Source organism: Geodermatophilus sp. SYSU D01186, from assembly GCF_054050215.1.
The window spans coordinates 1-57,534 of the sequence record NZ_JBJGYW010000013.1; the positions used below are offsets into that span (position 1 = coordinate 1).

Below are 57,534 nucleotides of genomic sequence, written 5' to 3' on the forward strand. Positions count from 1 at the left end.
GACGACGGACGTGGTGTGTGGTCTGCGGGCCGGCGGGTGTTACCAGGTGTTCCAGGGTGGTGCCCTGTACTGGTCGTCGGCGACGGGGGCGCGGGCCGTGAGCGGCTACCTGTGGTCGCGGTGGGCGGGGCTGGGCTACGAGGGTGGCTGGCTGGGGTACCCGACGACGGACGTGGTGTGTGGTCTGCGGGCCGGCGGGTGTTACCAGGTGTTCCAGGGTGGTGCCCTGTACTGGTCGTCGGCGACGGGGGCGCGGGCCGTGAGCGGCTACCTGTGGTCGCGGTGGGCGTCGCAGGGGTACGAGAGCGGCCGGCTCGGATACCCCACGACCGACGTCGTGTGCGGTCTGCCCGGCGGTGGCTGCTACCAGCGGTACCAGGGTGGCGAGCTGTACTGGTACCCCTGACGGGGTGCCGGGGGGCGTCCGGACGGTCCGGACGCCCCCCGGCAGATGACCGGGTCGCGCTACTCGCTGTCGGCGATGGTGCAGATCACCGCGCCGCTGGAGACCGACGCGCCGACCTCGGCGGCGAGGTCCTTGACGACGCCGGCCTTGTGCGCCGCGATCGGCTGTTCCATCTTCATCGCCTCGAGGACGACGACCAGGTCGCCCGCGGCCACCGTCGCGCCCTCCTCGACCGCGACCTTGACGATCGTGCCCTGCATCGGGCTGGTCAGGGAGTCGCCGGAGGTCGCCGACCCGCCGTGCCCGTGCCCGCGCCGGCGCGGCTTGGCCCCGCCGCCGGCCGCTCCGCCGCTCCCGCCCACCCCGCCGCCCCCGGCGGCCAGGCCCGCGGGCAGGGACACCTCCAGGCGGCGTCCGCCGACCTCCACGACGACGGTCTGCCGCGGCTCGGCGTCCTCGGCCTCGGCCGGGGCGGCGTCGTACGGGGGGACCTGGTTGTCCCACTCGGTCTCGATCCAGCGGGTGTGCACCGTGAACGGCTCGCTGGTGAACGCCTCGTCGCGGACCACGGCCCGGTGGAAGGGGATCACCGTCGGCATGCCGTCGACGAGGAGCTCGTCCAGCGCCCGGCGGGCCCGCTGCAGCGCCTCGGCGCGGCTGGCGCCGGTGACGATCAGCTTGGCCAGCATCGAGTCGAACGCGCCGGCCACCTCGCCGCCGGTCTCCACCCCGGAGTCCCAGCGCACGCCGGGGCCCTGCGGGATCTCCAGCCGCCGCACCGGACCGGGGGCGGGCATGAAGTTGCGGCCGGCGTCCTCGGCGTTGATGCGGAACTCGATGCTGTGCCCGCGGGGCGTGGGGTCCTCGGTGACCTCCAGCGGCAGGCCCTCGGCGATCCGGAACTGCTGGCGGACCAGGTCGATGCCCGAGGTCTCCTCGCTGACCGGGTGCTCGACCTGCAGTCGGGTGTTGACCTCGAGGAAGGAGATCGAGCCGTCGGCGCCGACGAGGTACTCCACCGTGCCGGCCCCGTGGTAGCCCGCCTCGGCGCAGATCGCCTTGGCGGAGGAGTGGATGCGCTCCCGCTGCTCGTCGGTGAGGAACGGCGCCGGCGCCTCCTCGACCAGCTTCTGGTTGCGTCGCTGCAGCGAGCAGTCGCGGGTGCCGACGACGACGACGTTGCCGTGCGTGTCGGCCAGCACCTGGGCCTCGACGTGCCGCGGCTTGTCGAGGAACCGCTCCACGAAGCACTCGCCGCGGCCGAAGGCCGACACCGCCTCACGGACGGCGGAGTCGAACAGGTGGGGGATCTCCTCGATGGTGCGGGCCACCTTCAGCCCGCGGCCGCCGCCGCCGAACGCCGCCTTGATGGCGACCGGCAGCCCGTGCTCCTCGGCGAACGCGACCACCTCGTCGGCGTCCTTCACCGGCTCCTTCGTGCCCGGCACCAGGGGGGCGCCGGCCTTCATCGCGATGTGCCGGGCCTGCACCTTGTCGCCGAGGGCGATGATCGACTCGGGGGAGGGGCCGATCCAGGTCAGCCCGGCCTCGATGACGGCGCGGGCGAAGTCGGCGTTCTCCGACAGGAAGCCGTAGCCGGGGTGGATCGCGTCCGCACCGGACTGCTTCGCGGCGTCGAGGATCTTCTCGATCACCAGGTAGGAGTCGCCGGGCGTCGTCCCGCCCAGGGCGAACGCCTCGTCGGCCGCCCGCACGTGCAGGGCGTCCCGGTCGGGCTCGGCGTAGACGGCGACGCTGGCCAGCCCGGCGTCCTTGCAGGCGCGGGCGACACGTACCGCGATCTCTCCGCGGTTGGCGATCAGGACCTTCTGCACCGTGTTCTCCTCGGGGTTCGGGCTCTGTGGGGCGAGCGGGTTCAGCGGCGCCAGAGGTCGGTGATCGTCAGCCCGCGCTTGGCCAGCTGCGTGCGCAGCACCGCCAGCGAGAGCCCGACCACCGCCGCGGGGTCGCCGTCCACCCGGCGGACGAACGGCGCCCCGAGCCCGTCGAGGGTGAAGGCGCCGGCCACGGCGAGCGGCTCGCCGGTGGCCAGGTAGGCCTCGATCTCCTGCGGCGTCGGGTCGGCGAAGTGCACCACCGTGGAGACGACGGCGACGTCCCGGCCGAGCACCTGGCCGTCCTGGACGTCGAACAGGGCCTGGCCGGTGTGCAGCACGCCGCTCCTGCCGCGCATCCGCTGCCAGCGGTCGCGGGCGTCGTGGACGTCGGTCGGCTTGCCCATCTGGTGGCCGCGGAACTCCAGCAGCGAGTCGGCACCGATGACGAGCGCGTCGCGCTCCCGCTTGGCGACGGCCGAGGCCTTCGCCGCGGCCAGCAGGGCCACCTGCTCGCCGACCCGCGGCGCGCGCACGGCGCTCTCGTCGACGTCGCTGACGACGACCTCGGGGCTCAGGCCGGCCTGCCGCAGCAGCGCCAGCCGCGCGGGGGACGCCGATGCCAGCACCAGCCGGCGGTCGACACTCATGGGTTCTCCTCGTCCAGGTCCATCTGCTGCCCCCGCGGCGCTGCTGCCCGGGGGCCGGGGCGCCCACACGCGCTCACGCGAAGCGGCCCGAGGCGCGCCAGCCGCCGGGGCCGGCGCGCAGCGGGGCGCGGTGGGCGTCGCCGGGGGACGCCCACGCCCCGACCGGTGTCGGCCGGCGCCGCTCCCGTCGCTGCGCCAGGGTGGCGACCACGACGGTGAGGGCGGCGAGCTCCTCGGCGGTGGGCCGGCCCGTGACCACCCGCAGCAGCGGGCGCTGCGGCTCGCTCACGGTGCCGCTCCTCGCTCCGCGAGGCCGGTCGTTGCGCTCCTCGGTCGCTGGCGCTCCCTGCGATGCTCGCTCACAGTGCCGTTCCTCGCTCCGCGAGGCTGTTCGCTCCGCTCCTCGGTCGCTGGCGCTCCCTGCGATGCTCGCTCACAGGGGGATGTTCCCGTGCTTCTTGGGCGGGAGGGTCTGGCGCTTGTTGGCCAGCAGGCGCAGCGCGCGCGTGACCTGCACGCGCGTGTGGGACGGCCGGATCACCATGTCCACGTACCCACGGTCGGCCGCGATGTACGGGCTCAGCAGCGCGTCCTCGTACTCGGTGATGAGCTCGGCGCGCCGCGACTCGGGGTCGTCGGCCTCGGCCAGTTCCTTGCGGTAGAGGATGTTGACCGCGCCCTGGGCGCCCATGACCGCGATCTGCGCCGTCGGCCAGGCGAGGTTGAGGTCCGCGCCCAGGTGCTTGGAGCCCATGACGTCGTAGGCGCCGCCGTAGGCCTTGCGGGTGATCACGGTGATCTTCGGGACCGTGGCCTCGGCGTAGGCGTAGATCAGCTTGGCGCCGCGCCGGATGATGCCCTCCCACTCCTGCGAGGTGCCGGGCAGGAAGCCGGGGACGTCGACGAAGGTCAGCACGGGGACGTTGAAGGCGTCGCAGGTGCGCACGAAGCGCGCGGCCTTCTCGCTGGCGTCGATGTCGAGCGTGCCGGCGAACTGGGTGGGCTGGTTGGCCACCACGCCCACCGGCCGGCCCTCGACCCGTCCGAAGCCGGTGACGATGTTGGGCGCGAACAGCGCCTGCACCTCGAGGAACTCGCCGTCGTCGAGGACGTGCTCGATGACGGTGTGCATGTCGTACGGGGTGTTCGGCGAGTCCGGGATGAACGTGTCGAGCTCGAGGTCGTCCTCGGTGACGCCGTCGGGGACGGTGACGTCGACCGGGGGCACGTCCTCGACCGGCAGCGGGTCGAGGTTGTTGGAGGGCAGGTAGGACAGCAGCGCCTTGACGTAGTCCAGCGCGTCGTTCTCGTCCTCGGCCAGGTAGTGGGCGACCCCGGACTTGGTGTTGTGCGTGCGGGCGCCGCCGAGCTCCTCGAGGGTGACGTCCTCGCCGGTGACGGTCTTCACCACGTCGGGGCCGGTGATGAACATCTGGCTGGTCTGGTCGACCATCACGATGAAGTCGGTCAGCGCGGGGGAGTAGACGTGGCCGCCGGCCGCGGCGCCCATCACCAGCGAGATCTGCGGGATGACGCCGGAGGCGTGCACGTTGCGCCGGAAGATCTCGGCGTAGAGGCCCAGGGCGACCACGCCCTCCTGGATCCGCGCGCCGCCGCCCTCGTTGATGCCGATGACGGGGCAGCCGTTGCGCATCGCGAGGTCCAGCACCTTGACGATCTTCTCGCCGTAGACCTCGCCGAGGCTGCCGCCGAAGACGGTGACGTCCTGGGAGAAGACGCAGACCGGCCGGCCGTCGACGGTGCCGTGGCCGGTGACCACGCCGTCGCCGAAGGGCCGCCGGGCGTCCATGCCGAAGTTGGTGGAGCGGTGCCGGGCAAACTCGTCGAGCTCGGTGAACGAGCCCGGGTCCAGCAGTGCCTCGATCCGCTCCCGGGCGGTCATCTTCCCGGCCGCGTGCTGCTTCTCCACCGCGCGCTCGGAGCCCGCGTGCGTGGCCTCCTGGACGCGCCGCTCGAAGTCCGCGAGCTTGCCCGCGGTCGTGTGGATGTCGACGTCGCCGGTCACGTGGTCGCCGGCGCTCTCGAGTTCGGCCGCGCTCACCGCGACCCGCTCCGGTGCCGGCTCGGTCGCTCGCTGCGATGCTCGCTCACGAGTTCCGTAGCGTAGGGGAGTGCCACAACCGACGCCGTCCCGCTCGGTCGACCCGGACCGGCCGCCCCTCGACGCGGCGGAGGTGGCGGCCGCGCTCACCTCGGACAGCGTCCTGTGGCGGTCGCTGCGCGTGGTCGAGGAGGTCGGCTCCACCAACGCCGTCCTCGCGGCCGAGGCGGCGGAGGAGGCTCCGGAGGGCACGGTGCTGGTCGCCGAGCACCAGGCTGCCGGCCGCGGTCGCCTGGACCGCACCTGGGCCTCGCCGCCCCGCGCCGGGCTCACCGTCTCCCTCCTGCTGCGCCCCGACGTCCCCGCCGCGCGGCGCGGCTGGCTGCCGCTGCTGACCGGAGTGGCACTGGCCGAGGCGGTCGGCGACGTCCCCGGGGTCCGGGCCGCGCTGAAGTGGCCCAACGACCTGCTCGCCGCCGACGGGGCCAAGCTCGCCGGCATCCTCGCCGAGGTGGCGTCCGGGGCGGTGGTCGTCGGGGTCGGGCTCAACGTGTCCACCCGCGCCGACGAGCTGCCCGAGGGCGGCACCTCCTTCGCGCTGGCCGCCGGGGCGCCGGTCGACCGCGCGGCGGTGCTGCTGCGCTTCCTGCGCGGGTTCGAGCGCCGCTACCTGCCGTGGGTGCGGGCGCTGGGCGACCCGGTCGGCACCGGCCTGGCCCGCGACTACCTGGCGTGGTGCGCCACGGTCGGGAGGGGGGTCGTGGTCACGCTGCCCGACGGCTCCGGCGTCGAAGGCGTCGCGGAGGCGGTCGACTGGGACGGCCGGCTCGTCGTCCGGACGGCGGCCGGGCGCCTGGAGCTGGCCAGCGGTGACGTGCGACACGTGCGGACACCTCCCGGAGGACAGTGACGGTCCGACTGCGCTGAGTCATCCTGGCGCGGTGCCGTACCCGGACAAGCTGCTCGCCGACGACGAAGAGGTCGTCCGCCACCTGCACCCTCACTGGCTGACCATCTTCTGGCCGATCGTGGCCTTCCTCCTGGTGGTGGGGGTCGCCTCCTTCGGTGCCGCGCTCGTGCCGGACGGGCGGCAGCAGGGCGTCGTCCGGATGGTCGTCGCGGGTGTGGCCCTGGCCCTGCTCGCGTGGTTCGTGCTGGTGCCGCTGCTGCGGTGGCGCACCACCCACTACGTCATCACCACGCACCGGCTGCTCTTCCGGGAGGGTGTGCTGGCCCGCCGGGGCCGCGACATCGGGCTGTCCCGCATCGCCGACGTCTCCTACCGCCAGACGCTGTGGGAGCGGGTGATCAACTCCGGGACGCTCACCATCGAGTCGACCGGGGACGGCGGCGCCACGGTGCTGCGGCGGATCCCCGACAGCGACGGGGTGCAGCAGCTGCTCAACCACATGGTCGAGGAGGACGCCGACCGGCGCGCCCAGGAGGCGGCCGGCTACGTCTCCGGCTGGGACACGGCGTACCCGACCGCCCGCCTCTGACCTCCGCCCGGACCCCGGGCGTCCGGACGGAGGCGCGGTGACGGGTGGGGCGGCTGTGACGAGGTTCGTCACTTCTCGACCATCGTGTGACGCGACTCTGGCGTGGTCACGAGTCGAGGCGGGCGCAGCCCGGTCGATAGCTTCGGATCCACCTGACCGGTACGGACCGGTCACGCCCAGGATGCGAGCGAGCCACTGTGAACCACACCCGTTCCGACGTCGGCGCCCCCAGTGCCGCGCGTGGGGAGATCCGTGCCCTGACCGGTCTGCGCATCGTCGCCGCGCTGTGGGTCGTCGCCCTGCACCTCAGCTACGCGCCGGTCCCGACGTTCACCGGGCTGCTGGCGCCACTGCAGCCGCTGGTGTCGGCCGGTTGGCTCGGCGTCGACCTGTTCTTCATGCTCAGCGGGTTCGTGATCACCCTGACGTACCTGCACAAGATGGGCGAGCGGCCGACCCTGGCGCGGACCCGGGACTTCCTGTGGGCGCGGATCGCGCGGCTGTGGCCGCTCTACGCCCTGGTCACCGTCGTCTTCTGGGCCTGGTTGCTCCTCCGCTCGACGGTGGACGACAACCCCTCGTTCCAGATGGTCCAGCCCCAGTTGGGCCCCGCGCACCTCGTCGAGCAGCTGCTGATGGTGCAGCAGTGGCACCGGCCCTACTTCCCGGGCGCGTCCTACGTCGGGCCCGGGTGGTCGGTGAGCGCCGAGTGGCTGGCGTACCTCGCCTTCCCGCTCGTCGCCTGGGGCCTCTGGCGGATCCGTCGGGGTTCGCCCGTCGTCCTCCTCGCCGGCGCCGTCGTCCTCGCGTCGCCGCTGGGGATCCACACCCTGATGACCGGTACGGCGGGCTTCCCCTACCAGTGGGCGGTCCGCATCGCCGGCGGCTTCCTGGCCGGCGCCCTGACCTGCCTCGCGGTGCGGCAGATCCAGGCCACCGAGGCACGCGCCCGGCTCGCGAGCCGGGTGGCGATCGGTGCGGTGGTCCTCGTCCTCGCGGTCGTGTACGCGGCCGACGTCCTCGCGCGCCGCTGGGGAGGGGACTACCAGGGGCTGGCGATCGCGGCCTTCCCCGTCCTCATCGCGGCCATCAGCCTGGCAGGGGGACGCCTCACGGCGGTGCTGGGATCGCGGCCGCTCGTCCACGGCGGTCGCATCTCCTTCGCCGTCTACCTGGTGCACGACTGTCTCTTCGAGATCGTCTGGACGGGCATGCTGTCGCTCCCCTGGCTGGCGCCGGAGACGACGAAGGCGCACTTCCTCAACGCGGTGTGCATCCCGCTCGTCCTGCTGCTGGCCCACGTGCTGTACACGCGGGTCGAGGAACCGCTGCGCTGCCGGCTGCGCGCCGTTCAGCCCTGGCCCGCGCGGTCCGTTTCCATCGTCGCCCGAGAGGCGGTGCCGGCGACTGTCGGTGGCCGCTCCTAACCTCGGCGACCATGCGGCTGCTGCACACCTCGGACTGGCACATCGGCCGCTCCCTGCACGGGGCCGACCTGCTCCGCGAGCAGGAGGCGGTGCTCTCCGGCCTGGCCGACGTGGTCGTCGCCGAGTCGGTCGACGCGGTGGTCGTCGCCGGTGACGTCTACGACCGTGCGGTGCCCTCGGCCGACGCCACGGCGGTGCTCGACCGGGTGGTCGGCCGGCTGCTGCGCGCCGGCGCCACCGTCGTCCTGACGCCGGGCAACCACGACTCCGCGCGCCGGCTGGGCACGTTCTCCGGGCTGCTCGCGGTCGCGGGCCTGCACGTGCGCGCCGCGACCGGCGGGCTCGACGAGCCGGTGCTGCTGCGCGACGAGCACGGGGAGGTCGCCGTCTACGGGCTGCCCTACCTGGAGCCGGAGATCGCCCGCCACGAGCTGGGCGTGCCGGCCGCGCGCAGCCACGAGGCGGTGCTCGCCGAGGCGATGGACCGGGTGCGCGCCGACCTCTTCCTCCGCCCCGGCGCCCGCTCGGTGGTGCTGGCGCACGCCTTCGTCGGGGGCGGCGTGCCGAGCGAGAGCGAGCGCGACATCTGCGTCGGCGGCGTCGACCTGGTACCCGCCGCGGTCTTCGACGGCGTCGACTACGTCGCCCTCGGGCACCTGCACCGGCCGCAGACGCTCACGCCGCGGCTGCGCTACAGCGGCTCGCCCCTGGCCTACTCCTTCGGCGAGGCCGGCCAGCACAAGCAGGCCTGGCTGGTCGACCTCGACGCCGGCGGGCTGGCCGAGGTGCGCCCGCTGCCCCTGCCCACGCCCCGGCCGCTGACCGTCCTGACCGGCACCCTCGCCGAGCTGCTCGACGACCCGGCCCACGCGAGCGTCGAGGAGCACTTCGTCTCCGCCCGGCTGACCGACGCCGCCCGCCCGGCCGACCCGATGCGGCAGCTGCGCGGCCGCTTCCCGCACTGCGTGCACCTGGAGTGGACCGGCGGCGACGCCGGGGGAGACGGCCGCAGCTACCAGGAGCGGCTGCGCGGCCGCAGCGACATCGACGTGGCCGGGGAGTTCGTCACCCACGTCCGCGGCGGGGTCGCGGCCAGCGCCGCCGAGCGCGAGCTCCTGGCCCGGGCCCTGGGTGCCGAGGCCCGCGAGGAGGCGGCCCGGTGAGGCTGCACTCGCTCACCCTGTCCGCCTTCGGGCCCTTCGCCGGCACCGAGACCGTCGACGTCGACGACGTCGCCCGCGACGGGTTGTTCCTGCTGTGGGGCCCCACCGGTGCGGGCAAGACGACGCTGCTGGACGCCGTGGTCTTCGCCCTCTACGGCACCGTGCCGGGTGCCCGCGGTGAGGAGAAGCGGCTGCGCAGCGACCACGCCGACGCCGCCACCCGCACCGAGGTCTCCCTCGAGCTGACCCTGGCCGGGGAGCGGCTGCTCGTGGTGCGCCGCCCCGAGCAGACCCGCCCGAAGAAGCGCGGCGCCGGGGAGACCACCGAGCAGGCCAAGCTGCTGGTGCAGCGGTGGGACGGCGCCGGCTGGGAGCCGGTGAGCACCCGGATCGACGAGGGGTCGGAGTACCTGCGGGTGCGGCTGGGCCTGTCCGCGGAGCAGTTCTGCCAGGTGGTGCTCCTGCCGCAGGGGGACTTCGCCCGGTTCCTGCGCGCCGAGCCGGAGGACAGGGCGCGGCTGCTGCGCACGCTGTTCGACGTCGGCCGGTTCGCCCGCGCCGAGGAGTGGCTGGCCGCCGAGCGGCGCGCCGTCGAGGAGACCCTGCGCGCCGACCGGCACCGGATCAGCACGCTGCTGCACCGGGTCGCCCAGATCGCCGACGTGGAGGTGCCCGAGGAGCTGGCGCCCGAGCTGGTGGGGGCCCGCCCCGGCACGACGGTCGGCTCCTGGGTGACCGCCGTCCGCACGCGCGCCGCGGCCGCCCGCACGCGGGCCGCCGCCGACGCCGAGGAGGCCGCCGCCGCGAGCGCCCGGCTCGACACCGAACTGGCCGACGCCCGCGCACTGGCCGGGCGGCACGACCGCCGCGACCGCGCCCGCGAGGAGCTGGCCCGGCTCGACGCACGGGAGGAGCAGCTGACGCCGCTGCGCGCCCGCGCCGACGCCGGGCGCCGCGCCGAGGGACTGCGCGACGTCCTGGAGGCGGCCGGCCGCTCCGCGCTGGAGGCCGAGGCCGCCGCCGCGGCGCTGGCCTCGTCCCGGGCCGCCTGGACGGCCGTCGCCGACGGGCGCGACGCGGACCTCCTGCTCGCCCGCGAGCTGCGCGACGAGGCCGCCGCGGCCCGTGCGCTGGCGCCCGAGGCCGACCGGGCGGACGCGCTGACCCGCGAGCTGGCCCGGCTGGCGCGCGAGGGGGCGGCGCTCACCGGCCGCTGCGACGAGGGCGCCCGCGCGGCGCAGGAGTGGCCCCGACGCGTCGCCGACGCCCAGAGCCGGCTGGACGCGGCGCTCGGGGCGGCCGCCCGGCTGCCCGGGCTGACCGCGGCCGAGGAGGCGGCCCGGTCGGCGCTGGCCGCCGCGACCGCCGCCGAGCGGGTGGCCGCCGACCTCGAGGCGGCCCGCACCGCCGCCGACGCCGCCCGCACGGTCTGGCTCGAGGCTCGGGAACAGTTGGTGGAGCTGCGCACCGCCCGGCTCGACGGGATGGCCGCGGAGCTCGCGGCCGGGCTGGTGCCGGGCGCCGACTGCCCGGTCTGCGGTGCCACGGAGCACCCGCGCCCGGCGCGGCCGACCGGCCGTGGGGTCTCGGCCGACGACGAGGAGCGGGCGCGGGCCGCCGCCGATGCCGCCGAGGCCCGGGCCGCCGCCACCCGGGGCGTCGTCGACGAGCGCGACCGGGAGCTCGCGGTCCTGCGCGCGCGGGCCGGCGAGCTGCCGGTGGTCGAGCTGGCCGCCCGTGCGGCGGAGGCCCGCGCCGAGCTCACCGAGGTCGCCGCCCGCGCCCGGGCCGCCGACGACGCCCGCGGGGCGCTGGCCGCGGCCGAGGCCGGCCGGGACGCCGCCGCGACCGCGCTGGCCGCCGACCGCGAGGAGTTGCAGCGCTGCGTCGCGGAGCGCGCGGCCCGCGAGCAGGCCCTCCGCGAGCTGGCGGCGCGGCTGGACGCCGCCCGGGGCGAGGACCCCGACCTGCCGACGCGGGTGCGGCGGCTCACCACGGCCGCCGAGCGCTGCGAGGCGGTCGTCGCCGCCGAGGCCGCGGAGCTGCGGGCCCGCAGCGCCGCGGAGACCACCCGGCGCACCGCCGCCGAGCGCGCCGCGACCGCCGGCTTCGACGACCTGCTCGACGCGGCCGGCGCCCTGCTGGAGACCGGTGAACTCGCCGCGCTGGAACGCCGGCTGCGCGAGCACGACGAGGCCCGCTCGGTCGTGGTCGCCACCCTCGCCGACCCCGAGCTGACCGACCTGCCGGGGCGGCCCGACCTCGCGGCCCTCGAGCAGCGGTGCGCGGCGCTCACCGCACGGCGGGAGGAGGTGGTCGCCGCCCTCGACCAGGCCCGGCGCTGCTCCGGTGCCCTCGACACGCTGGCCGGTGAGGTGGTCGCCGCGGAGGTCGAGCTCGGCGAGCGGCGGGCCTGGGCCGAGCAGGTCACCGGCCTGGCCGACCTGGTCACCGGCCGCGGCGCGAACACCCTGCGCATGCGGCTGCAGTCCTTCGTGCTGGCGGCCCGGCTGGAGCAGGTCGCCGAGGTGGCCAGCCGGCGGCTGCAGGACATGTCGGGCGCCCGTTACACGTTCCTGCACAGCGACGCGCAGGGCCGCCACGGCGCCCGCGGCGGCCTGGGGCTGGACGTGTTCGACGAGTACACCGGCACCCGCCGGCCCACCAAGACCCTCTCCGGCGGCGAGAGCTTCATGGCCTCCCTGGCGCTGGCGCTCGGGCTGGCCGACGTCGTCACCGCCGAGGCCGGGGGCGTGCAGATGGACACGCTCTTCGTCGACGAGGGCTTCGGCACCCTCGACGCCCAGGCCCTCGACGCGGTGATGAACGTGCTCGACGAGTTGCGCCGCGGCGGCCGCACCGTCGGCGTCATCAGCCACCTCGAGGAGCTGCGCACGCGCATCCCCACCCGGCTGGAGGTGGTCGCCGGACGGCACGGGTCCCGCCTGGCCGGCTGACGACCCGGGCTCGGCGCGGCCCCGCGTCACCGAGAGGGTGTGGCGGGGCCGCGGGTCACGCCCCGTCCAGCGGGAACGCCCTCTCCTCCAGGCGCCTGATGCGCTCCTCGTAGGAGGACAGGATGGACAGCCGCGCGCGCACGCGCGCGTGCTCCTCTCGGACGACGTCCACCAGCAGGTGCGGCTCGGCCACCTCCTCGGTGCCGGTGACGACGATCGGCCGGGCCTGCCCCTCCAGTCGCTGTTCGAACGCCGCCGCCTGCGATGAGAGGCGTGAGAGCTGGTGGGTGTCCCAGGAGGCCTGCCCCTCCAGCCGGGCGAGTCGCTCCTCGAAGCCGCGGGTCACCTCGTCGAGCCGGTCGACGCGCTCCGAGACGTTCTTCAGGTCCACCGCCGCCGCCAGCTCACCGGCCCGCGCAGCCAGCTCGTCCACGCGCTCGGAGACGTTCTTCAGGTCCACCGCCGCCGCCAGCTCACCGGTGCGGGCGGCCAGCTCGTCCAGACGGCGGCCCAGCTCCTCGTCGGTCGACCGCCGGTACTCGTCGATCCGTGTCCGGACGGCGTGGTCGAGTCGTCGTCGGATCCGGTTCGGCATCCTCATGGCGCTCCTTTCCTGGGGAGGGTCGTCACCGGGGCGCCTGAGAGGGCGTCACCGGGCCGCGAACTGGTCAGCGGGTCGCGGTCGCTCCGGTCAGGCCCACACGTGCGCGCGGCCCTCGTCGACCCACCGCCGCAGCAGCTGCGACTCCGCCGCGAGCCGGTGCTCGGGGGTGATGGGCATGGTCGCCCCGGACGCGTGCTGCCAGCTCGTCTGGGTGGCGTCGTCGATGAAGGAGTAGCCGCACAGCTCCAGGCGGGCGTCCGGGAAGGCGTCGTGCGCCCACCAGGCGGCCATCGTCCCCGTCGTGGACCACACACCGTCCCTCGTGCTGTCCAGCCCCATCTCGGCCGACAGCCGCAGGGTGAGGTCGGCGTTGTTCAGGTGCACCTGGCCGAGGTCGGAGGGCCACCAGTCGGGGACGGTCTCCCGCTCCCAGTGCAGCCGCCCCGGCTCGACCAGCAGGTACAGCCGGTCCTGGTAGTCCTCGAAGAACCAGCGGGTGGCGACGAGGCCACGGTGGAAGAAGACGGCGTCCACCCGCCGTCCGTACGTCGGTTCCTCGAGGTCCTCGTCGAGCCGGAAGCTGTTGACGCGGATGACCAGGTCGCAGGCCTCGACCGCGGCGACGCGCTCCGCCGAGGGCTCCAGCGGCTTGTTGCCGAGGACGGCGATGGAGCGGACCCGCGGGTCCCGCGCATACGTCCTGGCGAGCTCGCGGACGCGGTTGCGTCGCTGCTCGCCCGCCGTCTCGCCCATCTGTCTCCTCGCCGGCCGCGGATCAGCAGCCGCCGATGGTAGAGCGCCCCGCGAACCCGGCGGCCGGACGTCGTCGATCGGCGGGCCTCGGCCGTGCCCCGCGCGGCACCGCTGTGACGGTGGGGGCGGGTGGGGCTGGACTGGCTCGGTCGGGCCGGCCCCGGAGCGGGTCCTCTACCGTGGGGTGCATGTCGGCGCCAGCCCCGAACATGACCATCGGTACCCGCACCGTGGGGCCCGGACACCGCCCGCTCGTCGTCGCCGAACTCGGCATCAACCACGACGGCGACCTCGACCGGATGCACCGCATGATCGACGACGCGGCCGACAGCGGCGTGGAGTGCGTGAAGTTCCAGTCGCACGTCGTCGAGGACGAGATGATCCCCAACGACGTCGTCCCGGGGAACGCGACCGAGTCGATCTACACCATGATGCAGCGCTGCGCCCTCTCCGCCGCCGAGGAGAAGGACTGCTTCGCGCACGCGCGTGACCGCGGCATGATCGCTCTCTCCACCCCGTTCAGCCGCGCGGCGGCCGACCGGCTGGCCGAGCAGGACGTCCCCGCCTTCAAGATCGGTTCGGGGGAGTGCAACAACTACCCCCTGGTGCGGCACATCGCCTCGTTCGGCAAGCCGGTGCTGCTGAGCACGGGGATGAACGACGTCGACACGATCCGTCCGTCGGTCGAGCTCCTGCGTGAGCACGGGGTCCCGTTCGCGCTGATGCACTGCACCAGCCTGTACCCGACGCCGCCGGAGAAGGTGCGACTGGGAGGCATCGCCGAGCTCGCCGCAGCCTTCCCCGACGCGGTCCTCGGGCTCTCGGACCACACCACGTCCATCTACGCGTGCCTCGGCGCAGTGGCCGTCGGGGCGGACGTCCTCGAGCGGCACTTCACCTCGGACATGGCGTGGCCCGGGCCGGACATCCCGATCTCGAGTCTCCCGGCGGACTTCAGCCGGCTGATCGAGGGCGCGGACACGCTCGCGCTGGCGCGCGGCGGCCGCAAGGAGATCCTCCCCGAGGAGCAGCCCACGATCGACTTCGCCTACGCGTGCGTCGTGACGATCGCGCCCGTGGCGGCCGGTGAACCGTTCACGGTCGACAACGTCTGGGTGAAGCGTCCCGGGACCGGTGAGTTGAAGGCCGCCGACTACGACGCCGTGCTCGGTCGCTCGGCCGTCCGTGACCTGCCTGCGGACCAGCAGCTGGGCTGGGCCGACGTCGCGGCCGGATGAGCGGAGCAGTTCCGTCGGTCCCCCCGATACGGCGGGTCATCGGGATCACCGGTACCCGTGCGGACTTCGGGAAGATGCGTGACGTCTTCCTGGGCCTGCAGGATGCGGAGGAGATCGAGTTCTCCCTCGTCGTCACCGGCATGCACCTGCTGCACCGGTACGGCTACACGGTCCGGGAGATCGAACGTGCCGGGCTGCGGCGGGTGCACCACGTGCCGAACCAGGTCGAGGACGAGCCGATGGCTCTGGTCCTCGCCAACAGCCTGAACTCGGTCGCCCGGCTGCTGCTCGCCGAGAACGCCGACATGGTGCTCGTACACGGTGACCGCGTCGAGGCGCTGGCCGGCGGTCTCGCCGGCAGCCTCACGAACACCCGTGTCGCCCACGTGGAGGGCGGTGAGGTCTCCGGCACGATCGACGACTCGATCCGGCACTCGCTGACCAAGCAGGCGCACGTGCACTTCCTCGCGAACGAGGACGCCCGCAGGCGGGTGCTGCAGCTGGGTGAGGGGGACGACCGGATCTTCGTCGTGGGGAGTCCTGAGATCGACGCCCTGGCTGCTGCCTCGAGCAGTCCCCTCGGCCCGGTCCAGGACCGGTACGGGACCCCCGACCCGCCTTTCGGCATCGTGGCGATGCACCCGGTCACCACGGAGTACGCCACCAACAGGCAGCAGGCGGACCAGCTGGTCGACGCCGTCCTCCGGCTCGGCGGTTCGTGGGTCGTCATCGACCCCAACAACGACGAGGGGACGCCGGACATCCGGGCCGCTCTGGAGCGGCTGGACGGCCGTCCCGGCATCGTGCGGCTGCCCTCGATGCGGTTCTCCGCCTATCTGACGCTGTTGCGGCACGCGGAGGTGATCGTGGGCAACTCCAGCAGCGGCGTCCGCGAGGCACCCGTGCTCGGCACTCCCGCCGTCGACGTCGGCACCCGCCAGGACGGCCGGTCACCGGCCCGGTCCGTCCAGCACGTCGAGGCCACCGCCGAGGCGATCGTCGCGGCCGTCGAGCGGGCCCGCGCCGGAGGGCGGTCTGCCCCCGAGGAGCACTTCGGCTCCGTGGGCGCCGCCGCCCGCATCGTCGCGACCCTCAGGGACGACGCCGTGTGGCGACTCCCCCTGCAGAAGCGGTTCATCGACCGCTGCTGAGCTCGGGGTCAGCTCTCGTCGATGCGCCGGGCCGCCTCGCGGGCCCGTTCGAGGTCCTCGCGGGTGTCGATGTCGATGCTGCGCTCCGGCGGCATCTCCACCACGGCCACCTCGGGGACGACGACGGCGGAGTGCGATCGCATCGCACCCAGCGTGGTGGCGTAGACCGCACCGTTGATGCGGACCGCCGCCGGCAGGTCCTGCCGGGGCGCCTCGAGGTCCGGCCACGTGTGGACGGGGCGCGCGCGGCCCTCCGGGGAGACGAGCAGTTGCTTGAAGGGGTGGTGGTCCAGCGGGGTGGCGGTGAGCGTGGTCTGCACGTCGCCGTCGGCGTGGCGGGCGAGGACGGCCAGGACGTCCTCCGGCACCCGCAGCGGCGAGGTGGGCTGCAGCAGGAGGACGGTCGCGTCGGCCGGGAGGGCCAGGGTGTCGGCGACGTGGAGGAGCGCGGTCACGGTCCGGCTGTCTCCCGTGGACAGCTCGGCCGGGCGGTGGACGACGGTCGCGCCCAGCCGTTCGGCCTCGGCGGCGATGGCCGTGCCGTCCGTGGTGACGACCACCTCGGCGACGCCGGCCCCGCGTGCGCAGTCGACGGCGCGGGCGACGAGGCTCCGCTGACCGACGGTCATCAGGTTCTTGCCCGGCAACCCACGGGACCCCGCCCGGGCGGGGACGACCGCGACGACCCGGCGTCGGGCCCCGACCAGCCCGCTCACGCCTTCATCGACGCCGGGTCGCCGACGAGTCCACGTGCCTGCGCGTCGACGTGGTCGGTGCGCGCGGGGAACACCCAGTGGCGGTACGCGAGGAAGCGGATCACGGTTCCCAGCCCGATGGACACGATGTTCGTGAGCTGCAGTGTCCAGGCGCTCTCCTGGCCGAGCGGATACCGGACCAGGGCCACCATCGCGACGCCGAGGCCGAGCGTCAGCCCGTTGACGACGGCGAACCGCAGGGACTCCCGGCGGAGGCCGGTGCGGGCCCGGTGCGAGAACGACCAGAAGCGGTGGCCGATGAAGGCGACCGTCATGGAGATCCCCGTCGCCAGGAGCTTGGCGGCCACCGCGTTGACGCCCACCGTGGCGTAGAGCAGCTGGAAGAGACCGAGGTCGACCACGAAGGCGACACCACCCACGGCGCCGAAGGCACTCAGCTCGTGCAGCAGGCGCTGAGGCAGGCGCCCGCCCGACCGGTGAGGCTGGCCGACGGACACGCGACACAGTCTAGGGACGTGGGAGTCGCGGCCGGCGGCGGCGGCGGGCGCTCGTGTCGCACGGGCCGTGCCCCGCTCGCGGGCGGCGGAGGCCGAGCAGGAGCGTCCGGCTAGCCTGGGCCCACCATGGCCGTGACACTCGACCCGCGCACCGGGCTGCCCGTCGTCGCGATGGTCGGTGGCGGGCAGCTGGCCCGCATGACGCACCAGGCGGCGATCGCCCTCGGCCAGTCGCTGCGGGTGCTCGCGACCGGCCCGGACGAGTCCGCGCCGCTGATCGCCGCCGACGTCCGGCTCGGCGACCACCGCGACCTCGAGGCGCTGCTGGCCGTCGCCGAGGGCGCCACGGTCGTGACCTTCGACCACGAGCACGTCCCCACCGAGCACCTGCACGCGCTCGAGGCCGCCGGGCACCGCGTCGCTCCCGGGCCGGAGGCCCTGGTGCACGCGCAGGACAAGCTGGTCCTCCGGCGGGCGCTGGCCGAGGCGGGGGAGCCGCAGCCCGCGTGGGCCGAGGTGGCCTCCGTCGACGAGGTCGCCGCCTTCGGTGACCGGCACGGCTGGCCGGTGGTCGTCAAGACGCCGCGGGGCGGCTACGACGGGCGCGGGGTGTTCGTCGTGGCCACCGCGGACGACGTCGCGGAGCTCTTCACCCGGTACGACGTCCTGCTCGCCGAGCAGCGGGTCCCGATGGTCCGGGAGCTGTCGGCGCTGGTCGCACGCTCGCCCTTCGGCCAGGTCGCCGTCTGGCCCGTGGTCGAGACCGTGCAGCGCGACGGCATCAACACCGAGGTGCTCGCGCCGGCGCCGGGCCTGGACGAGGCCACCGCGACCGCCGCCCAGGAGCTCGCGGTGCGGGTGGCCGACCGGGTCGGCGTCGTCGGGGTCATGGCCGTGGAGCTGTTCCAGACGGCGGACGGCGTCCTGGTCAACGAGCTGGCCATGCGCCCCCACAACTCCGGGCACTGGACGATCGAGGGTGCGCGCACCAGCCAGTTCGAGCAGCACCTGCGGGCCGTCCTGGACTACCCGCTGGGCTCCACCGGGATGACCGCGCCGGTCGTGGTGATGGCCAACGTGCTGGGCGGCCGCGCCGCGGCGGAGGGCTGGGCCGGTCCCGGGCTCGACGAGCGGGTCCACCACCTCATGGCGCACTGGCCCGACGTGAAGCTGCACTGGTACGGCAAGGGCCAGCGCCCCGGCCGCAAGCTCGGCCACGTGACGGCGCTGGGGGACGACCTCGACGAGGTGCGGGCCCGCGCCGTGGCCGCGGCGCGCTACCTGTCCGACGGCGAGATCGACCCGGCCTTCGCGTTCGCGACCGAGCACCGAGGAGCCCCGTGAACAGCGCCCCTGGCCCCGTCGTCGGCATCGTCATGGGCAGCGACTCCGACTGGCCGATGATGGAGCCCGCGGCCGAGGCCCTCGCCGAGTTCGGCGTCCCGTACGAGGTGCACGTCGTCTCCGCCCACCGCACCCCCCGCCGGATGCTCGACTACGCCGAGGCGGCCGCCGGCCGCGGGTTGCGCGTGGTCATCGCCGGCGCCGGGGGAGCGGCCCATCTGCCCGGGATGGTCGCCGCGGCCACGCCGCTGCCGGTGATCGGCGTCCCGCGGCCGCTGGACCGCCTCGACGGCCTGGACAGCCTGCTGTCGATCGTGCAGATGCCGGCCGGCGTGCCGGTGGCGACGGTGTCCATCGGCGGGGGCCGCAACGCCGGGCTGCTCGCCGTCCGCGTCCTGGCCGCGGCCGACCCGGAGCTGCGGGCGGCCGTGCAGCGCTTCCAGACCGAGCTGGCCGACGCGGTCGTGGCCCGGGACGCGGCGCTGCAGGAGCGGCTCGCCTCCTCCTGACGGGGGCGCGTGCGTCGTCTCCGGGGCCGCCGGGTCCTACCATCTACCCGTGGGTAACAACGCCGGCGGGCTGTACGCGCTGACCGAGGAGCACGACGCGATCCGGGCCGCGGTCCGGGACATCGCCGAGCGGGAGATCGCCCCGTTCGCCGCCGAGGTGGACGCCGAGTCCCGCTACCCGATCGAGGCCCAGAAGGCGCTGACCGCCGCGGGCTTCCACGCCACCCACATCCCCGAGGAGTACGGCGGCGAGGGCGCGGATCCGATCGCGACCTGCATCGTCATCGAGGAGGTCGCCCGCGTCGACGCGTCGGCCTCGCTGATCCCGGCGGTCAACAAGCTGGGCTCGATGCCGATCATCCTGTCCGCGTCGGAGGAGCTCAAGCAGGCCGTGCTGCCCTCGATCGCGGCCGGTGAGGCGATGATCAGCTACGGCCTGTCGGAGCGGGAGGCCGGCTCGGACGCCGCCGCGATGCGGACCCGTGCCCGCCGCGAGGGCGACTCCTGGGTGCTCAACGGCACCAAGGCGTGGATCACCAACTCCGGGGTCTCCTCCTGGTACACGGTCATGGCCGTCACCGATCCGGAGAAGGGGGCCAACGGCATCTCGGCGTTCGTCGTCCACGAGGACGACCCGGGCTTCGCCGTCGGGCCCAAGGAACGGAAGATGGGCATCAAGGGCTCGCCGACCTGCGAGCTGTACTTCACCGACTGCACCATCCCGGCCGACCGGATCATCGGCGAGCCCGGCACCGGCTTCAAGACCGCGCTGCGGACGCTGGACTTCACCCGCCCGACCATCGGCGCGCAGGCCGTCGGCATCGCCCAGGGCGCCCTGGACGCCGCCGTGGAGTACACCCGCGACCGCAGGCAGTTCGGCCGGGCCGTGGCCGACTTCCAGGGCGTGCAGTTCATGCTCGCCGACATGGCCATGCAGATCGAGGCCGCCCGGCACCTGGTCTACGTCGCCGCCGCCCGCGGCGAGACCGGCGGTCCGGACCTCGGCCGGCTGTGCGCCTCGGCCAAGGCGTTCGCCTCCGACGTCGCCATGCAGGTGACCACCGACGCCGTCCAGCTGTTCGGCGGCGCCGGCTACACCCAGGACTTCCCGGTCGAGCGGATGATGCGCGACGCCAAGATCACCCAGATCTACGAGGGCACCAACCAGATCCAGCGCATGGTGATCGCGCGGAGCCTGCTCAGGTAGGCCGCGGGCGGAGAGCGTCGTCCCGGGGATCGGATCTGCCGTAGCCTCTGCACACCCCCCAGGGGCGCGGGGGCGGTCTCGACGGAGCCGGGGTCGCGGTGGGCACGACGCTCTCCCCGCGGGGTGCGGACGCGGTCGCACGCCCGGAGGCGCGTGAGGAGCCGGTCGCCTCCTTCGACCGCGACTGGTGCATCCGCTCCGTCAGCCCGGCCCTCGCCCGGTTGCTCGGCCGGACCGTGGCGGAGCTGGTGGGCCGCACCATCTGGGTCGCGCTGCCCGAACTGGGCGGCACGATCTTCCACAGCTTCCTGCTCCGGGCCCGCAGCACCGGGACGCCGGTGACCTGGTCGGGCTTCTACCCGCCGGCCGGCCGGTGGCTCGAGGCCACGGCGGTCGTCGAGGACGACCTGCTGCAGGTGACGGCGCGGGTGGTCGCGGGCGGGCGGGCCGGGCACCTCGCCGACGCCGCGGCGGCCCGGCAGCCGGGCGAGGGCGCCGACCGGCTGCGCTTCCTGGCCGAGGTCAGCGAGACCCTGATCGCCACGCTGGACACCGGCGAGGCCGCGACCCGGCTGGCCGAGGTGGCGACGCGGCGGCTGTGCGACTGGGCGTTCGTCGCGCTGCGCGGCGAAGACGGCCGCCTCGGCGAGGACGCCTGGGCACACCGCGACCCGGCCCGGCGCGCCGACCTGCAGACCTACCTCACCGGGCGGCTGCGGGACGCCGGCGACGCCGTCCTGCACAAGGCGCTGCTGTCGGGCGCGCCGGTGCAGATGACGACGATGGACCCCGCGCGGGTGGCCCCGACCCTGCCCACCGAGGAGGTCCGCGCGGCCTGGCGGCGGCTGGGCACCACCTCGTGCCTGATCGTGCCGCTGCGCGCCCGCGGGGAGACCTTCGGCGCGATGGCGCTGCTCAACGCCGGTGACCGGCCGCCGCACAGCGAGATGGAGATCGCCACCGCCGTCGAGGTCGCCCGCCGCGGCGCGCTCGCCCTGGACAACGCCCGTCTCTACGGCCGGCAGCTCACCGTCGCCGTGACCCTGCAGCACAGCCTGCTCACCCCGCCGCCGCGACCGGAGGGTCTGCAGGTCGCCGTGCGGTACCGGCCGGCCGCGGCCCACCAGCAGGTCGGCGGCGACTGGTACGACGCGTTCACCCGGCCCGACGGGGCCACCCTGCTGGTCATCGGCGACGTCGTCGGGCACAACGTCGCCGCCGCGGCGGCGATGGGGCAGATCCGCAGCATGCTCCGGGCCATCGCCTTCGACCGGGCCGAGAGCCCGGCCCGGGTGCTGACCCGGGTCGACGCCGTCCTCGCCGGCCTGCGCGTCGGCACGCTCGCCACCACCCTGGTCGCGCACGTCGAACCGCCGCACCCGGCCGACGGGGCGTGCACGCTGCACTGGTCGTCCGCCGGGCACCTGCCCCCGCTCCTCGCGCACCCGGCCGGCACCGTGGACGTGCTCGACCGCCCGCCCGAGCGCCTCCTCGGCACCGACGCGCCCGGTCCGCACACCGACCACGAGGCGCGGCTGTGCCCCGGTGACACCCTGCTGCTCTACACCGACGGCCTGGTCGAGCACGGCCGCCGGGTCCTCGACGACGGCATCGCCGAGCTCACCGACGTCCTCGGCGGGCTCGCGACGCTGCCGCTGGACCGGCTCTGCGACCGGCTGCTCGACCGCCTCGTCACCGGGGGCACCGACGACGACATCGCGCTGCTCGCCGTCCGGTGCCACCCGAGGGACGGCGGGCCGGCCGGCTGACCCCGGCCCGGCCGCAGGCCACGCGCGGCGGCGACCGGCTCACTCGAGCAGGCGCGAGACCCCCGACAGCCGGGAGTCGCCGGCCATCGCCGACAGCCAGGCCGACCAGCCGGGGCGGGCCCGCATCGCCTCCAGGGCGGCGCGGGCCCCGGCCCGGTCGCCGCGCTGCGAGGCGGCCAGCGCCGCGTAGAGGTCGCGGGACCCCTCGGGGGCGAACAGCGCCAGGTGCTCGTAGTCGCGCTCGTCGTAGGCGCGCTGCAGGTTGCGCAGCATCCGCAGCTGCGCCACCGGGTCGCCGGAGTCGTCGACCCGCAGGTCCATCCGGACGCCGTCGTCCTCGTCGGTGGCGGGGGAGCCGCTGACCACGAGCAGCGCCGCGGACTGCCGGCCGCGCACGTCGCCGCCGGCGTCCTGCCCGGCGGTCAGGGCGGCCAGCAGCCGGTCGGACAGGTCGCCGCGGGCCGCGGTGAACGCCTGCGCCATGGCCGGCAGCACCTCCGGGGAGGCGAGCATGTTGCCCTGGACGCTCATCCCGTCGCCGAGCACGTGCCCGCTGACCGGGAACGAGCCGCGGCCGGTGTCGGCGGCCACCCGGCCGGCGGTGTCGAGGACGGCGATCTGCCGGTCGGCGTCCTCGGCGGAGTGCGCCGCCCGCTTGACCAGGTCGGCGGGGGCGGCGCCGTCCGCCAGGCCGTGCAGCAGCGCCGGCCCCAGCCCGCGTCGGCTGCGGGCCTGGGCCGCCACGACGCCCACGCCCGGGCGGGCGGTCGGGACCGCCCGCCCGACGGCGAGGATGCAGGACGAGACGGCGATGCCCAGGTCCCCGGTGGCCGGGTCCCGAGCGACGACCGAGAAGGTCACCGCACCTCCTCGCCGCCGCCTGCCGCGGTCAGGCGACGGTGGCGGGCAGGGGCATCTCGTGGACGTCGTCGGCGATGGTGAGGGGGGCGCCGGTCTTGGCGGTGACCTCCTCGACGGGTACGCCGGGGGCGGTCTCGCGCAGGGTGAAGCCGGTGGGGGTGATGTCGATGACGGCGAGGTCGGTGATGATCCGGTCCACGCAGGCCCGCCCGGTCAGCGGCAGGGTGCACTCGGCGACGAGTTTGGCCGAGCCGTCGCGGGCGGTGTGCTCCATCATGATGATCACCCGCTTGGCGCCGTGGACGAGGTCCATCGCCCCGCCCATGCCGTTGACCATCTTGCCGGGGATCAGCCAGTTGGCCAGGTCTCCGCGCGGGTTGACCTGCATGGCGCCGAGCACGGCGACATCCAGGTGGGCGCCGCGGATCATGCCGAAGGACAGCGCGGAGTCGAAGAAGGCCGCGCCGGGCAGGATGGTGACGGTCTCCTTGCCGGCGTTGATCAGGTCCGGGTCCTCCTCGCCCTCGAACGGGTAGGGGCCCACGCCCAGGATGCCGTTCTCCGAGTGCAGCACCACGTGCACCCCGGCGGGCACGTGGTTGGGCACCAGGGTGGGCATGCCGATGCCCAGGTTGACGTACTGGCCGTCGGCCAGTTCGGCGGCGACGCGGGCGGCGAGCTGGTCGCGGGTCAGGGCCATGATCAGTTGCCTTCCTGCACGGCCTCGTCACCGGCGGCCGCGGGGGCGGCGGGGGCCGGGCGGGGGCGGGTGGTGAGCTTCTCGATCTTCTTGTCGCCGGGGTCGGCGGCCACGATCCGGTCGACGAACACCCCGGGCAGGTGCACCTGCTCGGGCACGATCTGCCCCGGTTCGACGATCCGCTCCACCTCGGCGATGGTGATCCGGGCGGCCATGCCGGCCAGCGGGTTGAAGTTGGCCGCCGACTCGTGGAACACCAGGTTGCCGTGCCGGTCCCCGAGCGCGGCGCGGACCAGCCCGAAGTCGGCGCGCAGCGCGGTCTCCAGCACGTACTGCACCCCGTCGAACTCGCGGATCTCCTTGGGCGGGGAGGTCTTGACCACCGCGCCTGCGGCGTCGTACAGGACCGGGATGCCGCCGTCGGCGACCATCGTGCCGACCCCGGTGGGGGTGTAGAAGGCCGGGATGCCCACCCCGGCCGCGCGCAGCCGCTCGGCCAGCGTGCCCTGCGGGGTCAGCTCCACCTCCAGCTGCCCGGACAGGTAGCGGCGGGCGACCTCCTTGGAGCCGCCCACGAAGCTGGAGATGGTCTTGCGGATCCGCCCGGCGTACAGCAGCACCCCCAGCGCCGCGTCGTCGACCCCGCAGTTGTTGCTGATCGTGGTCAGGTCCGTGCTGCCCCGCTCCAGGAGCGCGTCGATCAGCGCGTACGGGATCCCGCACAACCCGAACCCGCCCACGGCCAGCACCGCACCGTCCGGGATGTCGGCCACCGCCGCGGCCGCACTCTCCACCACCTTGTCCATGCAGGAACCACCGTCCGTCCGGGCGGCTGGGCGCGACTGCGTCAGGCGGGGCGGCCCAGCTCGCGGATGCCCTCGATCGTGCAGCCGAGCGTAGCCGTGACCCGTTCGGACGCCGCGCGGGCGGCCAGCGTCCCGGGCACGGGCGCGTGGACGAGCACGATCGAGGCGCCGGCGGCCAGCGGGGCCAGCAGCCACGCCACCGGGCCGGCCTCGCCGGCGGTGCGCTCGTCGACGAGCACCCGGTCACCGGCGGTCAGCTCCAGCCGGCCGGCCAGCTCCCGGGCGGCGGCCACCAACCCGCCCAGGGTCAGCTCGAGCCCACCCAGCAGCAGCCCCGGCGCGGCCGGGTCCGGCTGCTGCCACGGGGTGAAGACGTCGCCGTGCGCGCGCACCTCGAGCGCGAAGTCGCGGGCCGGGCCGGCGTACCCGGTCATGCCCAGGCCCAGCGGGTGCAGCGACAGGCCCAGCAGCTCGGGCAGGTCCTGCTCCTCCAGCGGGGCCAGCCGGTCCTGCGCGGCCAGGACGACGTCGGCGCCGTCCAGCCGGCCGTCGTCCTCCGCCGCGGTGTCGAGCACCGTCGCGCCGCAGCTCCACACCGCCAGCAGCACCGCCGCCGTCTGCCAGTGGACCGGCAGCGCGACGGCCACGGTGCTGCCCGCGGTGACGTCGAACTCGTCCTGCAGCAGGTTGGCCGTCTTCGCCACCCAGTTGGCCAGCGTGGCGCCGGACAGCTCCACCCGCTCGCCGGTGGTGTCGTCGTAGTACGTGACGAGGGGCGCCGCGGCGTCGCGGCGGAGCGTGGCGGCGAGGAGCTCGGCGGGGGTGCCGGTCATCAGTTGATGCAGTCGGTGTCGGCCGCGGTGAAGGCGTCCTGGCCCTCCACCGGCTCCTGCGGCGCGGCCGGGTCGACGGCCTGGCCGACGCCGTTGAAGTCCGAGCCCAGGACCAGCTGCACCGTGCCGGGCGTGGCGTCGTCGCCGGCCTCGGTCACCGCGCCGGGGATGGCGGCGGCGAGGGTGGCGGCCAGCGCCTCGTCACCGGCGGCGAACCGGACGACGGTCTGGTCGTAGTCGGTGGAGTCGGCGTTGCCCGTGCTCCCGACGGCGAACCCGGCCGACCCCAGCTGGGTGCTGGCCTTCGCGGCCAGCCCGGAGACGCCCGAGCCGTTGTACACGTCCACCGTGACCTCGGACGGGGCGACCGTCGCCGGGGCCGCCGGAGCCTCCTCGGCGGGGGCCTCGGGCTCGGCCGACAGCTCGCTGAAGAACTGGTGCAGCGTGTCCTCGTCCTCGAGCCGGATGATCGACCGGTCCTGCTCGTCGCGGTCGGTGCCGACGTAGGGGATGGTCTGGAACTCGATGCTGCCGGCGGTGACCGACTGCATCTGGTCGGCCAGCGAGAACAGGTCCAGGGTCTTGTCCACGGTCAGCGACTCCGAGGCCGCCTGGACCAGCTGGCGCTGCTTGCCGAGGTCGAGCAGCACGTCGTCGGAGAGCATCTTGCGCAGCACGCCGGCGATGAACACCTGCTGGCGCACGATCCGGTCGAAGTCGCCGCGGGGCAGCCCGTGGCGCTGGCGGACGAACTTCAGCGCGTCGGCGCCGCTGATCGTCTGGACGCCGGCCGGGAAGACCGCACCCGACCAGCGGGAGTCGTCCACGGCCTCGCAGAGGTTCACCTCGACGCCGCCGACGACCGAGGTCAGGTTGAAGAAGCCGAGCAGGTCCACCTCGGCGTAGTGGTCGATCTGCAGGCCGGTCAGCTGGCTGATGGTCTGCACCAGCAGCTGCGCGCCGGCCGCCTGGCGCTGCTCGAGCGGCTGGTCCTCGGACGTCTCGGCGAATCCGTAGGCGTAGGCCGCGTTGAGCTTGTCCGAGCCGTGGCCGGGGATCTGCACGTAGGAGTCGCGCGGGAAGGAGACGAACGACGCGCGGGAGCCGTCGGCGGGCAGGTGGACCAGGATCATCGTGTCGGTGTTGATCCCGGAGTCGGTGCCGGCGTTGAGCTCGGCCAGCTGGTCCGGGGAGAGGTTGGCCCGGCTGTCGTTGCCCACGAGCAGCAGGTTCATGGCCTCGGGGGCCGTGCCGGTCTCGTCGTTGCCCTCGGTCGGGATCGCGTCGGTCCGGTTCACGGTGGCCTCGGCGACCTGGCCCAGGTACCAGCCCCAGCCGGAGCCGGCGAGCAGAGCCGCGGAGAGGACGCCGGCCACCGCGCGACCGGCGATGGCCCCGCGGCGCGTGCGGCGCGGCCCGGCGGTCCCGTCGGCGGCGCCGCCGGCCGGGCGCGACCCGGCAGCGGAGGAGCCGGTGCGTGAGGAGCCGGGGCGGCCCGCGCGCGGGTCCAGCCGGGCCGGCAGCTGCCGGCCGTCGCCGGACTCGGGGGTTCCGGGCTTCTTCGGGCTCACGTGGGACGTCCTTCCGTCTGCTCTGGTCCGCGCGGGCGGCGGCGCCGACACGCCGCGTCCGGGGGCCTGACCCCCCGCTCGCCGCCGTCGTCCAGCAGCGGGCATGACTCGGAGGCTGTCGGCGATGGTAGGTCGCCGGCGGGGTCCCGCGGGCGACGCGACGGCATGACACGGGGCGCGTGGGACCAACGGTGCAGGGTGGCCAGGCGGGACCGGTCCGTCCCCCTGCCGGCGCCTGACGCGCGGCTACCGTCCACCGGGGCGCGACACGCCTCACCCCTGCGGATGATGACCCGGGGGCACCCCGACGGGAGGATCGAGGCCATGCGCGTGCTCGTCACCGGGGGAGCGGGCTTCATCGGCTCCCACTACGTCCGGACCCTGCTCACGGGCGGCTACCCCGGCCACGAGGACGCCGAGGTGACCGTCTTCGACAAGCTCACCTACGCCGGCAACCTCGCCAACCTCGCCCCGGTGGCCGACAGCCCCCGGTTCCGCTTCGTCCGGGGCGACATCTGCAGCGCCGCCGACCTGGACGCGGCCCTGCCGGGGCACGACGCCGTGGTGAACTTCGCCGCCGAGTCGCACGTGGACCGCTCCATCTCCGGGGCGTCGGAGTTCGTGCTGACCAACGTGGTCGGCGCCCAGCAGGTCTTCGAGGCCGCGCTGCGCCACGGCGTCCGCCGGGTCGTGCACGTCTCGACCGACGAGGTCTACGGCTCCATCGACGAGGGCTCGTGGACCGAGGACCACCTGCTCGAGCCGAACTCGCCGTACTCCGCGGCCAAGGCCGGTGCCGATCTCATCGCCCGCGCCTACGCGAAGACCTACGGGCTCGACATCTCGATCACCCGCTGCAGCAACAACTACGGGCCGTACCACTTCCCGGAGAAGGTCATCCCGTTGTTCGTCACCAACCTGCTCGACGGGCAGAAGGTGCCGCTCTACGGCGAAGGCGCGAACGTCCGCGACTGGCTGTTCGTCGACGACCACTGCCGCGGCATCCAGCTCGTGCTGGAGAAGGGCCGGCCCGGCGAGTTCTACAACATCGGCGGCGGCCGGGAGCTGTCCAACAAGGAGCTCACCGAGAAGCTGCTCGAGGCGACCGGCCGCGACTGGAGCTACGTCGAGAACATCGTCGACCCGCGGGGCGGCGGTCACGACCTGCGCTACTCCGTCGACCACTCGAAGACCGCGGCCCTGGGCTACGCCCCGCGCATGACCTTCGAGGAGGGCCTCGCCCTCACCGTGCAGTGGTACCGCGACAACCGGGCCTGGTGGGAGCCGCTCAAGGCGGCGGCCGCCACCGCCCGGGCATGACCGACGCCGTCACCACCGCCTGGCTGGTCACCGGCGCCCGCGGTCAGCTGGGCGGAGACCTCCTCGCGGTCCTGGCCGGGCGACCGCAGGACGCGGTCACCGCGGTGGGCCGCGCCGAACTCGACCTCACCGACGAGGCGCAGGTGCGGACCGTCGTCCGCACGTGGCTGGCCGGGGCCCGCGCCCGCGGGCAGCGGCCCGTGGTGGTCAACGCCGCCGCCTACACCGCCGTCGACGCCGCCGAGACCGACGAGTCCACCGCCCTGCTGGTCAACGGCCGGGCCCCCGGCTGGCTGGCCGAGGAGCTGGCCGGGCACGGGCGGCTGGTGCACGTCTCCACCGACTACGTCTTCGACGGCACGGCGACCCGGCCGTACCCGGTGGACGCGCCGGTCGCGCCCCGCTCGGCCTACGGGCGCACCAAGGCGGCGGGGGAGCGGGCGGTCGCGGCCGCGGGCGGCGAGGCCGCCGTCGTCCGGACGTCGTGGGTCTACGGCGCGCACGGCACCAACTTCGTCCGCACCATGGCCGGGCGCGCCCTGTCCGGCGCGCCGGTCTCCGTGGTCGACGACCAGGTGGGGTCACCGACCTGGTCGGCCGATCTCGCCGCAGGCCTGGTGGCCCTGGGCGCCCGTCCGGAGCCGGCGCCGCCGGTGCTGCACCGCACCGACGAGGGCGCGGTCAGCTGGTTCGGCCTGGCCCGCGCGGTCTACGAGGAGGTCGGGGCGGACGCCGGACTGGTGAGCCCGACCACGACGGCCGCCTTCCCACGGCCGGCCCCCCGCCCGGCGTACTCGGTGCTCGACGGCTCCGCCTGGCGGGCCGCGGGGCTGCCCGCCCCGCGGCCGTGGCGGACGGCGCTGCACGAGGCGTTGAAGGGCTGGCCCTGGTCCTGAGGGCGTTCGCGGCGTGGTGCTGCTGGGGCCGGTGGGGCGGGACGGGCCGCGCGGGGCGACTTCCCGGCCGGCGCCAGCCTGTCGACTCAAGATCCGCCTGCGAGGTGCCGATCCTCCGGGGGAGAGATCTGTCCTCGATCGGGGGCAGCGACCGCCGCCGCCCCACTGGAGGACCACTTCGTGCGCCGCCTGTTCGCGGGACTGACTGCCTTCCTCGCCTTCTCGGGGACCATCCTCGTGCTGCCCGTCTACGCCGAGTCCACCCCGGAGGCCCAGCCGGTCACCACGTCCGTCGCCGAGGTCCCGCTGGGGTCGGTGGAGCAGCCCGCTCCTGACGCCGAGGTGCAGGAGGGCACGACCGATCCCGTGGCCGGCGTCCCGGTGGCCGCACCGACCCTCACCGTCACGCGCACGGGCGTCGCACCCTTCTCCCTCGTCGGGGTCACCTGGGCCTACGACCCGGAGGTCCGCGACGTCCTCGTCAACGTGCGCGTCCAGGACGCGGCAGGCGCGTGGGGGGAGTGGACCGAGGTCGGGCCGGAGGACGTGGGGGCCGACGCGGGCCAGGACGACGGCGCGGCACAGGACCGGCGGGCCGGCACCGCCCCGCTGTGGACCGGCCCCAGTACGGGCGTCGAGGTCGAGGTCGTGGCCCGGTCGGGCGCGACGCCGACCGACGTCCAGCTCGACCTGGTCGACCCGGGGTCGAGCCCGGCCGACGCCTCCCTGGGGACGCCGGACATCCAGGACACCGCGCAGGCGGCGATGGCCATGCCCGACGTGTACTCGCGTGCGCAGTGGGGGGCGGACGAGGGCATCCGGTCGTGGGACCCCGAGTACGCACCCACGATCAAGGCGGCCACGCTCCACCACACGGCCGACACGAACAACTACACCGCTGACCAGGTGCCGGCGATGATGCGGTCGATCTACCGGTACCACTCGGTCAGCCTCAACTGGGGCGACATCGGCTACAACGTCATCGTCGACAAGTTCGGTCGCCTGTGGGAGGGCCGCGCCGGCGGCCTGGCCAGCACCGTCATCGGCGCGCACGCCGGGGGCTTCAACACCGGCACCTTCGGCGTCTCGATGCTGGGCAACTACGACACGGTCGAGACGCCCCAGCCGATGATCGACGCCGTCGCCGCGATCATCGCCTGGAAGTTCGCGCTCTACGGCATCGATCCCCGCGGGACCACGGTGCTCACCTCCAAGGGCGGCGGGACGGCGAAGTACGCCGCCGGCCAGTCGGTGACGCTGCCGACGATCTTCGGTCACCGCGACGTCGGGAGCACGGCCTGTCCCGGCCGGTACGGGTACGCCCGGCTCGGGGAGATCCGGTCCGCGGTCGCGGCGCAGATGCCCGATCGCGGGGCGGACATGGCCGCCAGCTACGCCGCGGCCGGCGGTGCGGCCTCGCTCGGGAACCCGGTCGGCTCGCTGCAGACGGCGAACGGCGTGTCCTGGCAGGCCTACGACAAGGGCCGCGTGTACTGGAGTCCCACGACCGGGGCGACCGTGGTGAGGAACGGGCCCCTGCTCGACAAGTACCTCTCCTGGGGCGGCCCCGCCGCGCTCGGCGCACCCACGGCGGACCAGGCCGGCACGTGGAACGGCACGGGCAGCTACGTGCCCTTCGCCGGTGCCGGCATCTACTGGTCGGCGGCCACCGGTGCGCACGTCGTGAAGGGCGCGACCTTCGACACCTGGGCCCGGAGCGGCTGGGAGACCGGCGTCCTCGGGTTCCCGACCACCGACGAGACCACCACGCGCGGCGGCACCTACACGCACTTCCAGGGCGGGTCGATCTACTGGTCCCCGGCCACCGGCGCGAACCTCGTGAAGGGCGCGATCTACCAGGCGTGGGCCGCCCGGGGGTACGAGCTCGGAGAGCTCGGCTTCCCGACGCGGAACGAGACCAACGTGCCGGGAGGCACGTACAGCCTCTTCCAGGGCGGGGCCATCTACTGGTCGCCGGCCACGGGTGCCCGCATGGTGAAGGGCGCCATCTACGACGCGTGGGCGCGGTCCGGCTACGAGGGCGGGTCGCTCGGCTTCCCGACCAAGGACGAGACCAACGTCCGGGGCGGCACCTACAGCCTGTTCCAGCGCGGGGCGATCTACTGGTCGCCGGCCACCGGCGCCCACGTCGTGAAGGGCGCGATCTACGAGGCCTGGGCGCGCAACGGCTACGAGACCGGTCCGCTCGGGTTCCCGACCCGGGACGAGGCCAACGTCCGGGGCGGCACGTACAGCCTCTTCCAGGGCGGCGCCATCTACTGGTCGTCGGCCAGCGGTGCGCACATGGTCAAGGGCGCGATCTACGAGGCCTGGGCGCGCAACGGCTACGAGACCGGCTTCCTCGGCTTCCCGACCCGGGACGAGACCAACGTCCGGGGCGGCACCTACAGCCTCTTCCAGGGCGGCGCCGTCTACTGGTCGCCCGCCGGCGGTGCGCACTTCGTCAAGGGCGCCATCTACGACCGGTGGGCCGCCAGCGGCTACGAGACGGGCCCGCTGGGCTTCCCCACCAAGGACGAGACCAACACCACGGGCGGGACCTACAGCACCTTCGCCGGCGGCGGGATCTACTGGTCGCCGAACACCGGCGCACGGGCGGTCACGGGCGCGGCCTACGACCTCTACCTGCGGCTCGGTTCCGAGCGAGGTGCGCTGGGCTTCCCCACGACGGACGCCCAGCCCTACTCCGGCGGTACGCGCCACGACTTCCAGGGCGGCTCCATCTTCGTCGACGCCCGGGGGACCGCCACCGTCTCTGCGCGCTGACCGCCGCACCGTCCGCCGGCCGCCGGTCGGGGCACCCGCCTCGACCGGTGCCGGAGGGCCGTGCGTCCACCGAGAGAGCGAGGAGAACCCATGCGCACCTCCCTCATGCGCCCGCGCGTCCGCCGAGCGGGTGGGATCGCCGTCCTCGGTGCCTGCCTGCTCGCCGTCCTCGTCGTGACGGTGCTGCGCGACCGGGGGGCCGGCGAGACGCCGGTGGCCTTCGGGGATGCGCAGGAGCTGGCCGCGCCGGTCGACGTCGTGATCACCCTCGCCGAGTGGGTGCCGGGCGGCGGCGCCGAGGTCGCGGGCTACGTCAGCGGCGTCGTGGAGTCCGACGGGGAGTGCACCCTCGCCCTGGAACGCGACGGCGTCCGGCTCGAGACGACCCAGGCCGCGACCGCGGACGCCACGACGACGGCGTGCGGCTGGCTCACGATCGACGACCCGCAGGTGACCTCGGGGACATGGACGGCGACTCTCAGCTACCAGTCGTCCACGACCGCGGCCCTCTCCGCAGAGACCCCCCTGGACGTGCCGTGACCCGATCCACCGTGTCCCGCGTCGCCCGCCTCGTCGCGGTGCTCGTCGCCGCGCTCGTCGCCGTCCCGCTGCTGGTCGCCGTGTCGGCACCGGCCGCCTCGGCCGCCGACGCCCGCCAGTTCCAGGCCGGCAACGTCATCTCCGACGCGCTGTTCTTCGACGGCGGCAGCATGGACGCCGGCCAGATCCAGACCTTCCTGGACCAGCGGGGCGCGCAGTGCACCGCAGCCCCCGACGGGACGCCCTGCCTCAAGGACTACCGGCAGGACACCGGGACCCGTGCCGCGGACGCGTACTGCTCGACCTACCAGGGGGCGGCCAACGAGACGGCGGCGCAGATCCTGGCGAAGGCCGGGCGGGCCTGCGGCATCAACCCGCGGGTCCTGCTGGTCATGCTGCAGAAGGAACAGTCGCTGGTCACGATGCGCGGCGGGACGACCCGGCTGCCCGACGGCCGGTACAGCCTCAACCCGCTGCGGTACGAGCAGGCACTGGGCTACGGCTGCCCGGACACCGCGCCCTGCGACCCGGCCTACAAGGGGCTCGCGCTGCAGGTCTACAGCGCCGCCCGCAAGTTCCGCGTCTACGCGGCCAATCCGGACAGCTACAACCACAAGGCCGGCCGCACCCAGGCCGTCCGCTTCCACCCGAACGCGGGCTGCGGCTCCTCGCAGGTCTACATCCAGAACGTGGCCACCGCCGGCCTCTACAACTACACGCCCTACCAGCCCAACCAGGCCGCGCTCGACGCCCAGTACGGCTCGGGCGACGGCTGCTCGGCCTACGGCAACCGGAACTTCTGGCTCTACTACACGGACTGGTTCGGGTCGACGCAGAGTCCCGGCGGCGCGGCGCTCGCCGACAAGTGGGCCTCGCTGGGCGGGGCGACCGGGCTGCTCGGCGACGCGACGTCCGCCGCCACCTGCGGGCTCGCCCGCGGTGGGTGCTACCAGCTGTTCCAGAACGGCGGCCTCTACTGGTCGCCGGCCACCGGAGCGCACTTCGTCAAGGGCGACATCTGGACCCAGTGGGCGCGCACGGGCTACGAGACGGGCTTCATGGGCTACCCGACCAGGGACGAGACCAGCGTCCCCGGCGGTACCTACAGCGTGTTCGAGGGCGGTGCCTTCTACTGGTCGCCCGGCACCGGCACGCACTACGTCAAGGGCGACATCTGGAGCGCGTGGGGCCGGCTGGGCTACGAGGCCGGATCGTTCGGCTTCCCGACGACGGACGAGGTCCACGTGCCCGGTGGCGCGTACACGTCGTTCACCGGGGGCACGATCTACTGGTCGCCGTCCGGTGGCGCGCACCCGGTGACCGGCGCGGTCGCCGAACGGTGGACCGCGCTGGGCGGGTACGGCGGGTTCCTCGGGTTCCCGCACTCCGACCTGCGGTCGACGAGGTCGGGCTCCTACCAGGTCTTCGCCGGCGGTGCCCTCTACCAGTCGCCGTCGACCGGTCTGCGGTTCGTCAAGGGGGCGATCTACAGCGCCTGGGCGCGGACCGGGTACGAGGCGGGGTCCCTGGGCTACCCCGTGTCCGACGAGCAGGTCGTCCCCGGCGGTACGTACAACCTCTTCGAGCGCGGGGGCATCTACTGGTCCCCCTCCACGGGTGCCCGGGTGCTGTCCGGCCCGACGGCCGCGGACTACCACCGGCGTGGCGGCCCCACGAGCCCCCTCGGCTTCCCCGCGACCGACCAGGCGACGACGGCGACGGGCGGCGCGGTGGTCCACCTGCTGGGCGGCTCGCTGTACTGGTCGGAGGCGACCGGGGCGCACGTCGTCTCGGGTCCGACGTACCGGGTCTGGGCGGCCACCGGCTGGGAGAACGGGCCCCTGGGGTACCCGACCGCGGACGCCGCGCCCGTGACCGGGACCGACGGGACGGTCACGACCTTCGAGAACGGCGCCGTCTACTGGTCGGCCACGACCGGGGCGCACGCCGTCTCCGGCGGGATCGACGACGCCTGGCAGCGGTGGGGAGGGGCCGGTGGCGCCCTCGGCCTGCCCGGCACGGACGTCACCCGGCTCGGCCGGGGCCAGGACGGCGGGGTGCAGCACTTCCAGCGCGGGTCGGTGTACACCTCCCGGGAGACGGGAGCGCACGTGGTCAAGGGCGCGATCTACGCGACCTGGGCCGCCACCGGCTGGGAGAACGGCTTCCTCGGGTACCCGGTCACCGACGAGACGCACGTCCCCAACGGTGCCTACAACCGGTTCCAGGGCGGCGCCGTCTACTGGTCGCCGGCCACCGGGGCGCACTCGATCCGGGGCAGGTTCTACGACGCCTGGGCGACCTCCGGGTACGAGACCGGGTCCCTCGGCTTCCCGGCGAGCGAGGAGTACCGGGTGACCGGCGGGACGCGCATGGACTTCGAACGGGGGTCTGTCCTCGTGACCTCCGGTGGACAGGTTGTGGTCTCCGTGAAGTGAGGGACGGGCGGGGCGATGGCGGACGGACGAGGTCGTCCGTCACAACCGCGCCTCCGGGGGTGTCGCGGCGGACGCAGGTAGCGTCGAGTACGTGAGTGCAGCGACCACCGTGCCCGAATCCCCCACCCGGAGGGCCTTGGCAGACCTGACCGGAGGGTGGCGGCAGCGGGAACTGTGGGGTCACCTCGGCTGGCAGGACATCCGGCAGCGCTACCGCCGCTCGCTGCTCGGCCCCATCTGGATCACCATCAGCATGGCGGTCACCGCCGTCGCCCTGGGCATCCTCTACGCGGGTCTGTTCGGCAACCCCCTCGAGGAGCAGCTGCCCTACATCCTGGTCGGGATGATCATCTGGGGCTTCATCGCGGGCTGCGTGAACGAGGGGTCGGAGGTGTTCATCGCCAACGAGGGGCTCATCAAGCACCTGCCCGCACCGATCAGCGTCCACGTCTACCGGCTCGTGTGGCGGCAGTCCCTCTTCTTCGTGCACAACATGCTGGTCTACGTGGTGATGCTGTTCATCTTCCCGCAGCCGCTGAAGTGGACGGCGGTGGCGGTCGTCCCCGCCTTCGGCCTGCTGGTCCTCAACGGCGTGTGGGTCGCGCTGCTCTCGGGCATCGTCAGCACGCGGTTCCGCGACCTGACCCCCATCACGCAGAGCATCGTGCAGCTCATGTTCTTCCTCACGCCGATCGTGTGGATCTACGACGACCTGCTCAACAGTCCCAACCCGGCGATCGCCGAGCGCGCGCGGATCGCCGAGTTCAACCCCTTCCTCCACTTCGTGGAGATCGTCCGTGCGCCCCTGCTGGGGGCCGATCAGCAGGTGCGCCACTGGGTGGTCGTCCTGGCGATCACCGTCGTCGGCTGGGTCCTGACCCTCGTGGTGATGCGCCGGTACCGCGCGCGCGTCGCCTACTGGGTCTGACGCCCACCCGACCAGGCACGAGAGAGGCAACTGACCCGTGGTCAGCATCACGACGCGCGATGCGTCCGTCGACTTCCCCATCTTCGACGCCAAGAGCCGGTCGCTGAAGAAGACCGTGCTCGGTGTGGTGGGCGGCAACATCGCCAGCGACACCAAGGTCCCCGTCATCCAGGCGCTGCGCGACATCACCGTCGACCTCGAGGAGGGGGCCCGCGTGGGCCTCGTCGGGCACAACGGCGCCGGCAAGTCCACCCTGCTGAGGCTGCTCGCCGGCATCTACGAGCCCACCAGGGGCTCGGCCGAGGTGCGGGGCAAGGTGGCGCCGGTCTTCGACCTGGGCGTCGGCATGGACCCGGAGATCTCCGGCTACGAGAACATCCTCATCCGCGGGCTGTTCCTCGGGATGACCCGCAAGCAGATGGAGAAGCGGGTCGACGACATCGCCGAGTTCACCGAACTCGGCGACTTCCTGTCCATGCCGCTGCGCACCTACTCGACCGGCATGCGGGTGCGGCTGGCGCTGGGCGTCGTCACCAGCATCGACCCCGAGATACTGCTCCTCGACGAGGGCATCGGCGCCGTGGACGCGGCGTTCCTCGAGAAGGCCCGGGACCGCCTGAGCGACCTGGTGGACCGCGCCGGCCTGCTGGTGTTCGCGTCGCACTCCGACGAGTTCCTCAAGCGGCTGTGCACCAGCGCGATCTGGATGGAGCACGGCCGGGTCAAGCAGCACGGCTCGCTCACAGACGTCCTGCTCGCCTACAAGGGCCCCGAGGCACTCGTCGAGAAGGGGCACGGCGCGGCGTGACGTCTGCGCCCCCTGGCAGCGGCGACCTGGTCGTCGCCGTCATCGTCACGCACCGGCGCCCGCAGCTGCTGCGGCAGAGCCTCCAGGCGGTGGCCCGGCAGGCCTCCCCGGTCGGGACGGTCGTGGTGGTCGACAACGGCGCCGACGCCGAGACCGAGGCGGTCGTCCGCGCCTGCGACGTCCCGACGGTCTACGTGCCGTCGCACACGAACCTCGGCGGTGCCGGTGGCTTCGCGCTGGGCCTGCTGACCGCCCTCTCCCTCGGCGCCGACTGGGTGTGGTGCGCCGACGACGACGGCCGCCCGGGCGGGGACGACGTCCTCGCGACCCTGCTGGCCGAGGCGCGCCGCCGGGACCTCGCGGAGGTCTCGCCGGCCGTCGTCGACGAGGCCGACCCGGAGCGGCTGGCCTTCCCGCTGCGCCGCGGTCTGCGCTGGCGCCGCCGCGTGGACGACTTCCGCCCCGGGCAGTTCCTCCCGTCTTACGCGTCGCTGTTCAACGGCGCGCTGTTCCGCGCGGACGCCTTCCGCGCCGTCGGTGTCCCGGACCTGCGGCTGTTCATCCGGGGGGACGAGACCGAGATCCACCGGCGGCTGCGCCGGTCCGGGCTGCGGTTCGGCACCACGCTGCGCGCCACGTACGTCCACCCGCAGGGCGGGGACGAGTTCCTGCCGATCCTCGGCGGGCGGTTGTCCGCGCAGTACCCGGGCGACGCCGCCAAGCGGTACTTCACCTATCGCAACCGTGGCTACCTGATGGCCCAGCCGGGGATGCGCTGGCTGTTCCCGCTGGAGCTGGTGCGGTTCGGCTGGTTCTTCCTCAGCCGGCGCGACGCCCGCGGGCTGCGCGACTGGTTGGCGCTGACCCGCGCCGGTCGGAGGGAGCGCTTCCGGATGCCCGGCACCCGCCCCTGACCGGCGGGGTCACCGCGCGCGGGAGCGCGTGTCCGACTCCCTCCACGACGACGAGAGCCGCCGGCGCGCATGGGCGCCGGCGGCTCTCGTCGTTCGAGCAGCGGGTGTCAGAGGACGGTCCGCGGGAACGCCGGCTTCGGGTCGAAGCGGACGCCCTCGAGGAACTTCTTCGCCAGCCGGCGGCGCAGGCGCCACGGCACCTTGCCGCCCTTGAGGCCCGTGTGCAGCCGCTGGGCGAAGCGCAGGGCGGCGAACGGGTCCTCGTGGTGCCAGCGGTAGGAGGCCTCGTTGCGGACGCCGTACTCGAACTTCCACATGTTCGAGTCGTTCACGTCACCGAAGTTGACCCCGCGGTTGACGCCGAGGTCGTGGGTGACGGTGCTGGACAGGACCTGCACGCCCGGGCCCGCGGCGGTGATGCGGCGGGTGTACTCCTGGTCGTCGAACCAGATGAAGTACTCCGACAGCGGCAGGCCGAACTGCGTGATGGCCCAGCGCGGGAACATGACGGAGACGAACGAGCAGGAGTTGACCAGCACGGTCTGCTGGCCGCGGACGAGCAGCTTGCCCCAGTCCCAGGTGGGCTCCGGGTTGTTCATCTCGCAGATGTCACCGTTGGTCCAGCGCACCACGGAGCAGGCGAACGGCAGCCGCAGCCCCATGTTCTCCTCGGCCGCGGCGTGCCCGTCGAGGAGCGCGCGCAGGGCATCGGTGTCGGCGTAGCAGTCGTCGTCCATGATCCAGACGAAGTCCGCGCCCCGCTCGTAGGCCACCGACATGCCGTGCGCGAAGCCGCCGGCCCCGCCGGTGTTGGTGGTCAGCCGCTCGATGTGCACGGTCGGGCGGCCCTCGTAGGCGGCCAGCACCTCCGCGGTGGAGTCCGTGGACGCGTTGTCCACGATGATCACCTGCTCGGCCGGACGGTCCTGGGCGAGGACCTGCTCGATGACCTTCCCGAGCTTGTCGGCGCGGTTGTAGGTGACGATGACCGCGGCCACGTTCGTCGTGGTCAAGAGGCCCACCTTTCGTAGAGGGACCGGGTCCAGTCCCGGGCGCGGGGGAGCGCGGCGAAGGCATCGACCCGCGCGCGCTGCTCGAGGAGCAGCCGCGTGGCGAGGCCCTCGTCCTCGCAGAGGGAGACCAGCGTGCGCTCGGCGGCACGCAGGAAGGGGACGGTGGCTCGGGGGAGCAGCAGCTCCGGGGTCACGACCGAGGCCTGGGAGCCCACGTCGCTGCTGACCACCAGGACGTCGTGCGCGTCGGCCTCGAACGACGTCAGCGTCACGCCCTCGTTGTCGGAGGTGATGACGAGGACGTCGGCCTCCTGGAGGGTGCCGGAGACCGGACGACCGGGGCCGCGGAGCTCCACGACGTCGGCCAGCCCGAGGCGGGCGTGGTCGCTGCGCACGTCGGAGGCCAGCTCGCCGTCCCCGTGCATGATGAAGCGGACCCGGTCCCCGAGCCGGCTGCGCAGCTGCGCGGCGAGCCGGAGGAACAGGTACGGGCGCTTCTGCTGCGTGAAGCGGCCGACGAAGGCCACCGTGAGCGGGTCGCCCGGCTTGCGGCTGGAGGAGGGCGCGGGCCGGTCGGCCGCGGCGTCGACGGTGAGGTCGGCCAGGGTGGCCAGCGCCACCTTCTCCCGCGGCAGCCCCTGCCGGTCGACCAGGTAGTCGCGCAGCTGCGGGGAGATGACGTGGTGGGCGTCCATCACGTTCGACATCCGCAGGGCGATGTCGACGAAGCCCCCCGTGCGCCACTCGAGGACGTGGAGCGAGTCGACCAGCTCCGTGCCCGGGTACTGGGCGCGGATCCACGGCAGCCGCTGGTAGAGCCAGGTGCAGTGGTGGATGTGCACACCGCGGACGTCGAATCGCTCGAACAGCTGGCTGAGCAGCCGCGACTCCTGCGGGCCCTGCATCGGGTGGGTCAGGGGGATGACGAGGGCGTCGTCGAAGACGGGGCGGGTGATGTCGGGGTGACCCGAGGGGCGGTCGCTCAGCACGATCGGCAGCAGACCGGCCTCGCGCGCCATCCCGATCGTCTCGGCGGCCCACTTCTCGGCGCCGCCGAGCTCCAGCCAGTGCAGGCCGAACAGCACGGCCTTGGTGTGGCCCCGGGACGAGCCGGTGTTGCTGTTGTGCAGCCGGCCGACCCGCGGGATCGGCTGGGACAGCCGCCGGTTCTCCAGCCGGTCGGTGCGCAGCTGACGCAGCGCGTCGAAGGCGACCGGCGCGCGGCGACGGACGGCGTCGCGCGCCGCGAGTACCCGGCCGGCGGGCGGCTCGGTCCGCATGAGCGCCTCGTGCGGACCACCCAGGTCGAGGACGACGTCGACGACCCCGGTGGTGGGCACCGGGTGGCCGGCGGTGTGTGCCTCGATGGTGCCGACGACGGTCCGGTCGTCGGGCCACTCGATCGTCGAGGTGCGGGTGTCGGTCAGCGCGGGGAAGTGGGGGCCGTCGGTCCGGAGGACCGTCGCCCGGATGCGCTCACCGGGCCGCGCGAGGCAGTGGAAGGCCAGGGCGCCGTCGAGCAGTCGCGCCTCGCGAGAGGACAGCCCCGAGAACCAGTCCGGCTCGTGGAGGATCTCGAAGACGCGGTGCGCGCCGGTCTGGTCGTGGGGGTCGGTCACGGGTGGTTCTCCTGGAGCGGTCGGCCGTCGGACGGGCAGGCGGTCGTCGGCAGCACGTCAGTCCTCCAGGCGGCCGTCGAGCGACTGGCCCTGGTCGAAGAACGGACGGATGCGGTTGTCGAACATGGTCAGCGCGGAGCCGATGGCCATGTGCATGTCGAGGTACTTGTACGTACCCAGCCGGCCACCGAAGAGCACCCTCTTCTCGGCGGCCTCCTTGGTCGCCAGCTCCCGGTAGCGCTCCAGCTTGGCGCGGTCCTCGGGGGTGTTGATCGGGTAGTACGGCTCGTCGCCGGTCTGCGCGAACCGCGAGAACTCCCGGACGACGACCGTCTTGTCCTCGGGGTAGTCGCGCTCGGGGTGGAAGTGCCGGAACTCGTGGATCCGGGTGAAGGGCACGTCCTCGTCGGCGTAGTTCATCACCGACGTCCCCTGGAAGTCGCCGATCGGCAGGACCTCGGTCTCGAAGTCCAGCGTCCGCCAGCCCAGCTCACCGGCCTGGTAGTCGAAGTACTTGTCGATCGGGCCGGTGAAGACGGTCGGCACGTCCTTGGGCAGGTCGTCGCGGACGTCGAAGTAGTCGGTCGACAGCCGCACCTCGATGTTCGGGTGGTCGGCCATGCGGGTCAGCCAGGCGGTGTACCCGTCCTTCGGCAGCCCCTCGTAGGTGTCGTTGAAGTACCGGTTGTCGAACGTGTACCGCACGGGCAGCCGGGCGATGACGGCGGCGGGCAGCTCGGTGGGGTCGGTCTGCCACTGCTTCTTCGTGTAGCCGCGGATGAACGCCTCGTAGAGCGGCCGGCCGATCAGGGAGATCGCCTTCTCCTCGAGGTTCTTCGCCTCGGCGGTGTCGAACTCGGCGGCCTGTTCGGCGACCAGCGCGCGCGCCTCCTCGGGGGAGAAGCTCTTGCCGAAGTACTGGCAGATCGTGGCCAGGTTCATCGGCAGGCTGTAGGTCTGGCCCTGGTAGATGCTGAAGACGCGGTGCTGGTAGTTCGTGAACTCGGTGAACTGGTTGACGTACTGCCAGACCCGTTCGTTGGACGTGTGGAACAGGTGGGCGCCGTAGACGTGGACCTCGATACCGGTCTCCGGCTCGGGCGCGGAGTACGCGTTGCCACCGATGTGGTCGCGCCGGTCGATGACGAGGACCTTCTTGTCCAGCTGGGTGGCCACCCGTTCGGCGACGGTCAACCCGAAGAACCCGGAACCGACGACGACGAGGTCAGGACTGGCTGAAGTCACGCCTTGCGACTGTACCGACGCACCGCCGACGCCTCAGGGCACGCGACGGAGATTTGGGACGGGCCCGTCCCTCACGCACCAGGGGTCACAGCGGGTGCACCCCGTCCCGCGGGACGGCTCGTAGTGTCCTCCGCGTGAGCGCGCGCCCTGAGACCGCACCACTGCGCGTGGTGGCGGTGACCTACTCGCCGGGGGAGGCCCTCGAGGGTTTCATCGACTCGCTGGCGCAGGCCACCACCCGCCCCGTCGAGGTCGTCCTCGCCGACAACGGCTCCACCGACGGTGCACCCGAGCGGGCCGCGGCGGCGCACCCGCACGTCCGCCTGCTGCGCACCGGCGGCAACATCGGCTACGGCGCCGCGGTCAACGCCGGCCTGGCCGGGCTGACCGAGGGCCACGCGGTGGTGGCCAACCCCGACGTCCGGTTCGAGCCGGGCTCGGTCGACGAGCTGCTGGCCGTCGCCGCGCGGTGGCCGCGGGCCGCCACGCTCGGCCCCGCGATCCGCACCCCCGAGGGGGAGCTGTACCCGTCGGCCCGCGACCTGCCGCGGCTTTCCACCGGCGCCGGGCACGCGCTGCTGGGGTGGGTCTGGCCGGCCAACCCCTGGACCGCCCGCTACCGGCGCGAGCGCGAGGCGCCGCGCGAGCGGGCGGCCGGCTGGCTGTCGGGGTCGTGCCTGCTGGTCGACGTCGCCGCGTTCTGGTCGGTCGGCGGCTTCGACCCCGGCTACTTCATGTACTTCGAGGACGTCGACCTCGCCGAGCGGCTGACCCGGCGCGGCTGGCTGCACGTCTACGCCCCCTCCGCGGTCGTGACGCACGAGGGCGGGCACGCCACCCGCCGCGAGCCGCACCGCATGCAGCGGGTGCACCACACGAGTGCGCTGCGCTACCTGTCCGGCCAGTACCCGCTGCGGCGGCACGCGCCGCTGCGGCTGGCGCTGCGGGCCGGGCTCGGCGGCCGGATGCTCGTCTCCCACGTCAGCGGCAAGGTCGCCGCCGGCGCCCGTTTCCAGCGGCGCGCCGAGGGCGTGGGCACCCAGGCGCGGGGGACCCGGGCGCTGCCGCGCCGGCGGGGCAGGAGCTGACGGTGCGCCACGCCGTGATCATGGCCGGGGGCTCCGGCACGCGGCTGTGGCCGCTGTCCCGGGCCGGCCGGCCCAAGCAGCTGCTGGACGTCGTGGCCGACGGGGACGGCGCCGCGCACAGCCTGCTGGCCGAGGCGTTCGCCCGGCTCGAGGCGGTGCTGCCCGCCGAGCGCATCTGGGTGTGCACGGCCGCGCGGTACGGCGACCAGGTGCAGGCGGCGCTGCCCCGGCTGCGCCCCGACCGGCTGGTGCTCGAGCCGGTGGCCCGCGACACCGCCAACGCCGTCGGCCTGGCCGCGGCGCTGGTCGCCGACGTCGACCCCGACGCGGAGCTCGCCGTGGTCAGCGCCGACCACGTCATCCGGCCGGTCGAGCGCTTCGCCGCCGCGCTGACCACCGCCTACGGCGCCCTCGCCGCGCGGCCGCGCGCGCTGGTCACCCTGGGCATCCGCCCCACTGCGCCGGCCACCGGGTTCGGCTACGTGCAGCGCGGCCCGGCGACGGAGGTGGCGGGCGTGGCGGAGGCGGCGTCCTTCCGCGAGAAGCCCGACCGCGCCACCGCCGAGGCCTACCTCGCGTCGGGCGAGTACCTGTGGAACTCCGGCATGTTCGTCTGGCGCGCGCGGACGGTGCTCGACGCGCTCGCCGACCACCTCCCCGCGAGCGCCGAGGGGCTGGCCCGGGTGGTCGCCGTCCCGGCCGGGCCGGCGCGGGAGGCCGTCCTGGCCGAGGTGTTCCCGACCCTGCCGAAGATCAGCGTCGACTACGCCGTCCTCGAGCCGGCGGCGACCGAGCCGGGGCGGGTGCTGGTCGCCGACCTCGACGTCGACTGGCTCGACGTCGGCTCGTGGCCGGCGCTGGCCGCCACCCTGGAGACGGCCGGCGGCAACGCCGTCCGCGGGCTGGCGGTGACGCTGGACAGCGCGGGCAACATCGTCTTCAGCGACGACCCGGCGCACCTGGTGGCCCTGGTGGGGGTGCGCGACAGCGTCGTCGTCGCCACCCGGGACGTGACGATGGTCTGCCCGGTCGGCGACGCCGAGCGGGTCAAGCAGCTGCTGGCCGCGGTCGAGGAGCGACACGGGTCACAGTTCAGCTGAGTGCCCCCGCCAGCCTGCCCACAGAAGTCGCTAGCCTCGCCTCCGTGAAGGACTTCGACGTCGCCGCAGTCGTCTCCGGGGGCGCCTCCGGGCTGGGGGAGGCCACCACCCGGGCCCTCGCTGCCCGGGGCGCGGCCGTGACCATCCTCGACATCCAGGAGGACCGCGGGAAGGAGCTGGCCGCCGAGCTCGGCGGGCACACCACCTTCGTCCGCACCGACGTGACCGACCCGGCGTCGGTGGAGGCGGCGGTCGCCGAGGCCACGGGGAAGGACCGGCCGCTGCGGATCGCGGTCAACTGCGCCGGCATCGGGGCGGCGCAGCGCACCGTCGGCAAGGGCAATGTGCCGCACGACTTCGACCCCTTCGTGCGCACCGTGATGGTCAACCTGGTCGGCACGTTCAACGTGCTGCGCCTGGCCGCCGCCGCGATGGCCGCCACCGAGCCGGGGGAGGACGGGGAGCGCGGGGTCGTGGTGAACACCGCCTCGATCGCCGCCTACGACGGGCAGATCGGCCAGATCGCCTACTCGGCGTCCAAGGGCGGCATCGTCGGCATGACGCTGCCGGCGGCGCGCGACCTCTCCGGCGTCGGCGTCCGGGTCTGCACCATCGCCCCGGGCCTGGTCGACACCCCGCTGCTCGGGAGCCTGCCGGAGGAGGCCCGCCAGAGCCTCTCGGCGGGCATACCCTTCCCCAAGCGCCTGGGCCGCCCGTCGGACTTCGCCGAGCTGGCCCTGGACATCGTCGAGCACGGCTACCTGAACGGCGAGGTCATCCGGATGGACGGCGCGCTCCGGATGGCGCCGCGCTGACCCGCCCCGCCGCCCGCGGGCGGCGGGTCCTCTTCCCCAGGAGCACCACCTGAGCACCACCCTCGCGGCGCCGGTCTTCTCCGACGTCTGGCGACCGGACTGGCCGCTGGACCTCCGCCGGACGCTCTTCCCGCACCAGCGCAGCAGCGGTGACCCGACGCTGCGGCACACCGACGGCGCCACCTGGCGCACGGTGAGCACGCCGGACGGGCCGGCCACGGTCCGCATCGTGGCCGCCGCCGGGGAGGTGCGGGTGACCGCGTGGGGTCCCGGGGCCGAACGTGCCGGGGCGGCGGTACCCGGCTGGCTGGGCGCCGAGGACCGGCCCGAGGAGTTCGACCCGGCCGGGCACGCGCTGCTGACCCGGCTGCACCGCAGCACCCCCTGGCTGCGGCTGGGCAGCACCGGCCGCACCTGGGACGCCCTGGTGCCCGCCGTCCTGGAGCAGAAGGTCACCGTCGTCGAGGCACACCGGGTGTGGCGGGCGCTGCTGCGGCTGGCCGGCGAGCCGGCCCCCGGTCCGGCGCCGGAGGGGATGCGGGTCATCCCCTCCCCGCGGCGGGTGCTGGACGTGACCGACTGGGAGTGGCACCGCTGCGGTCTCGACGGGGCCCGCCGGCGCGCCCTGCGGGCCGTCGCGAGCGTCGCCGCCCGCCTGGAGCCGGGGGCGGCGGTCGACTGTGCCGACCTGCAGCGCCGCCTGAGGTCGGTGCCGGGCATCGGCGTCTGGACGGCGGCCGAGGTGGTGCAGCGGGTGTTCGGCTGCCCCGACACGGTCAGCTACGGCGACTACCACCTCAAGAACCACGTGGGCTTCGCGCTGACCGGGGCCGCGCGCACCGACGACGACGCGATGATGGCCCTGCTCGAGCCGTGGCGCGGCCAGCGCCAGCGGGTGGTGCGGCTGCTGCTGGCCGGGGGCGTCGCGCGGGCGCCGCGGTTCGGCCCGCGCAACGCCGCGACCGACCACCGCCGCCGGTGAGCGGCCCCGTCCCGGGTTCCGGCCCCCTGCAGGGTCCCGCGTGAGTGGGGAGCAGGGGGTCCTCCTTCAGACGCGGGGCTCGTCCAGCAGGCGGAGCAGGTAGTCCCCGTAGCCGCTCTTGCCCAGGGGCTCGGCGGCGCGGCGCAGGCCGTCGTCGTCCAGCCAGCCCTGCCGCCAGGCGACCTCCTCGATGCACCCGATCTTGAGCCCCTGCCGCTCCTCGACCACCGACACGAACTCGGTGGCCTGCCGCAGCGAGGTGAAGGTGCCGGTGTCCAGCCACGCGGTGCCGCGGTCGAGCACGGTCACGGTCAGCCGGTCCTGGCGCAGGTAGTGGTCGTTGACCGCGGTGATCTCGAGCTCGCCCCGCGCGCTGGGCGTGATCCCGCGCGCGACGTCGACCACCGAGTTCTCGTAGAAGTAGAGCCCCGGCACCGCGTAGGAGCTCCGCGGCCGGGCCGGCTTCTCCTCGATGGAGAGCACCCGGCCGCCGCCGTCGAACTCCACCACGCCGTAGTCCTGCGGGTTGGCCACGTGGTAGGCGAAGACGTGCCCGCCGTCGGGCTCGGGCAGCCGCCCCAGCGCCGTGCCGAGGCCCGCGCCGTAGAAGATGTTGTCGCCCAGGACCAGCGCCACGGCCGCGTCGCCGATGAAGTCCGCGCCGATGAGGAAGGCCTGCGCCAGCCCTTCCGGGCGCGGCTGGACGGCGTACTCGATCCGCATCCCCAGCCGGTTGCCGTCACCCAGCAGCGCGCGGAACGCCGCCTGGTCGCCCGGGGTGGTGATGACCAGCACCTCGCGGACGCCGGCCATCATCAGCGTGGAGAGCGGGTAGTAGACCATCGGCTTGTCGTAGACCGGCATCAGCTGCTTGCTGACCGCCTGCGTGATGGGGAAGAGGCGGCTGCCGGTGCCCCCGGCCAGGATGATCCCGCGCATGATCGCCGACGCTACCCAGCCGGGGAGGTCAGGGCGCCGGCGAACCGAGCCACAACCTCCCGACGAGTGAGGTGCCCCCGGCCGTCGCCGCCGGCTCCCAGCGCGTCGTCCAGCCCTCCGCGTGCAGCTGCACGATCACCGCGCCCACCAGGGCGCCCAGGTTGAGCGCGTGTGTCGTCGTCGCCCGGTCGGGCAGGTGGACGTCGACCACCCCGTCCTCCTCACCGCCGTAGCGCAGCACGACCGGGAACTCCGGCAGCGCGGCGACCGCGACGCGGAAGGCCCCGGCGACGGCGTCCAGCTCGCCGGGCCGGGGCACGAGGTCGGCCCCGGGTGCGCGGGAGCCCACCAGGTCGCGGCTCCCGTAGGGGAAGAGGTCGCCGGGGCCCAGGCGCACCAGCGGCCGGGTGCCGGCGTCGTCGGCCGGCGGGTCGACGGCCACACCGCGGACGACGGCCACCGGGATCCCGGCCAGCTTGCCCTTCACCAGGTCCGCGGCGGCGGCGAGCTCGTCGACGACGGCGACCTGGGTGGTCTCCAGCCGGTTGCCGTGGGCGTCGACGTCGCCGCGGTGGTCGACCAGCGCGGCGATCCCGGCCGACCCCACCGCGACGTCGGTGAGCCCCTCCCGCCAGGTGCGGCCGAACGTGTCGCTGACGACCACGGCGACGGTGACGCCGAGCAGCTCCGCCAGTCGCGCCCGCAGCGCCCGCGCGGAGGCGTCCGCGTCCTCCGGCAGCAGCACCAGCGCGTCGCCGGGGACGTTGGAGGCGTCGATGCCGGCCGCGGCCACCACCCAGCCCTGGCGGGTCTCCACGATCCGCAGCGGCCCGCGGCGGGCCACCACCCGCACCGTCTCGGCGTCGATGGCCCGCTGGCGGGCGGCCTCCCGGTCGGCGCCCGGCTCGACGCGCACCAGCCGGCCCTCGACCTTGGAGACCACCTTGGAGGTGACGACGACGACGTCGCCGTCGGCCAGCCACGGAGCGGCGCCGGCGATGGCTGCGGCCAGGTCGTCGCCGGGGGAGAACTCCGGCAGCCCGGAGACCGGGTGGACGGAGATCCCGGCAAGAGGCACAGATCCCTCTCGGGCGGCCCCGTCCAGGGCACCGCCGCGAGCGTGCGAGCGGTGGGGAGGACGGGGTCCTTCTTCAGACACCGGCGGCGTCCAGGGCGGCACGCGCCATCGCGGCCGTGGCGGCCGGGTCGCTCATGAGCAGCGGGACGGCGCGGACGTCGACACCGGGGACGTCGGCGGGATCGCCGGTGTGCACCAGCCAGGCGTCCAGCAGCCCGCTGGCCGTGCGGGCGCCGTAGTGCCGGCCGACGCCCTCCGCGCTGACCTCCACGCCGACCACCGGCAGGCAGCGGTCGGCCATCCCGCGGACCACGGCACCGGAGACGATGGGGGAGACCCCGACGACCCGGCCCGGCGTGGCCAGCAGCGCCTCGCGCATCCCCGGCACGCCCAGCACGGTCCCGATGGACACCACCGGGTTGGACGGCGCCAGCAGGACGGCGTCGGCGGCGGCGAACGCCTCGGCGACACCGGGGGCGGGGCGGGCGGTGTCCACGCCGACCTGGACGAAGGCCGACGCCGGCAGCGCCGCGCGGTGGCGGACCCACCACTCCTGGAAGTGGATCGCCTGCTGCCGCCCGCTGTCGGGGTCGGCCACGACGACGTGGGTCTCGACCCGCTGGTCGCTCATCGGCAGCAGGTCGACGCCGGGCTGCCAGCGGTCGCACAGCGCGGCGGTCACCTGGGACAGCGGGTAGCCGGCGTCGAGCATCCGGGTGCGCACGAGGTGGGTGGCGAGGTCGCGGTCGCCGAGGCCGAACCAGGTCGGCTCGGCCCCGTAACCGGCCAGTTCCTCCTTGACCGTCCAGCTCTCGCCGAGCCGCCCCCAGCCGCGGTCGGGGTCGATGCCGCCGCCGAGGGTGTACATGACCGTGTCGAGGTCCGGGCAGATCCGCAGGCCGTGCATCGTGACGTCGTCCCCGGTGTTGACGACGGCGGTCAGCCCGGCCTCGGGGACGGCGGCGCGGAGACCGGCCAGGAATCGGGCTCCGCCGACACCTCCGGCGAGCACGACGATCTGCACGAAAGTCATCGTGCCCCATGGGCAGTTGTCGACTGTTCGGCGGGCGTGTCGGGGGGTGGGACGAGAAGTGACGAACAGGGTGTGACAGGCGGGGCTGGTGTGGCGAGTCGCTTACACCGCGCGAAGTTGACGCCTACGCAACGACACGCGTGTAATTCCCGCGGTGTCAGCAAGTGCCGAGCGGCCCGGGATCGTCCCGGAGGGCGCGCACCGGGGGAGCGAGAGGGGACGCATCGTCATGGCAGAGGTCTCGTGGCTGAGCGACTACGTCAGCGCGTCGGAGCGGAACGCCGACCGCGGCGTCGAGGGTGCCGGGCAGCTCTTCGCCGGCATCTGGAGCGCGGGCCTGGAGGCCGACGCCCAGTCGTGGCAGGAGCGGGCGCTGTGCGCCGAGACCGACCCCGAGGCGTTCTTCCCCGAGAAGGGCGGCTCCACCCGCGAGGCCAAGAAGATCTGCACCGGCTGCGAGGTCAAGGCCGAGTGCCTCGAGTACGCGCTGGCCAACGACGAGCGCTTCGGCATCTGGGGCGGGCTCTCCGAGCGGGAGCGGCGCCGCCTGCGTCGCCGCGCCGTCTGAGGACTCCCCGCCCCGCACACACCGCCGTGTGACACCACCCGTCAGCTGTCCCACAGCCGCCGACGCAGCGCCGTCGGCGGCTGTGGTGCTATTCGGGGTGTGACGACGTGGGGGCCGCTGACCCGGCTGGCGACCGGCCGGGCCGAGGTGGTCCGTGAGCTCCGCGCCGCCGTCCCCCTCCAGGCGGCCGTCCGCGCCCCGGTCACCGCCCGGAGCCCCTGGCTCACCACCGTGCTCAACGTCGCCGCCACCCGCCGCCGGCCGGGCACCCGGCCGGTCGCGGTCGTCGTCGACCGCGACCCCGACCGGGTGGGCGGCCTCGCCGCGCTGGCCGCGCTCGTCGTCGACGGCCGCGGCCCGACGGTCGGCGTCACCCTCCTCGGGGACGACGCCCCGGTCCCCCCGGGTGCGGCATCCGCCCGCCTGCCGGTGCGGGACGACGCCGCGGCCGCGCGGCTGGCCGCCGGCGTGCTGGACCTCCTCGCCCGGGTGCGCCGGCCGTGGACGCTGCGCCTGACCGGGCTGCCGCTGGGGGACCCCACGCTGCGCGAGCTCGGCCGGCTGCGGCCGGAGGCGGCCTTCTCCACCGCGCGCAGCGCCCGCCTGGTCGACGCGCTCGACGAGACCGGGCCGGTGCACCGCACCCGCGACCCCCGCGAGCTGGACCGGTGGCTGCCGCAGCTGCTGGCCCGCGAGCCCGACCCCCGGACCCGCCTGCTGCTGCGGGCCGCCACCCGCCTGCACGCCGCGATCGACCAGGTGGAGCTGGCCGTGCTGGCCGACGGGGAGCGGCTGCGGGCCGGGCTGCTGACCCTCGTCGACGGCGCCGACCGCCGGCCCTGGTGGGGTTCCTCCGACGTGGGCGGCCTGCGCCGCGAGATGGGTGCGCCGGTCGTCTCCCTGACGCTGTCCGGCGGGCCGCTCAGCCGGCGTACCGGATCACGTTGAACCCCCCGCGCGTCGTCGACGTCCGGTCGGTGCCGAGGAACAGCGTCGCCTCGGCCACCGCGCCGCCGTCGTGCACCGGACCGGCCGGCGAGATGGTGACCGTGAGCTCGTACACCCGCCCGGTGTAGGCGGGGGCGGTGGCGATCGGCCGGGTGTAGGTGGGGAAGCGGCCGGTCAGCCGGACGTCGTCGCCGTCCCGCGTGACCTCCAGAGCGGGGGAGGGCAGGTCGGCGTACTCGGTCGTCGACCGCACGCAGCCGGCCGCCTCCGGGTCGGCCGGCGGCTCGTCGGCCACGCAGTTCCAGGTCGGCAGGGACAGGTGCGCCAGCGCCGCGCCGTCCTCCCCGGCCGGGTCGCCGGTCGCGGTCACGCTGACCACGGGCTCGGCGACGGTGATGCCCACCGCGTGCCGCTCGACGACGATCCCCCCGAAGCCGAGCGTGGCGGTGACGCCGTCCTCGCCGAGCGGCACCGAGCGGTCGGCCAGCGCGCCGGCGCCGCTCTCACCCGGCAGCGGGTCGGCCGGCACGCCGGGCAGCTCCGGGACCGGGGCGGCCGTGGGCGTCCCGGTGGTCGGCGTCGCGGCCGGAGGCGGAGCCGGCTGCTCCGCCGCGGCCGGGAGGTCGTCGTCCCGCGTGCCGGCGGCGACGACGGCCAGGGCGCCGACGAGCAGGAAGGCGACCGCGGCCATCCCGGCCACCGCGCGGCCGGCACCCGGCCCGGCGTCCGCGTCCGCGGCCTCCTCCCTGGCGGGCGCGGGGTGGGCGGGCGGTTCGGGAGCGGGCGTCGCCGGCGTGCCGGGCGGCGCGTCGAGGAACCCGGGCAGGTCGTCGTGCGGGAAGCGCGCCGCCGGCGGGGGCGCGGCGGGCTCCCGCCGGACGGCGCCGGCACCACCCCGGCGGCCGGTCAGCAGGACCACGGCGACCACCGCCAGCGCGAGCAGCGCCGCGCCCAGCACGATCCAGGGCACGGCGGCCGGCGCGGAGGAGTCCATCCCGGCAAGCATCCCAGGGACGCCGGCGACGTCCGGCCGGACTGCGTGCGGGGTCGGTGGCGGGCTGGGAGGCTCCTGGGGTGACCAGCAACGGGGGAGTGGCAGAGGGTGCGGCGCGGGAACGGGTGGGCGCGCTGCTGACCGAGCTCGGCGTCGAGCAGCCGCTCACCGGGGTCACCGATCTGTCCGCGTCGCTGGGCGTGGTCCAGGGCGTCCTCGCCGACCGGGTGGTCGACCTCGCGGTCACCGAGAGCGGACGACGGCGGTTGCGGGCGGAGCTGCGGGGCCGGCGCTGGGCGGAGGAGCGGCAGATCGGCGTCCCGGAGGTGCTGGCCGCCGCCGACGACGGGCGGTGGCTGCTGTCCCGCCGCGTGCACCCCGTGCCCGGCGGCGGGCCCCGCTGGACGGAGGCCGCCGTGGATGCCGCCATGCGCATCGCGCCGCTGCCCGCGCCCCCGGGCAGTCCCTGGCACCCGCCTGCCCCGCCGACCCTGCGCCGGGCCCGCGCCTCGGTCGGCTCCACCGGGCGGCTGGTGCGCGGGGGCGTCCGGCTGGGCGAGCTCCGGGCGGTCCGGGCGGCGGCCGCCCAGCTGCCCCTGTCGGAGGTGACCCACGGGGACCTCCGCGCCGCCAACGCCGTCCTCGACGACGCCGGCCGCATGGTGGTGCTGGAGTGGACCGGCGTCCGCTCGGGGCCGCGGCACCGCGACCTGCTGACCCTGTGGGCCAGCACGCCGGACGAGGAGGACCGCGCCGGGATCGCCCGGGTCGTGCTCGACCGCACGGCCGGCTGGGAGGAGCCCGACGTCGGCCTGCTCTGGCACGCCGTCGCCCTCGAGCAGCTCGCCGACCGGCTCACCCGCGCCGACCGCGGCGACGGCCTGGACCTCGCCTTCTGCCGGGCGCGGCTGGTCGACGCGCGCGGCATCGCGGCGGAGCTGGGCAGTCCCGTGGTGACGTGAGGGAACGGCCCCCTGCAGGGGCCCGTCGCCGGCCCCGTCCCGAGGCTCGCCCCGAGCCCGCGAGGGGTGAGGAGGACGGGGTCCTTCTTCAGCTCGTGGGGTCGATCTCCTCCGGGTCGCGCCCCAGCAGCACCGCCACCTGGTCCACGACGACGTCGCGCACGAGGTCGGCGAGGTCGTCGCGGTCGTGTGCGCGCAGCTCCAGCGGCCGCCGGTAGACGACGATTCGTGGCGGCACCTCGCGGCCTCCCTCCCGGTGGGCCGGCAGCACGCGGGCCAGCGGGACGCTGCCGTCCTCCAGGACGTCGGCGTCGAGCACCACCTCGTCGGGGCTGGTGTGCTCCACCCACGGGACGTCCTCGACGGCGAACTCGACGCCGGCCAGTTCCTTCTCCCACCGCCGCTCGAGGTCCTCGACCGCGTCGAGCACGAGGTCGTCGAACTGCTCGCCGCGGCTGCGGGCCAACGGCACCCCGTCGGGGACCAGCCGCCCGCGCAGCCCGCGGCCGTGCCGGTCGCGGCGGGAACGGGCGGGTCGGCTCATGGCGAGTGCGAGCGTACGGCCGGGGTGCCCCGCGCCGCCGATCGCGCCCGTGCGGACCCGCCGCGGCGTCCTGGAGGGGTCCACGGGACCGTCGTGGAGGATGGGACTGCTGCTGTCGTCACGGGCGCAATTCGCGGTGTGCCTGATGCCAACGACCCGGGTACGCGTCTACTGTGCGGTGCGTGAGGAACCGGTGGTGAGGCAGTCACGTCGCTGCTCGCGCAGCGGCTGCGCGCAACCGGCGGCAGCGACTCTGACCTACGTGTACGCGGAGTCGACCGCTGTCGTCGGCCCGTTGGCGACGTTCTCGGAGCCACACAGCTACGACCTCTGCGAGTTCCACGCCGAGCGGCTGACCGTCCCGCGCGGCTGGGAGGTCGTCCGGCACGAGATCGACGTCGAGGACTCCGGCCCGACCGGCGACGACCTTCTCGCCCTGGCCGACGCCGTCCGCGAGGCGGCCCGGCCCGAGCCACCGCGCAACCCCGCCGACGACGGCAGCGGCACCCGCCGCGGCCACCTGCGGGTCCTCCCCGACATCACCTGAAGCCCTCCCCGGCCCCGTCCAGAGGCTCACGCCGAGCCTGCGAGGCGTGAGGAGGACGGGGTCCTTATAGTGTCCCGGTCGTGCGCGACCTCTCCTCGATCATCAAGGCCTACGACGTCCGGGGCCTGGTCCCCGGGGAGTGGGACGAGACCGTCGCCCGCCGCATCGGCGCCGCGTTCGCCGAGCTCATGGCGCAGGAGAGCGGCGCGACCGCTGTCGTCACCGCCCACGACATGCGCGACTCCTCGGTGCCCCTGTCGCGGGCCTTCGCCGAGGGCGTGCTCAGCCGCGGTGTCGACGTCGTCGAGGCCGGGTTGGGCTCCACCGACCTGCTGTACTTCGCCTCCGGCTCCCTCGGCGTCCCGGGGGCGATGTTCACCGCCAGCCACAACCCGGCGCAGTACAACGGCATCAAGCTCTGCCGGGCCGGCGCCGCGCCCGTGGGGCAGGACTCGGGGCTGGCCACGATCCGGGAGTGGGCCGAGCGGGACGCCTACGACCGCGTCCCGGAGCGGACCGCCGCCATCGCCCAGCGCGACCTGCTCGCCGGGTACGCCGCCCACCTGCGCACGCTGGTCGACCTCACGCAGATCCGGCCGCTGCGCGTCGTCGTCGACGCCGGCAACGGCATGGGCGGCCACACGGTGCCCGTCGTCCTGGCCGACCTGCCGCTGACCGTGCTGCCGATGTACTTCGAGCTCGACGGCAGCTTTCCCAACCACGAGGCCAACCCGCTGGACCCGGCCAACCTCGTCGACCTGCAGGCCGAGGTGCGCCGCACCGGCGCCGACCTCGGGCTCGCCTTCGACGGCGACGCCGACCGGGTGTTCGTGATCGACGAGCGCGGCGAGCCGGTGAGCCCCTCGGCGATCACGGCGCTGGTCGCGGTGCGCGAGCTGGCCAAGGGGCACGGGACGACGATCATCCACAACCTGATCACCTCGCGGGCGGTGCCGGAGATCGTGCGCGAGCACGGTGGCGAGCCGGTGCGCACCCGCGTCGGGCACTCGTTCATCAAGGCCGAGATGGCCCGCACGGACGCCGTCTTCGGTGGCGAGCACTCCGCGCACTACTACTTCCGTGATTTCTGGCGGGCCGACACGGGCATGCTCGCGGCCATGCACGTGCTGGCCGCGCTGGGGGAGCAGAGCCGGCCGCTGTCGGAGCTGACCGCGGGCTACAGCCGCTACGCCGCGTCGGGCGAGGTCAACTCCACCGTCGCCGACGCGGCGGGCAGCGCGAGGGCGGTCCGCGAGGCCTTCGAGGGCGAGGACGGCGCGACCGTCGACGACCTCGACGGGCTGACCGTCACCCTGGCCGACGGCTCGTGGTTCAACCTGCGGGCGAGCAACACCGAACCCCTGCTGCGGCTCAACGTCGAGGCGCCCGACGCGGCGCGGATGACCGAGCTCCGAGACCGAGTGCTGGAGATGGTGCGCGCATGACCACACCCCACGACGACGTTCCGCTGGCGCTCCACGTCGACGCGGAGGGCCCGGCGTGACGTCCCCGACCGGCCCGCTGGGTCTCGACCCCGCCCTGCTGGAGATCCTCGCCTGCCCCGACACCCACCACAGCCCGCTGACGGTGGACGAGGCGGCCGGTGAGCTGCTGTGCACGACGTGCGACCGGGCCTTCCCCGTCCGCGACGGCATCCCGGTGCTGCTGCTCGACGAGGCCCGGCACCGCGGGGAGCGCCCGGCGTGATCTCGCCGGAGCTCGCCGAGGAGGTCTTCGACGACCTCGACGTGCTGCGCGCCCGCGACCCGCGGGGCCTGCTGCCGGCCGTGGCGGGGGCCGGGGCGCAGGTCCGGGAGACCGCCCGGCTGACCGAGGAGGCCGGCCTGGAGCGGGTCACCGCCGGGGGGCGCCCCCGCGGCCTGGTGATCGTCGCCCGGCGCGAGGGCGCGGTCGCCGCGTCGGTGCTGCGCGCACTCCTCGGTCCGGCCAGCCCGGTCACCGTGGACGTCGTCCCCGGGCCGGACCTGCCGGTGTGGACCGGCCCCAGCGACATCGCCGTCGTCGCCACCCGCACCGGAGCCGGCCGGTACGCGGTGACCCCGGCCTACGAGGCCGCGCGCCGCGGGGTGACCCTGCTGGGCATCGGCGCCGACGACGCCCCGCTGCGCGCGGCCTGCTCGACCGCCCGCGCGCCCTACGTGCCGCTCCCGCGGTCCCGGGTGCGGCACACCACGCTGTGGTCGCTGCTCACGCCGCTGCTCAAGCTGGCGGTCGACCTGGAGCTGCTGTCGCCCGGGTTGGCCGACCTCGAGTCGATCGCGGCGACCCTCGACGAGGTGGCCGGCGAGTGCGGGCCGGCGCAGGAGTCCTTCGTCAACCCGGCGAAGACCCTGGCCCTGGAGCTGCTCGACGCGCTCCCGGTGATCGCCGCCGAGGGGCCGCTGGCCGGCACCGCCGCCATCCGGATCGCCGACCAGCTGGCCACCCTCGCCGGCCTGCCGGCGACCACCTTCCGCATGCCCGACCAGCGGGTGGCCGCGTGCTCGGTGCTCCGCGGCCCGCTGGCACCGGAGGCCGGCGCCGACGACTTCTTCCGCGACCGCGCCGAGGACACCGGCCGCCGGCTGCGGCTGCTGACCATCCGCGACACCGACGCCGGGGAGCACGACGGCGCGGGTGAGCGTGAGCCCCGGTCGGCGCGGGAGGCGCTGCAGGAGGCGCTGCGCACCGCGGCGACGTCCAACGTGCCCGTGAGTGGACTGGCCGAGCACGGGGAACCGGAGCGGTACGGCCGGCTACCCCGGCTGGCGCGGCAGCTGGCCGTGGCCGACTTCACCGCCGTCTACCTGGCGCTGGCACTGGACACCGAGAGGGGAGCGGCCTCGTGAACTCCCCGGTTCCCGGCGTCCCCGTCGACGAGCGCGCCCCCACCCGGGCGTGAGATCCCCATGACCGAGACAGCACGCCGGTGCTGACCGACCGGAAGGACCTCCCGTGGCGGGTGGACTCGTAGCCCTGTTCGACGACGTCGCGACGCTGGCGCGCGCCGCCGCGGCATCCGTCGACGACATCGGTGCCGCTGCCGGCAAGGCCAGCGCGAAGGCCGCCGGCGTCGTGGTCGACGACACCGCGGTCACCCCTCAGTACGTGCACGGCCTGGCCGCCGAGCGCGAGATCCCGATCATCAAGCGCATCGCCATGGGGTCGCTGCGCAACAAGCTGCTCATCCTGCTGCCCGCGGTGCTGCTGCTCAGCCAGTTCCTCCCGTGGCTGCTCACGCCGATCCTCATGGTCGGCGGCGCCTACCTGTCCTACGAGGGCGCGGAGAAGGTCTGGCACAAGCTGCGCGGCCACGGCGACGCCCACGGTGCGGAGGAGGCGGGGCCGCCGGACGAGGACACCATCGTGTCCGGGGCCGTGCGGACCGACTTCATCCTGTCCGCGGAGATCATGGTGATCTCGCTGAACGAGGTGGTCGACGAGGGCTTCTGGGCCCGGGCGGTCATCCTCGCGGTCGTCGCGATCGGCATCACGCTCCTCGTGTACGGCGTCGTCGGCCTCATCGTGAAGATGGACGACGTCGGCCTGAACCTGTCGCAGCGCTCCTCGAAGGCGGTGTCCCGGCTGGGCCACGGCATGGTGAAGGCGATGCCGAAGCTGCTCGCCGTCATCACCGTGGTCGGCACGGCCGCGATGCTGTGGGTCGGCGGGCACATCCTGCTGGTCGGCACCGACGAGCTGGGGCTGCACCTCCTCTACGGGACGGTGCACCACTGGGAGGAGGCGGTCCACGAGGCCGCCGGCGCTGTCGGGGGCGTCCTCGGCTGGCTGGTCAACACGCTCGCCAGCGCCCTCTTCGGCCTCCTCGTCGGTGGTCTGATCGTGGCGGTCATGAGCCTGTTCCACCGGCGCAAGGCCGGGGCGGCCCACTGAGCCCGCCAGGGGAGTGATCCAGGTCGCACCCCGCCCGGGTGGCAGCCGGAGCAGAGTGGGGGCATGAGCCGCACGCACCTCTCGCCGGAGCGGCGGCGCGCCGACCGGGCGCTGCTGGCCGACGAGGTGGTGGACGTGCTCGTCGTCGGCGGGGGCGTGACCGGGGCCGGCGCCGCCCTGGACGCCGCCAGCCGGGGGCTGTCGGTCGGGCTGCTGGAGGCGCGGGACTGGGCGGCGGGCACCTCCAGCCGCTCCAGCAAGCTCGTCCACGGCGGCCTGCGCTACCTCGAGCAGCTGGCCTTCCCGCTGGTGCGCGAGGCGCTGCACGAGCGCACCCGGCTGGTGCAGACGATCGCCCCGCACCTGGTCCGGCCGCTGCCGTTCCTGCTCCCGCTCACCGCTCCGGCCTGGCAGCGCGCCTACTACGGGGCGGGCGTGGCGCTGTACGACGTCCTCAGCAGCGCACTGGACGCCGAGCGTGTCGTCCCGGTCCACCGGCACCTGTCCCGCCGGGCGACCCTGGCCGCCTTCCCGGCGCTGCGCCCCGACGCGGTGGTCGGCGCCATCCGCTACTGGGACGCCCAGGTGGACGACGCCCGGCACACCCTCGCCGTCGTGCGGACGGCGGCCGGCTACGGCGCCCGCGTGCTCTCCAGTGCCCGCGTGACCGGGCTGCTGCGGGACGGCGAGGGCAGCAGTGCCCCGGTGGTCGGCGTGCGGGTGTCCGACCTGACCGACGGGTCGTCGTTCCCGGTGCGGGCGCGCAGCGTCGTGGCCGCCACCGGCGTCTGGAGCGACGACGTCGGCGCGATGCTCGGCACCACCGCGCCCAGCCTGCGGGTCCGAGCCTCCAAGGGCGTGCACCTGGTCGTGCCCCGGTCGGCGATCGACGTCGGGGACGTCCCGGACGGCGAGCGGACCGGGCTGATCCTGCGGACGCCGACGAGCGTGCTGTTCGTGATCCCGTGGGGTGAGC

The 57,534-nt window shown here is 74.5% G+C and carries 54 protein-coding genes (1 of these 54 only partly in view); 33 read left to right on the plus strand and 21 right to left on the minus strand.

The features are described 5' to 3' along the window. Positions 1–406, plus strand: a 406-nt coding sequence (locus ACI784_RS11350; protein ID WP_457013546.1) for an LGFP repeat-containing protein, incomplete at its 5' end; no start/stop codon positions are given. A gap of 59 nt (positions 407–465) precedes the next feature. Here ACI784_RS11350 and ACI784_RS11355 read toward each other — a convergent pair. From ACI784_RS11355 to ACI784_RS11370, 4 genes are all read right to left on the minus strand, one after another. Continuing rightward, a complete protein-coding gene (locus ACI784_RS11355; protein ID WP_457013547.1) occupies positions 466–2,241 on the minus strand; it encodes an acetyl/propionyl/methylcrotonyl-CoA carboxylase subunit alpha in 1,776 nt (591 codons plus the stop codon). Positions 2,242–2,282: 41 nt separating this feature from the next. Then, entirely contained in the window at positions 2,283–2,891 is a 609-nt protein-coding gene (locus ACI784_RS11360; RefSeq protein WP_456925673.1) for a Maf family protein, read from the minus strand. 73 nt (positions 2,892–2,964) lie between these two features. Further along, the gene (locus ACI784_RS11365) at positions 2,965–3,180 is read right to left on the minus strand and encodes an acyl-CoA carboxylase subunit epsilon (RefSeq protein ID WP_457013548.1); all 216 of its coding nucleotides are present in this window, start codon (positions 3,178–3,180) and stop codon (positions 2,965–2,967) included. Between the two features lie 144 nt (positions 3,181–3,324). Further along, positions 3,325–4,953, minus strand: coding sequence for an acyl-CoA carboxylase subunit beta (locus ACI784_RS11370; protein ID WP_457013549.1), 1,629 nt, complete (start codon positions 4,951–4,953; stop codon positions 3,325–3,327). A gap of 70 nt (positions 4,954–5,023) precedes the next feature. Here ACI784_RS11370 and ACI784_RS11375 point away from each other — a divergent pair, with 70 nt between their 5' ends. The 5 genes from ACI784_RS11375 to ACI784_RS11395 all read left to right on the plus strand — a co-directional run bounded on the left by ACI784_RS11375 (position 5,024) and on the right by ACI784_RS11395 (position 11,999). Continuing rightward, complete coding sequence (locus tag ACI784_RS11375) at positions 5,024–5,863, plus strand: biotin--[acetyl-CoA-carboxylase] ligase (RefSeq protein WP_457013550.1); 840 nt, start codon at positions 5,024–5,026, stop codon at positions 5,861–5,863. Positions 5,864–5,894: 31 nt separating this feature from the next. Beyond that, positions 5,895–6,452, plus strand: coding sequence for a PH domain-containing protein (locus ACI784_RS11380; RefSeq protein WP_457013551.1), 558 nt, complete (start codon positions 5,895–5,897; stop codon positions 6,450–6,452). 197 nt (positions 6,453–6,649) lie between these two features. After that, positions 6,650–7,879 carry an acyltransferase family protein gene (locus ACI784_RS11385; protein ID WP_457013552.1) on the plus strand — a complete coding sequence of 410 codons (1,230 nt, stop codon included), beginning with the start codon at positions 6,650–6,652 and terminating at the stop codon, positions 7,877–7,879. 11 nt (positions 7,880–7,890) lie between these two features. After that, positions 7,891–9,042: an exonuclease SbcCD subunit D gene (locus ACI784_RS11390; protein ID WP_457013553.1), complete on the plus strand. Its 1,152-nt coding sequence runs from the start codon at positions 7,891–7,893 to the stop codon at positions 9,040–9,042. After that, positions 9,039–11,999, plus strand: a complete 2,961-nt coding sequence (locus tag ACI784_RS11395; RefSeq protein ID WP_457013554.1) for an AAA family ATPase — start codon at positions 9,039–9,041, stop codon at positions 11,997–11,999. The genes ACI784_RS11390 and ACI784_RS11395 overlap by 4 nt, the downstream gene beginning before the upstream one ends. A gap of 55 nt (positions 12,000–12,054) precedes the next feature. On the opposite strand, the gene ACI784_RS11400 is transcribed toward ACI784_RS11395, so the two are convergent. After that, positions 12,055–12,600 carry a hypothetical protein gene (locus tag ACI784_RS11400; RefSeq protein WP_457013555.1) on the minus strand — a complete coding sequence of 182 codons (546 nt, stop codon included), beginning with the start codon at positions 12,598–12,600 and terminating at the stop codon, positions 12,055–12,057. 90 nt (positions 12,601–12,690) lie between these two features. After that, positions 12,691–13,356, minus strand: a complete 666-nt coding sequence (locus tag ACI784_RS11405) for a hypothetical protein (protein ID WP_457013556.1) — start codon at positions 13,354–13,356, stop codon at positions 12,691–12,693. A gap of 188 nt (positions 13,357–13,544) precedes the next feature. Here ACI784_RS11405 and ACI784_RS11410 point away from each other — a divergent pair, with 188 nt between their 5' ends. Continuing rightward, complete coding sequence (locus tag ACI784_RS11410) at positions 13,545–14,594, plus strand: N-acetylneuraminate synthase family protein (RefSeq protein ID WP_457013557.1); 1,050 nt, start codon at positions 13,545–13,547, stop codon at positions 14,592–14,594. Beyond that, a complete protein-coding gene (gene neuC / locus ACI784_RS11415) occupies positions 14,591–15,745 on the plus strand; it encodes a UDP-N-acetylglucosamine 2-epimerase (RefSeq protein ID WP_457013558.1) in 1,155 nt (384 codons plus the stop codon). Before ACI784_RS11410 ends, neuC begins: the two co-directional genes overlap by 4 nt. Before the next feature lie 8 nt (positions 15,746–15,753). On the opposite strand, the gene ACI784_RS11420 is transcribed toward neuC, so the two are convergent. Together ACI784_RS11420 and ACI784_RS11425 are read right to left on the minus strand one after the other, a co-directional pair. After that, positions 15,754–16,461 (minus strand): acylneuraminate cytidylyltransferase family protein, encoded by a 708-nt coding sequence (locus ACI784_RS11420; RefSeq protein ID WP_457013559.1) that lies wholly within the window; start codon positions 16,459–16,461, stop codon positions 15,754–15,756. Beyond that, the gene (locus ACI784_RS11425) at positions 16,458–16,958 is read right to left on the minus strand and encodes a GtrA family protein (protein ID WP_457013560.1); all 501 of its coding nucleotides are present in this window, start codon (positions 16,956–16,958) and stop codon (positions 16,458–16,460) included. Before ACI784_RS11425 ends, ACI784_RS11420 begins: the two co-directional genes overlap by 4 nt. 126 nt (positions 16,959–17,084) lie before the next feature. On the opposite strand from ACI784_RS11425, the gene ACI784_RS11430 reads away from it, so the two are divergent. The 4 genes from ACI784_RS11430 to ACI784_RS11445 all read left to right on the plus strand — a co-directional run bounded on the left by ACI784_RS11430 (position 17,085) and on the right by ACI784_RS11445 (position 21,787). After that, positions 17,085–18,302, plus strand: coding sequence for a 5-(carboxyamino)imidazole ribonucleotide synthase (locus tag ACI784_RS11430; RefSeq protein ID WP_457013561.1), 1,218 nt, complete (start codon positions 17,085–17,087; stop codon positions 18,300–18,302). After that, entirely contained in the window at positions 18,299–18,811 is a 513-nt protein-coding gene (gene purE, locus ACI784_RS11435; protein ID WP_457013562.1) for a 5-(carboxyamino)imidazole ribonucleotide mutase, read from the plus strand. The genes ACI784_RS11430 and purE overlap by 4 nt, the downstream gene beginning before the upstream one ends. A 49-nt stretch (positions 18,812–18,860) precedes the next feature. Continuing rightward, on the plus strand, positions 18,861–20,018 hold the full coding sequence (locus ACI784_RS11440) for an acyl-CoA dehydrogenase family protein (protein WP_457013563.1): 1,158 nt from the start codon (positions 18,861–18,863) through the stop codon (positions 20,016–20,018). Between the two features lie 98 nt (positions 20,019–20,116). Beyond that, entirely contained in the window at positions 20,117–21,787 is a 1,671-nt protein-coding gene (locus tag ACI784_RS11445) for a SpoIIE family protein phosphatase (protein ID WP_457013564.1), read from the plus strand. Between the two features lie 39 nt (positions 21,788–21,826). Here ACI784_RS11445 and ACI784_RS11450 read toward each other — a convergent pair whose 3' ends face one another. From ACI784_RS11450 to ACI784_RS11470, 5 genes are read right to left on the minus strand one after another with little or no spacing between them, the layout of a single operon-like run. Beyond that, entirely contained in the window at positions 21,827–22,648 is an 822-nt protein-coding gene (locus ACI784_RS11450; RefSeq protein ID WP_456925658.1) for a DUF1028 domain-containing protein, read from the minus strand. A 28-nt stretch (positions 22,649–22,676) separates the two neighbouring features. Continuing rightward, positions 22,677–23,348, minus strand: coding sequence for a CoA transferase subunit B (locus ACI784_RS11455; RefSeq protein ID WP_457013565.1), 672 nt, complete (start codon positions 23,346–23,348; stop codon positions 22,677–22,679). 2 nt (positions 23,349–23,350) lie between these two features. Further along, positions 23,351–24,154 carry a CoA transferase subunit A gene (locus ACI784_RS11460; protein WP_457013566.1) on the minus strand — a complete coding sequence of 268 codons (804 nt, stop codon included), beginning with the start codon at positions 24,152–24,154 and terminating at the stop codon, positions 23,351–23,353. Between the two features lie 41 nt (positions 24,155–24,195). Then, positions 24,196–24,987, minus strand: coding sequence for a TIGR03089 family protein (locus tag ACI784_RS11465; RefSeq protein ID WP_457013567.1), 792 nt, complete (start codon positions 24,985–24,987; stop codon positions 24,196–24,198). Further along, on the minus strand, positions 24,987–26,558 hold the full coding sequence (locus ACI784_RS11470; RefSeq protein WP_457013568.1) for an LCP family protein: 1,572 nt from the start codon (positions 26,556–26,558) through the stop codon (positions 24,987–24,989). Before ACI784_RS11470 ends, ACI784_RS11465 begins: the two co-directional genes overlap by 1 nt. Before the next feature lie 324 nt (positions 26,559–26,882). Here ACI784_RS11470 and rfbB point away from each other — a divergent pair, with 324 nt between their 5' ends. The 8 genes from rfbB to glfT1 all read left to right on the plus strand — a co-directional run bounded on the left by rfbB (position 26,883) and on the right by glfT1 (position 37,189). Continuing rightward, positions 26,883–27,878, plus strand: a complete 996-nt coding sequence (gene rfbB / locus ACI784_RS11475; protein WP_457013569.1) for a dTDP-glucose 4,6-dehydratase — start codon at positions 26,883–26,885, stop codon at positions 27,876–27,878. Beyond that, the gene (gene rfbD / locus ACI784_RS11480) at positions 27,875–28,774 is read left to right on the plus strand and encodes a dTDP-4-dehydrorhamnose reductase (protein WP_457013570.1); all 900 of its coding nucleotides are present in this window, start codon (positions 27,875–27,877) and stop codon (positions 28,772–28,774) included. The genes rfbB and rfbD overlap by 4 nt, the downstream gene beginning before the upstream one ends. A gap of 180 nt (positions 28,775–28,954) precedes the next feature. Then, positions 28,955–31,561: an N-acetylmuramoyl-L-alanine amidase gene (locus tag ACI784_RS11485; RefSeq protein ID WP_457013571.1), complete on the plus strand. Its 2,607-nt coding sequence runs from the start codon at positions 28,955–28,957 to the stop codon at positions 31,559–31,561. 90 nt (positions 31,562–31,651) lie between these two features. Further along, on the plus strand, positions 31,652–32,101 hold the full coding sequence (locus ACI784_RS11490; RefSeq protein ID WP_457013572.1) for a hypothetical protein: 450 nt from the start codon (positions 31,652–31,654) through the stop codon (positions 32,099–32,101). Next, on the plus strand, positions 32,098–34,539 hold the full coding sequence (locus tag ACI784_RS11495; protein WP_457013573.1) for a hypothetical protein: 2,442 nt from the start codon (positions 32,098–32,100) through the stop codon (positions 34,537–34,539). The genes ACI784_RS11490 and ACI784_RS11495 overlap by 4 nt, the downstream gene beginning before the upstream one ends. Before the next feature lie 91 nt (positions 34,540–34,630). Then, positions 34,631–35,467, plus strand: coding sequence for a galactan export ABC transporter permease subunit Wzm/RfbD (gene wzm / locus ACI784_RS11500; RefSeq protein ID WP_457013574.1), 837 nt, complete (start codon positions 34,631–34,633; stop codon positions 35,465–35,467). Between the two features lie 37 nt (positions 35,468–35,504). Further along, the gene (gene wzt / locus ACI784_RS11505) at positions 35,505–36,275 is read left to right on the plus strand and encodes a galactan export ABC transporter ATP-binding subunit Wzt/RfbE (RefSeq protein WP_457013575.1); all 771 of its coding nucleotides are present in this window, start codon (positions 35,505–35,507) and stop codon (positions 36,273–36,275) included. Continuing rightward, entirely contained in the window at positions 36,272–37,189 is a 918-nt protein-coding gene (glfT1, locus tag ACI784_RS11510; RefSeq protein ID WP_457013576.1) for a galactofuranosyltransferase GlfT1, read from the plus strand. Before wzt ends, glfT1 begins: the two co-directional genes overlap by 4 nt. A 107-nt stretch (positions 37,190–37,296) precedes the next feature. Here the strand turns inward: glfT1 and ACI784_RS11515 are convergent, their stop codons facing one another. From ACI784_RS11515 to glf, 3 genes are read right to left on the minus strand one after another with little or no spacing between them, the layout of a single operon-like run. After that, entirely contained in the window at positions 37,297–38,202 is a 906-nt protein-coding gene (locus ACI784_RS11515) for a glycosyltransferase family 2 protein (protein ID WP_457013577.1), read from the minus strand. Beyond that, on the minus strand, positions 38,199–39,821 hold the full coding sequence (locus ACI784_RS11520) for a glycosyltransferase (protein ID WP_457013578.1): 1,623 nt from the start codon (positions 39,819–39,821) through the stop codon (positions 38,199–38,201). The genes ACI784_RS11515 and ACI784_RS11520 overlap by 4 nt, the downstream gene beginning before the upstream one ends. A gap of 57 nt (positions 39,822–39,878) precedes the next feature. Next, entirely contained in the window at positions 39,879–41,066 is a 1,188-nt protein-coding gene (glf, locus tag ACI784_RS11525; protein ID WP_457013579.1) for a UDP-galactopyranose mutase, read from the minus strand. A gap of 134 nt (positions 41,067–41,200) precedes the next feature. Here glf and ACI784_RS11530 point away from each other — a divergent pair, with 134 nt between their 5' ends. The 4 genes from ACI784_RS11530 (at position 41,201) to ACI784_RS11545 (ending at position 45,051) form a co-directional block, all read left to right on the plus strand. Then, positions 41,201–42,154, plus strand: a complete 954-nt coding sequence (locus tag ACI784_RS11530) for a glycosyltransferase family 2 protein (protein WP_457013580.1) — start codon at positions 41,201–41,203, stop codon at positions 42,152–42,154. Positions 42,155–42,156: 2 nt separating this feature from the next. Then, on the plus strand, positions 42,157–43,254 hold the full coding sequence (locus ACI784_RS11535; protein ID WP_457013581.1) for a mannose-1-phosphate guanylyltransferase: 1,098 nt from the start codon (positions 42,157–42,159) through the stop codon (positions 43,252–43,254). A 44-nt stretch (positions 43,255–43,298) separates the two neighbouring features. Next, positions 43,299–44,069: an SDR family NAD(P)-dependent oxidoreductase gene (locus ACI784_RS11540; RefSeq protein WP_457013582.1), complete on the plus strand. Its 771-nt coding sequence runs from the start codon at positions 43,299–43,301 to the stop codon at positions 44,067–44,069. Between the two features lie 193 nt (positions 44,070–44,262). Then, positions 44,263–45,051, plus strand: a complete 789-nt coding sequence (locus ACI784_RS11545; protein ID WP_457013583.1) for a DNA-3-methyladenine glycosylase family protein — start codon at positions 44,263–44,265, stop codon at positions 45,049–45,051. A gap of 66 nt (positions 45,052–45,117) precedes the next feature. Here ACI784_RS11545 and rfbA read toward each other — a convergent pair whose 3' ends face one another. The 3 genes from rfbA to cofD all read right to left on the minus strand — a co-directional run bounded on the left by rfbA (position 45,118) and on the right by cofD (position 48,092). After that, positions 45,118–45,990 (minus strand): glucose-1-phosphate thymidylyltransferase RfbA, encoded by an 873-nt coding sequence (rfbA, locus tag ACI784_RS11550; protein ID WP_456923859.1) that lies wholly within the window; start codon positions 45,988–45,990, stop codon positions 45,118–45,120. Positions 45,991–46,018: 28 nt separating this feature from the next. Then, positions 46,019–47,068 (minus strand): coenzyme F420-0:L-glutamate ligase, encoded by a 1,050-nt coding sequence (locus tag ACI784_RS11555; RefSeq protein ID WP_456923858.1) that lies wholly within the window; start codon positions 47,066–47,068, stop codon positions 46,019–46,021. 73 nt (positions 47,069–47,141) lie between these two features. Next, a complete protein-coding gene (gene cofD, locus ACI784_RS11560) occupies positions 47,142–48,092 on the minus strand; it encodes a 2-phospho-L-lactate transferase (protein ID WP_457013584.1) in 951 nt (316 codons plus the stop codon). 238 nt (positions 48,093–48,330) lie between these two features. Between cofD and ACI784_RS11565 the strand changes: the two genes are divergently transcribed. After that, positions 48,331–48,669 carry a WhiB family transcriptional regulator gene (locus tag ACI784_RS11565; RefSeq protein WP_456923856.1) on the plus strand — a complete coding sequence of 113 codons (339 nt, stop codon included), beginning with the start codon at positions 48,331–48,333 and terminating at the stop codon, positions 48,667–48,669. A gap of 99 nt (positions 48,670–48,768) precedes the next feature. Further along, entirely contained in the window at positions 48,769–49,617 is an 849-nt protein-coding gene (locus tag ACI784_RS11570) for a hypothetical protein (RefSeq protein WP_457013585.1), read from the plus strand. Here ACI784_RS11570 and ACI784_RS11575 read toward each other — a convergent pair. Further along, a complete protein-coding gene (locus tag ACI784_RS11575; RefSeq protein ID WP_457013586.1) occupies positions 49,592–50,611 on the minus strand; it encodes a hypothetical protein in 1,020 nt (339 codons plus the stop codon). The genes ACI784_RS11570 and ACI784_RS11575 overlap by 26 nt on opposite strands. Positions 50,612–50,691: 80 nt before the next feature. Here ACI784_RS11575 and ACI784_RS11580 point away from each other — a divergent pair, with 80 nt between their 5' ends. Next, positions 50,692–51,573, plus strand: coding sequence for a phosphotransferase (locus ACI784_RS11580; RefSeq protein WP_457013587.1), 882 nt, complete (start codon positions 50,692–50,694; stop codon positions 51,571–51,573). Positions 51,574–51,661: 88 nt separating this feature from the next. Here ACI784_RS11580 and ACI784_RS11585 read toward each other — a convergent pair whose 3' ends face one another. Then, positions 51,662–52,117, minus strand: coding sequence for a metallopeptidase family protein (locus ACI784_RS11585; protein WP_456923852.1), 456 nt, complete (start codon positions 52,115–52,117; stop codon positions 51,662–51,664). A 145-nt stretch (positions 52,118–52,262) separates the two neighbouring features. On the opposite strand from ACI784_RS11585, the gene ACI784_RS11590 reads away from it, so the two are divergent. From ACI784_RS11590 to ACI784_RS11615, 6 genes are all read left to right on the plus strand, one after another. Then, positions 52,263–52,664: a DUF3499 domain-containing protein gene (locus ACI784_RS11590; RefSeq protein WP_280173874.1), complete on the plus strand. Its 402-nt coding sequence runs from the start codon at positions 52,263–52,265 to the stop codon at positions 52,662–52,664. A gap of 80 nt (positions 52,665–52,744) precedes the next feature. Continuing rightward, the gene (locus ACI784_RS11595; RefSeq protein ID WP_456923851.1) at positions 52,745–54,109 is read left to right on the plus strand and encodes a phosphomannomutase/phosphoglucomutase; all 1,365 of its coding nucleotides are present in this window, start codon (positions 52,745–52,747) and stop codon (positions 54,107–54,109) included. Between the two features lie 55 nt (positions 54,110–54,164). Next, a complete protein-coding gene (locus ACI784_RS11600) occupies positions 54,165–54,371 on the plus strand; it encodes a Trm112 family protein (protein ID WP_456923850.1) in 207 nt (68 codons plus the stop codon). Further along, positions 54,368–55,513, plus strand: coding sequence for an SIS domain-containing protein (locus tag ACI784_RS11605; RefSeq protein ID WP_456923849.1), 1,146 nt, complete (start codon positions 54,368–54,370; stop codon positions 55,511–55,513). The genes ACI784_RS11600 and ACI784_RS11605 overlap by 4 nt, the downstream gene beginning before the upstream one ends. A 106-nt stretch (positions 55,514–55,619) precedes the next feature. After that, complete coding sequence (locus ACI784_RS11610) at positions 55,620–56,558, plus strand: DUF808 domain-containing protein (protein ID WP_456923848.1); 939 nt, start codon at positions 55,620–55,622, stop codon at positions 56,556–56,558. A gap of 63 nt (positions 56,559–56,621) precedes the next feature. After that, a protein-coding gene (locus tag ACI784_RS11615; protein WP_457013588.1) for a glycerol-3-phosphate dehydrogenase/oxidase crosses the window boundary here: on the plus strand, positions 56,622–57,534 show its 5' portion. It continues 830 nt past the right edge of the window; the window shows 913 of its 1,743 coding nt (coding positions 1–913); its start codon is at positions 56,622–56,624; its stop codon lies off the right edge, out of view.

Excerpts from the sequence above, each read along its gene's own strand:
- ACI784_RS11360 (WP_456925673.1), bottom strand. The coding sequence starts at position 2,891 with ATGAGTGTCGACCGCCGGCTGGTGCTGGCATCGGCGTCCCCCGCGCGG.
- ACI784_RS11390 (WP_457013553.1), top strand. The coding sequence starts at position 7,891 with ATGCGGCTGCTGCACACCTCGGACTGGCACATCGGCCGCTCCCTGCAC.
- ACI784_RS11400 (WP_457013555.1), bottom strand. The coding sequence starts at position 12,600 with ATGAGGATGCCGAACCGGATCCGACGACGACTCGACCACGCCGTCCGG.
- ACI784_RS11405 (WP_457013556.1), bottom strand. The coding sequence starts at position 13,356 with ATGGGCGAGACGGCGGGCGAGCAGCGACGCAACCGCGTCCGCGAGCTC.
- ACI784_RS11410 (WP_457013557.1), top strand. The coding sequence starts at position 13,545 with ATGTCGGCGCCAGCCCCGAACATGACCATCGGTACCCGCACCGTGGGG.
- neuC (WP_457013558.1), top strand. The coding sequence starts at position 14,591 with ATGAGCGGAGCAGTTCCGTCGGTCCCCCCGATACGGCGGGTCATCGGG.
- ACI784_RS11430 (WP_457013561.1), top strand. The coding sequence starts at position 17,085 with ATGGCCGTGACACTCGACCCGCGCACCGGGCTGCCCGTCGTCGCGATG.
- ACI784_RS11455 (WP_457013565.1), bottom strand. The coding sequence starts at position 23,348 with ATGGCCCTGACCCGCGACCAGCTCGCCGCCCGCGTCGCCGCCGAACTG.
- ACI784_RS11460 (WP_457013566.1), bottom strand. The coding sequence starts at position 24,154 with ATGGACAAGGTGGTGGAGAGTGCGGCCGCGGCGGTGGCCGACATCCCG.
- ACI784_RS11465 (WP_457013567.1), bottom strand. The coding sequence starts at position 24,987 with ATGACCGGCACCCCCGCCGAGCTCCTCGCCGCCACGCTCCGCCGCGAC.
- rfbB (WP_457013569.1), top strand. The coding sequence starts at position 26,883 with ATGCGCGTGCTCGTCACCGGGGGAGCGGGCTTCATCGGCTCCCACTAC.
- rfbD (WP_457013570.1), top strand. The coding sequence starts at position 27,875 with ATGACCGACGCCGTCACCACCGCCTGGCTGGTCACCGGCGCCCGCGGT.
- ACI784_RS11490 (WP_457013572.1), top strand. The coding sequence starts at position 31,652 with ATGCGCACCTCCCTCATGCGCCCGCGCGTCCGCCGAGCGGGTGGGATC.
- rfbA (WP_456923859.1), bottom strand. The coding sequence starts at position 45,990 with ATGCGCGGGATCATCCTGGCCGGGGGCACCGGCAGCCGCCTCTTCCCC.
- ACI784_RS11565 (WP_456923856.1), top strand. The coding sequence starts at position 48,331 with ATGGCAGAGGTCTCGTGGCTGAGCGACTACGTCAGCGCGTCGGAGCGG.
- ACI784_RS11575 (WP_457013586.1), bottom strand. The coding sequence starts at position 50,611 with ATGGACTCCTCCGCGCCGGCCGCCGTGCCCTGGATCGTGCTGGGCGCG.
- ACI784_RS11585 (WP_456923852.1), bottom strand. The coding sequence starts at position 52,117 with ATGAGCCGACCCGCCCGTTCCCGCCGCGACCGGCACGGCCGCGGGCTG.
- ACI784_RS11590 (WP_280173874.1), top strand. The coding sequence starts at position 52,263 with ATGCCAACGACCCGGGTACGCGTCTACTGTGCGGTGCGTGAGGAACCG.